Origin of the sequence: Alishewanella tabrizica, from assembly GCF_014652375.1 — a bacterium.
GTDB lineage: Bacteria > Pseudomonadota > Gammaproteobacteria > Enterobacterales > Alteromonadaceae > Alishewanella > Alishewanella tabrizica.
Genome location: NZ_BMYR01000009.1, coordinates 173015 through 217854 on the forward strand (window position 1 = coordinate 173015; position 44840 = coordinate 217854).

The following is a 44840-nucleotide window of genomic DNA, read 5'->3' on the forward strand; positions in this document are numbered from 1 at the left end:
AGTTCCTTGCATCGGCGCATTAATTGCCGCGCGTTCAGCCGCTTTTTGTCGTGCCATATTTCGAGTATTAATATCCGGAAGGTACAAACGTCGGCCAAAAATCGTCTCAACATAACCTGTGTCATGTGCTTGCTTACGGGTACGTTCCATATAATCGAGTACGCCGGGAAAGCGTTCAAAATAACGATCAACGTATTGCTGTGCTTCGTGTCGGGCGATACCCAGTTGTTTGGCAAGACCAAATGCTGACATACCATAAATTAAACCAAAATTTACCGCTTTTGCACGACGGCGTTGCTCGCTACTTACCTCATCGACGGCAACACCAAACACCTCTGCTGCGGTCGCTTTATGCACATCAAGTCCTTTGGCAAACGCATCTACAAGGGCTTTATCTGCAGAGAGATGGGCCATGATACGGAGTTCAATTTGCGAGTAATCGATTGCGACAATCTGCTTGCCCGGTGGCGCAATAAAGGCTTGACGGATCCGGCGACCTTCTTCTGTACGGATCGGAATATTTTGTAAATTGGGTTCGGTAGAACTGAGTCTGCCCGTTGCGGCCACAGCTTGATGGTATGAGGTGTGGACACGACCTGTGACAGGGTTAACCATTTTAGGTAATTTGTCGGTGTAGGTTGATCGTAATTTACTTAAGCCACGGTGTTCAGTGATCAGTTTAGGAAAGTCATATTCCAGTGCTAATTCAGCTAAGACGTCTTCTGCGGTTGAGGGAGTACCACTGGGCGTTTTTTTCAGTACAGGCAATTTCATCTGCTCAAATAAAATTTCTTGCAGCTGTTTTGGGGATGCCAGATTGAAGGTTTTACCTGCTACGGCATAGGCTTGCTGTTCTAATTCTTGTATACGTTGGCTAAGTTGCTCACTCTGTTTCGCCAATAAGGTGCTGTCAATTAACACGCCGTGGCGCTCTATCGTGGATAATATTCTGATGAGCGGCAGCTCAATATCGGTAAATACCTTGCCCAAATCTCCTTGCTCTGAAAGCTGAGGCCATAAGGTTTGGTGCAAACGTAACGTGACGTCGGCATCTTCAGCGGCATATTCAGCCGCTTTTTCAAGTTCAACTTGATTAAACGTGAGCTGTTTTGCACCCTTTCCAGCCAGATCTTCAAAACTGATCGTGCTATGGCCTAAATATTTTAATGCCAAGCTATCCATATCATGGCGGCCGGCCGTGGAGTTTAGAACGTATGATTCCAGCATTGTATCAAAGCGTACGCCTTGCAGCTGGATATCATAACGGGCTAATACGCTTTGATCGTATTTCATATTTTGCCCAACTTTAGCCTTGTCTGGGTTTTCTAGCCAAGGTTTTAGTTGGGTCAGAACCAAGGTGCGATCTAATTGCACAGGGGCACCTAGATAATCATGTGCTACTGGAAGATACCACGCTTTGCCCGCAGCCGTAGCGAAAGACAGGCCAACCAATTCAGCTTGCATATAATCTACACTGGTTGTTTCGGTATCAAAGGCAGTTAATTCCGCGCCATCTAAGTGTGCTATCAGGGCGTGAAAATCGCTTTCAGTCAAAATGGTCTGATATTGGCTGCGATCAATAATTTGACGCACTGCTGCAGTCGCTTCTGCGTTTACGGTTGGCGTTATCGAGATGGCTGCTTGTTGTTGAGGTTCTGCATTCAATACATCAGCTAACCAGCGTTTAAATTCACATTCGCGATAAAGTTCAGCCAGTTGTTGTTTATCAACGGGTTTGATTTGTAAGTCGGCCAATTGATATGGCAGAGCCACATCACATTTGATGGTGGCTAATTGATAAGAAAGCGTTAGTTGTGCCTCATGCTCTATTAACTTTGCTGACATTGTTTTTGCGCCGCGAAAATTGAGGGTCCCAACTTTATCTAACTGTTGATAGATTTCTTTAATCGAGCCAAGACCTTGTAGCAGGGCAGCTGCCGTTTTTTCACCTACCCCGGGTAACCCAGGGATGTTATCGACTTTATCGCCCATTAACGCGAGGTAATCGATGATTAAATCAGGCCCAACGCCAAATTTTTCTTGCACGGCATCAGGATCCAGCAGGGTATTGGTCATGGTATTAATCAGGGTCACATGCTGATCAACCAATTGTGCCATGTCCTTATCGCCCGTTGAAATGAGTGTATGGCGACCCGCCGCGCTGGCTTGCCTAGCTAAGGTGCCTATCACGTCGTCGGCTTCTACGCCACTGATACACAGTAAGGGCAAACCGAGAGCTTGTACAATTTTATGTAATGGCTCAATTTGATTACGCAGATCATCGGGCATGGGCGGGCGGTTTGCTTTGTAGTCACTATACATTTCATTGCGAAACGTTGGTCCTTTGGCATCAAATACCACCGCCATTTGTGTGGGATTATATTGCTTTAATAAACTTTTCAGCATATTGACTACGCCATAGATCGCGCCGGTTGCTTCACCCTTCGAATTGGTTAAGTGTGGCGGTGAATGATAAGCACGAAACAAATATGACGATCCGTCAACCAAAATTAACGGGTTAGTTGGAATATAGACCATGATGATTTTCCCTACGAGGCTTTGTCTACTAGCATGCCACAGGCCTTGGCAGACAGCTAGCTGAACAGGATAGTTTGCCGTTACCATAAAGTGGAGTAACCTGTGGATAACTTTGTGCAAAAGTAATAGATAAGCACCACTCAAGCTGCACTTGAATGTTGGGAGTGGGTTTTTAAGTGATTGTATTTAAACAGCTAAAGGGGGAGACTACGAATGCCCTTATTATTATTTTTCAGCATTGCGTAATGTGGAAAACGCTTTGCTTGCCGCCTAGATCCTGTGCAATTTTATACAGATCATTATCTAGCAGGTCGACTAGACTACCACAAGATAACGATAATCCTAGCGGAAAAATTAAAAAATTTTGCTTTAAAAAGCGTGGTTGTCTGCCAAATTTGGCATAAAGCAGAGATGGCAAGCGCTGGCAGCGATCTTTTTTAGTTACACGATCTTTGCGGTAACAATAAGCAGCAGATCTTCCGTTTGCGCCAAGATGCAGGCTATAATACTTGTATTATTAGTATGGCTATCAGGATGGGATCGATAATATGAAGAAATTGACACTCACAGTGGCACTGCTACTGACTACCATTAGCGTTAATGCCAACGCTGAGAAAGATGCTGAAGCTATTGCTAAACGCATTGCTCCTGTTGGTCAGGTGTATTTAGCGGGTGCTGCTCCTGTTGCTGCAGCGGCTGCCAGCGGTCCTCGTTCTGGTGAGCAAGTTTATCAGCAAGCCTGTTTTGCGTGTCATGGTACAGGTGCATTAGATGCCCCAAAACCACAATCGGCTGAGTGGAAACCTCGTCTTGAACAAGGTTTTGATTTATTACTGCAGCATTCTATTGATGGTATACGCAATATGCCAGCCCGTGGCACCTGCACCACGTGTTCTGATGATGAAATTGCCGCAGCTATTCGTTTCATGACTGATGGTGTTTAAAAAATTGTTCTATGCTTGATGAAAACCGCGCTTGGCGCGGTTTTTTTATGCCCGAAATGTCACTGACTGTTTAAGTGCGGACGTTGCTTAAACGTAATCATTTTTATATTAGCTCTTCCATGTGTTTAAACTTTATGCATAATAGCACTTTATAACTATTGCTCTGACCAGTTTTATTTTCGCAACGGAATCGCGGGATTGAATAATCAACTCACACTGCCACAACAGCTGAAGCAAGCGGGCAATAAAATAAGACGCTTGTTGTTACTGCTCAGTCGCTACAAAGAAGCCTATACCATCCAGGGGGCATTGTTACAGCTATCAGAACTGGCCAGTCATATTAGTGATATGGCTGATTTTTATCCTGCAATTCATAAAATGGTTTCAGAGCAATTACATGCTGAGAATTTTTATGTGGTGCTATACGACAGCGCTACCCAAGACTATCGATTGCAATATTTTTCCGATGAGAAAGATCAGCAATTGTTGTCTTCAGTTCCCTCAAGTGCTTTTTCACGTGGCCTTACCGGTTATGTCATTCGTTATCAGAAGCCATTATTGTGCGATGAACAGCAGTTCAAAGAACTGGTGCTAAGTGGTGAAATAGAAGCGCAAGGCTCGCCTTCTGCGCATTGGATGGGCATTCCTCTTTGGCGAGCCGATAAGGTGATTGGTGTTATGGCCATTCAATCTTATGACAGCTTGTACCGCTATAATGACGCCGATCTAACGTTGTTTAGTAGTATTGGTGCCCACACGGTTATTGCGTTAGATCGCGTGAAAAGTCGTGAATTGTTAGAAAGCACCGTAAAAGAACGTACGGTACAGTTATTACAAATTAATGATTCTTTACAAAAAGAAATAAAAGAACGGATCCATGGTGAGCAGCTGCAGGCGGCGTTGTATAAAATCTCAGAATTAACCGCTAGCAGCCAAGATATGCAAACGTTTTATAAAGCCATCCATAAAGTCTTATGTGGCTTAATGGCAGCAGAGAATTGTTATATCGCTTTATTAGATGCTGACCACACTAAATTAACCTTTCCATTTTATATCGATCAGTACAGCCCGGCTGCACGCGATCGGCCCATTAGCCGCGGCTTCACCGAATACGTGATTCGATGTGCTGAAGCCAAACTCATCAATGCCGATCAAGCTAAACAGTTAGTGGATATAGGTGAGATTCGTCGTGGCATGAGTGGTATGGAGCAGCATGATCGCCATTCTAGCAGTTGGCTTGGCGCACCATTGAAAATTGACCATAAGGTTATTGGTGTGATTGCCGTACAATCTTATGAATGCGATTATTATTATTCTGAGCAAGAATTAACCATTTTACGTTTTGTGTCGCAGCATATTGCAGTGGCGATTCAGCGTAAGCTCGCAGCAGAAAAACAAAAGCATCATCAAGAAGAACTCGAGCGTAAGGTGTTTGAAAGTACCCGTGAGCTTCGGCAGACGAATTTGTTTTTGCGTTTACAGGTAGAAGAGCGCAAAAAAGCGGAGCAAAAATTGTTTTACGATGCTAATCACGATGTACTTACCGGATTAGCAAACCGACAAATGTTTTTACAGCAGTTAAAACAACAATTTGCATTAAGTAAACGCCAGCCACAAACGGGTATGGCGTTGCTGTTTTTAGATTTGGATCGTTTTAAACTCATTAATGATACCTTGGGTCATCATGTAGGTGACGCGTTTTTAGTTGAAAGCAGTAAAAGGTTACAGAGCGCTGTGCGGGAGCATGATCTCGCAGCGCGATTTGGTGGTGATGAGTTTGTGGTTATGCTACTGAATTTGCAGTTTGAGCAGGATGCTGAAGAAATTGCACAGCGCATCATAGAAAAATTTCGCCAACCCTATATGTTGGATGGGCATACGGTGCTTTCGGGAGTGAGTATTGGCATTGCACCTTATTTAGCCGACTATCATCATGCCGATGGCATGTTACGTGACGCCGATGCCGCAATGTATCATGCTAAAGCTTTAGGGCGTGGTCGCTACGCGGTGTTCCAGCCAAGTATGCGAGATCAGATGTTAAAAGCACTGGGCGCGAGTTAGCGCCCATTCCTCGCTTGCTTAGCCTTTATTTAGCATTTGGCGTAATCGCGCAATGTTTGCTAATCCCGTTTGTTGGCGTTGTTCTTCGGTTTTTGGTTGATTGGGTTTTTGCCATTCCAAATCATCTTGTGGTAACTCGGTTAAAAAGCGGCTGGGTTCAGGGCGAATGATCTCACCGTACTGCCGTCGTTCTCTGGCATAGGTAAAGATCAATTCGCGTTGTGCGCGAGTAATACCAACGTACGCTAAACGCCGTTCTTCTTCTACGTTATCCTCATCAATGCTACTCTGGTGAGGCAAGATGCCTTCTTCCATACCCACCATAAATACAAAGGGAAACTCTAGACCTTTCGAGGCATGTAACGTAAGTAGCTGCACTTGGTCAGCATTATCTTCCTGCTCTTGCCGCTCTAACATATCGCGCAAACACAGTTTACTGACTACCTCGGCGAGTGGTAAGGCGGGTTCATCGTCTTTGCCTGCTAACATTTCGGTGATCCAACGATATAACTCATTTACGTTCTTCAGCGCCATTTCAGCGGCTTTAGGACTGGGGCTGGTTTCAAATAACCACGCCTCATAATGGCTTTGCCGAATGAGATCGCGGATGGCTTCAGCAGGCTCTGCGCGCGTTGCGTTGTCGGCTAATTGTGAAATCCATTGTGCAAATTGCTGAACAGCCTGAAATCCTCGAGCTGGCAAATGATTAGCCAATTCAGGATGGCAGCAAGCAGCAAATAAGCTAATGTGTAATTGGTTTGCCAGATTACCCACTTTTTCTAAGGTGGCGTGGCCAATTTCGCGCCGAGGGACATTAATAATCCGTAACAACGCATTATCGTCGTCTTGATTCACTAATAAACGTAAATAGGCCATCACATCTTTAATTTCGCTACGCGAAAAGAATGAGGTGCCGCCAGAAATTCGATAGGGTATGCGGTTTGTCATTAGCGACTTTTCAAATACCCGTGATTGATGATTACCCCGATATAAGATGGCATAATCGCGATAATGACTTCGGTTGGAAAAACGGTGCGAAATAATTTCGGCGACGACTTTTTCTGCCTCGTCTTCTTCGTGTTTACAAGGCAGCACCTTCAGTGGCACACCATAACCATTCACACTAAAAAGCTTTTTTTCAAACTCATGTGGATTGTTTGCAATTAAAATATTAGCTGCTTTTAGGATCCGCTCAGCAGAACGATAGTTTTGCTCCAGCTTAATAACATTCAGTTCGGGAAAATCTTTTTTAAGTAATACTAAGTTTTGTGGTCTAGCTCCGCGCCAGGAATAAATCGATTGATCATCGTCGCCCACAACGGTAAAACGACGGCGCTCGCCAACCAGCCATTTGACTAATTCATATTGGCTGGTATTGGTATCTTGATATTCATCAACCAGCAGATAACGAATTTTTTGCTGCCAGCGTTCCCGTGTTTCAACGTTATGTTGAAATAACAACGTGGGTAGCATAATCAAATCGTCAAAATCAAAGGCATTACAGGCTTTCAGCATATTACTGTATTGCTGATAGTAATTAGCTAGGCTGATGCTATCGGCATCGTGTGCTTGCTGCAGTGCTAAAGCGGGTAGGGTTAAATCGTTTTTCCAATTGGAAATTTTACTTTGGAGTGCTTTTAGAAGATCTTTATCGCCGTTATAGTCGTTTTCAGTAAGTTGCTTTAGCAAGCCAAGACTGTCTTGATCATCGAATAAGCTAAAGTTAGCTTTATACCCTAATTGCCGATATTCTTTTTTTAAAATATCCAGCCCGAGTGTGTGAAACGTAGAAATCGTTAGACCACGTGTTGCCGTCTTAGGCAATTGTGCATTGATTCGTTCCCGCATTTCACGGGCGGCTTTATTGGTAAAGGTAACCGCGGCGATATGTCTGGCTGGCATTTCGCATTGCTGAATTAAGTAGGCGATTTTATTAATAATTACCCGAGTTTTACCGCTACCGGCCCCAGCCAGAACTAAGCAGGGCCCGGAGATAAATTTTACTGCTGCATCTTGCTGTGGATTTAACTTCATTCAATTACCCTTGCACTAAGACTGGTATTGTAACGAAATTTAGCGCTAAATAGCATTCGCGAATCTCGATTTGGCGGTAGAATACATTTAATGGTTGAGTTTAAGGTGCACACCGCCCACAATTTTTAACGGTTTAGCGTATTTCAATATTGAGTTATAGGCTAAGCGCAAGGCGCCAAGGTGATACAGGAGAGTAAGATGATTGATCCGAAAAAAATAGAAGAACTTGCTAAACAAATTGGTCAAGTTATTCCACCACAAGTACGCCAGTTTGCTGATGATGTAGAAGCAAAGGTAAAACAAGTGCTACAAGCCAAGTTAGCCGATTTAGATTTTGTTAGCCGTGAAGAGTTTGACGTGCAACGCCAAGTGTTGCTGCGTACGCGCGAAAAAGTGGAACTTATGGAACAGCAATTGGCGGCACTTTTAGCCGAAAAAACACCCGCTGCCGCTAAGTTGCAACAGTTTGAGCATACTGATTTACCTACATCGGATCAAACGTAAACGAAATCGTTTGGTATTTTGGGTTCGATGTAAAAAAGCCAGCTTTCTGCTGGCTTTTTTACTTAAGCAACGTGTTCGCTATTATTTTTTATGTTGTGCAATTTTCAATATTTCGGTTAACCCGGCTACTGCACCACCAATATTGGCTAATTCGGCAGGCACTATCATTGTATTATTTGCTTTGGCGAGGTTACCAAATTCTTTAACGTACTGTTCTGCCACACGCAAGCTAACTGCTTCTTGCCCACCAGGGTGGTTGATGGCTTCAGCAATTTGCCGGATCCCCTCTGCGGTGGCGATTGCAATTAATTCAATTTCACGCGCTCGGCCTTCAGCTTCGTTAATTTGGCGTAATTTGTCACCTTCAGACAGGTTAATCACTTCCTGCTTTTGGCCTTCTGACACATTGATCATAGCCTGACGTTCGCCTTCAGATTTAGCAATGGCAGCACGTCGTTCCCGTTCAGCGCGCATTTGCTGTTCTAACGCATCTTTGATGCTTAGAGGGAGTTCAATGTCGGCAATTTCGTAACGGAGGACTTTTACGCCCCAAGGTGACGCGGCTTCGTCTAACGCGCGCACCACTTCTTCGTTAATTTTTGAACGCTCTTCAAAGGTTTTATCTAAATCCGTTTGGCCAATTACCGAACGCATGGTGGTTTGCGCCAGTTGCGATGATGCATAACGGTAATCGTTAATGCCATAACTGGCTTTGTGTGGATCAATCACCTGAATATACAGAATACCGTCAATGCCGACCTGAATGTTATCTTTGGTGACACAGGTTTGGCGTTGTACATCGATAACTTCTTCTTTCAGCGTATGGATGTAGGCCACTTTGTCGATAAAGGGGATAAGAATATGAAAGCCCGAGTCGAGTGTGCGCGAATATTTTCCTAAACGCTCAATCACATAGTTACTTCGTTGCGGAACCACGCGCGCTGATTTGAAGATAATGATGACCACGGCTAACGCAAAGCCAAAAGTTAGAATGGTTTGAATATCCAATGTTTCCATACTGTGTCCCTCTAGGTTTAATTACTGTGAGTGATGCATTCGGGCTACGTGTAAGTGAATCCCTTGATTTGCTGTGATTTTAGCAAGTTCGCCTGCTTTTAAGTCGTCGCTTGAATAGGCATCCCATTGCACACCATTAAGGATAACGCGGCCTTGGCCTTGCTGAAAATCGGCTAACACTGTGACGCGTTCCCCGATATCTTGACTCAATGAGCTAGGCTGTTCGTTACTGTCAGCGGTGTAACCTACAAACCAGCGTTTAAAACGGCTACGCGCCGTAAATAAGAGTAATAAGCTAACGACACCAAAAATAGTGTATTGCGCACTGGCAGATTCAATTACGCCAAACTGCAGCAATAACCCCACAACAATGGCGGCAATCCCTAAAAAGACGGCGGCAATACTGGTGGCGAGCAGTTCTGTAATAATCAACAGCACGCCGAAAATAATCCAAATCATGGCTGTACTCATGGTAACCTCCGTTTTTACTATGTAGAGTAGGGTTCAGTTTAGCGTAATTTTCATTTTTTAGTAACCTTGCTTTTACAAAGCAGTTTAGGGTCTGGTTTCGCGTTGTGCTAAATGCTGATCAAGTAAGGTTAAAAAGCTCAAAACGGTTTCTACAACCTGATGGTAAAACATCACATCTACTTTTTCAGCCGTATCTTCAGGGGTGTGGTAATCGGCATGATCCGCCACGCCAAAATAGATAAACGGTACGCCAGCTTGATGAAACACACCATGATCTGAGCTTAACGTCCAGTCTTGGGTATTGCCCGCTAAGTACCAAGGCCGATCATGTGCTGGCAGCAACTTGACGGCGCTTTGCGGTTGTAACTCGTCAAGCAAGGGTAACAACCAAGGATGATGATAAGTACCCACTGCAAATAATAATTGCTGTGTATCTCGGCTTAACATATCAATATTGATATTGAAGGCTAACTGCTCAGCATGTAACAATTCCGTGCGAAAGAGTGCCACCGCGCCTTGTAAGCCTTTTTCTTCGCTATCCAGTGCTACAAATAATACCGGGTGCTGTAACGGATTCGCTTTTAGATAGCGTGCCAGTTCCAACATAGCTGCCACCCCTGAGGCATTATCATCGGCGCCATAAAAAATGGTATCGCCATGCATCCCTAAATGATCATAATGGGCGGTGAGTACTAAAGGTTTTAGGCCGGGTACTGTACCAGGCAGCAGACCCAGCACATTCGCTGCGTTTTCTACGCCAGGAATAGTGGCATTTCTGCCTCTGAGCCAGCGGCTAAATGAAAAATGTTCCTTCACACTGTAGGGATGAAAAAAGCCCTCGGTTCCTGCGGGTTCGAGACCAATTTCAGCAAATTGTTCAGCAATCCACTCTCTTGCAGCAATACCGCCTGGCGTCCCTGGCGCCCGTCCCTGGCGCTCTGCATCGGCCAGCCAGCGTAAATCAGCCATCAATTGTTCGCGATTAATTCGATCTAAGCTAGCTGGTGCCACCTGGGTTGGCGTGATAAGCCTGATACGCTCGGCTTCTAATTCGGTAAGCTGTGTGAGCCACAGTGGTTTTAGTAAAACGAGACTTAATGCAGTGACAATCGTAATAATTAGAATAGCTATATAGCGTTTTTTCTTTAAAAACATCATTTTTCCTTCACAGTTCCCCAAAAGTACTCGCGCGCGGGTTTTGGTGTAATCGCTCGATTGCTCAGTAAGATGCGTGTTAATGCCATAAGCTGTTAAACTAGCTGTTGTTAAAGCGTTAACTTGCAGCTGCAGTCGTGGCTTCACTATAACAGGTTCAAAAAATAACAGGTTCAAAAAATAATAGGTTCAAAAAATCACATTCTATGTTTACTGAGTATTTATTTGTTTACGGTACCTTGCGTCGTGCGGCACAACATCCTATACATCAGCGCATGCTGCGTTATGTCGAATTTTTTGCTGATGGTCACGTTGCAGGACAACTCTATTCGGTAGGGGCTTATCCAGCCTTGGTAATCAAATCCCCGACTTATGAAGTGAAAGGTGAGCTCTATAAAGTGCTGGATGCGGCAAAATTATGGCCGTTACTTGATCAATATGAGGGTGTCGGCCAAGGCTTTGTTGAGCCTCACGAGTATCGTAAGGCTCAGATTAGTGCCATTGCTATAGATGGTCAGCACTATGTCGCCACGACTTACCTGTATAATCGTGATATATCAGGTTTAAGATTACTGCCCCATGGTGACTTTTTAGCAGATCAATAACGTCGTTATTGTGCAGCAACAATCTTAATTTCAATTTTCCAATGTGGATCCGCCAGTTTGGCCGCTACTGTTGTACGCGCTGGCGCTTTACCTGCGGGTAGCCAGGCATCCCATACTTGGTTCATGGCGGCATAGTCTGCTAAGTCGGCTAAAAAAATGGTGACATCTACCAGTTTGTTTTTATCACTAAAGCAACGTTCCAATAAGGCTTCGACTTGTCTCAATACATTTTCAGTTTGTGTTTTAATATCAGAAGCTTGGGTGTCGGGTACCATACCCGCACAAAAAATTAAGCCATTCACAATGACTGCTTCAGAATATCGGCTAGTTGTATCAACGCGTTGTAAACTCATAAGCACCTCCGTCAACTTTTTTGAGTTTAGCAGTTGCTGTTGGTAAATAGCAAAATGCATTCGAATAGCGTTTTAATTACTTATTGGAATAAAGAAGAGAGATCCATTCTTTTACCTACCCCCGTTTAGACGGCTAAAATGTGAATAATATATTTTTGCAGGATATTTTATGCTTTTATCTTCCCTCGTAGCACAAGCTAGTCCGTTGTCTGAGCAACAGATCGCGCAATTGCAGGGTTTAGTGAGTCAGCTCAATCCGATTCAACAAGCCTGGGTAAGTGGTTATTTGGCCGCTAGCGCGCAGCTCGCTGGGCAAGGCATTAGCACGGCACCCGCTGCAGTTGCCGCCCCTGCCGCCACCTTAACCATTTTATTTGGTTCGCAAACCGGCAATGCTAAGCATGTCGCACAAGACATTGGCGATGCGGCAAGCGCCAAAGGATTTAGCGTAAAGGTGCAAGATTTAGCCGAATATAAAGCGGCTAATTTAAAAAATGAGCGCTATCTGGTGATTGTTACCTCGACTTATGGTGAAGGTGAGCCGCCAGAAAATGCCATTAGCTTTTATAACTATTTGTTTAGTAAAAAAGCCCCGCAATTACCCGAGTTACGCTATGCCGTGCTGGGCCTTGGCGATACCAGCTACGAGTTCTTCTGCAAAACGGCACAAGATTTTGATCAGCGTTTGGCCGAGTTAGGCGCCAAAGCGGTGATTGCGCGTGCCGATCTGGATGTAGACTATGCCGCCGCCGCCGCAACTTGGCAGCAAAACCTGATTACGACGTTAGAGCCTGAGTTTGCCAAGGCTCCAGCAGCTTCAGCAGACGTGATTGCTTGGCCAGGTGCAACCCAAACGGCCGCTGCAGTCAGCGTCTATAACAAACAGCAACCCTTTACTGCTGAGTTATATACTAATCAGAAAATTACCGGTCGTGATTCCACCAAAGACGTACGGCATATCGAAATCTCGTTGGCGGGTTCAGGGTTAACCTATCAGCCAGGCGATGCGCTAGGTGTCTATTTTAGTAACGATCCGGCGTTAGTGCGCGAGCTGTTACTGTTAACGGGAATTGCCGGTGATACGCCAGTAGAACTTGCCGACCAAAAATTTACCGTTACTCAGGCATTAACTGACGAATTAGAGTTGACGCAATCTTACCCGGCTTTTGTCGACAAATACGCCAAAGCGAGTAATAACGCAACCTTACTCAGCTTGTTAGCCGATAAAGTTGCGCTGCGCGCTTATCTGGCTGATCGACAAATCATTGATATTGTGCGCGAGCATCCGGCGCTGATTAGTGCCCAGCAGCTGATCGATGCGCTGCGTAAGCAACAGCCGCGCTTGTATTCTATTGCGTCGTCGCAAGCTGAAGTGGAAGACGAAGTGCATTTAACGGTGGGTGTAGTGCGTTACGAGGCCTTTGGTAAGCCGCATTTAGGCGGCGCCTCGGGCTTTTTAGCCGAGCGCTTAACCGAAGGCGGCAGCATTAAAGTTTTTGTTGAGAGCAACAATAATTTCCGTCTGCCAGAAAATGATGATACGCCGGTGCTGATGATTGGACCAGGCACTGGTATAGCGCCATTCCGCGCCTTTTTACAAGAGCGTGATGCACGCGCAGCCAGCGGTAAAAACTGGTTGTTTTTTGGTAATCCGCACTTTACCCAAGATTTCCTGTATCAGGTAGAGCTGCAAAATTACTTAAAACAAGGCTTACTCACTAAGTTAGATGTGGCCTTTAGTCGCGATACCGCCGAAAAAGTCTATGTACAGCATAAGTTATTAAAACAGGCTGCTGAGGTATGGCAATGGTTAGAGCAGGGCGCACACCTGTATATTTGTGGTGATGGCGCACGCATGGCCAAAGATGTGCATCAGGCCCTGTTAACCATTATTCAGCAGCAAGGCGGCAAAGATGAAAAAGCTGCCCAACAGTATTTAGATCAGTTACGCATAGCCAAGCGCTATCAGAAGGATGTGTATTAATGAGCCAGTATCCAATAAATCCTGATTTTGTCGCGCCGGGCAAACTGTCGGACAACGAACGTTTAAAAGCAGAGAGTGATCATCTGCGTGGCACTATCACAACGGATCTCAAAGATGAAATCACCGGTGGCTTTACCGGCGATAACTTTATGATGATCCGTTTTCACGGTATGTACCAGCAAGATGACCGCGATATTCGGGCGGAGCGTGCGGCGCAAAAGCTGGAACCGCTACACAATGTGATGTTACGTGCCCGTATGCCGGGTGGCATTATTACCCCGGCGCAATGGCTGGCCATTGATAAATTTGCTGGCGAGCAAACCATGTACGGCAGTATCCGTTTAACCACTCGGCAAACCTTTCAGTTTCATGGGGTGTTAAAACCGAATATTAAGCCTATGCATCAGTTTTTACATCAGATTGGCATCGATTCCATTGCCACCGCCGGTGATGTGAATCGTAATGTGCTCTGTACGTCTAACCCGGTGGAAAGTGCGCTGCATCAAGAGGCCTATCAGTGGGCCATTAAAATCAGTGAGCACTTATTGCCGAAAACCCGAGCCTATGCCGAGATTTGGTTAGATGAAGAGAAAGTAGAAACCACAGAAACTGAGCCGGTGCTGGGTGATAACTACTTACCGCGTAAGTTTAAGACCACGGTAGTGATCCCGCCACACAATGATGTGGATGTGCATGCTAACGACTTAAATTTTGTAGCCATTGCCGAAAACGGCCAGCTTATTGGCTTTAATGTACTGGTGGGTGGCGGCTTAGCCATGACCTTTGGCGATACCTCTACTTACCCGCGTCGTGCCGAAGAACTGGGCTTTATTAGCCTAGAACATGTGCTGAAAGTGGCGGAACATGTGGTCACCGTGCAGCGCGATTATGGTGATCGGGTAAATCGCAAAAATGCTAAAACCAAATACACCATCGATCGGATTGGCGTCGATAATTTCCGTAGCGAAGTGGAAAAGCGCGTCGGTGTGGCCTTTGAACCGGTAAAACCTTACGAGTTTACTAGCCGTGGCGATCGTTTTGGTTGGGTAGAAGGCATTGATGGCAAACATCATCTCACCCTCTTTATTGAAAATGGTCGGGTGCTGGATTTCCCAGGTAAACCGCTCAAAACCGGTTTGGCCGAAATTGCCAAAATCCATCAGGGCGATTTACGGATGACGGCGAATCAAAATCTGATTATTGCCGGTGTGCCCACCGCGCAAAAAGCGCACATTGAGGAGTTAGCTCGGCAATACGGCTTGTTGGATGATACCCATAGCGAGCAGCGTAAAAACTCGATGGCCTGTGTGTCTTTCCCAACCTGTCCACTCGCCATGGCCGAAGCCGAGCGTTATCTGCCTGAGCTGGTGACCAAAATTGAAGGTTTGCTAAGCAAAAACGGTGTGGATGATGATCATATTGTGCTGCGGGTAACGGGCTGCCCGAATGGCTGCGGCCGTGCCATGTTAGCCGAGGTCGGTTTAGTGGGGCGCGCGCCGGGTAAATACAATGTGTATTTAGGCGGTAATAAAGTGGGGACCCGCATTCCTAAATTGTTCCTAGATAATGTGGCGGAAGCCGACATTCTTAATCAGCTTGATGGCTTGATTGGTCGTTGGGCGAATGAGCGTGAGACTGGCGAGTGTTTTGGTGATTTTGTGGTGCGAGTGGGCATAGTTGCTGAAGTCAAAGTATCTAAAACTGATTTTCATGCTTAAGTAAGTGTGGTTTTGTGGCGGTGAGTAACCGGGTGAGGGAAGTAAATATGAATGCTGTAGCTGAAGATTACCGCACTATTTTGCAACAAGACAAGGCCACACAGCAGCAATGGTTAGCTGAGATAAATCATCAGCTAACCCCACTCAGTACTGCTGAGCGGGTGCGCTGGGCGCTGGCACATTTGCCGGCGAGCCCTATGCTGAGCTCCAGCTTTGGGATTCAGGCGGCGGTGATGTTGCATCTGGTTACGCAGCAGCAACCGGATCTGCCGGTAGTGCTGACCGATACAGGCTATTTATTCCCAGAAACCTATCAGTTTATTGATCAACTGACCGAGCAGCTTGGATTAAATTTGCAGATTTACCGCTCTGCGCTATCAGCCCAGTGGCAGGAAGCCCGTTACGGTAAGTTATGGTTAACGGCTGAGGGCACTAAGCAATATAATCAGCTCAATAAAGTGGAGCCGATGCAGCGGGCATTGCGCGAACTCAATGTCGGCACTTGGTTTACCGGTTTGCGCCGCAGCCAAAGCAGTACCCGTGCGGATAAAGCCATTGTTGAAATCAGCCGTGGCGTGGTGAAGGTACAACCGATTATCGATTGGAGTAGCAAGGATGTGTTCTACTACTTGAAAGCACATAACTTGCCTTATCATCCATTGTGGGAACAGGGTTATCTGTCAGTAGGTGACACCCATTCTACCGCTAAATTTGAACCTGGGATGAGCGAAGAAGATACCCGCTTTAATGGTTTTGGCCGCGAGTGTGGCTTACATATGGATGGTGATGGTATCTAATTGCAGCAGCAAGAAAGATTTTAGGGTAACAGCTACCAATATGGTGGGTTTTCAGCCATATTTAATACATTAAAGAATGATATGTAGTCTGTACCGTGACAAAATGGTTATTGTTGTTGGGATTGGTTTTCGCTGCAGTGAAGAGTCAGGCAGACAGCTTGGCGGTATATACTGAGCATTTTCCACCTTACAGTTTTGAGCAAGATAAAAAAATTACCGGCTTAAATACGGAATTGGTGCGCCGTACTTGCCAATTGGCGGAGATTGCCTGTGAATTTCATTTATTACCTTGGTTAAGATCCTTTGAAGCGGTTCAGAAGAATACTAACGCAGCCCTGTATTCCACCTCCCGGAATACTTTACGTGAAAAACAGTTTAAATGGGTGGGGCCTCTAGCCCATGCCCAGGCGAATATGTACTGGTTAAAATCGCGAAGCGATACCCCGCCTAAAACGTTAGAAGAAGCCAAAAAATTTATTATTGCTGTAGCGCGTGGCGATATTTACGAACTGTATTTGCAGAGTATGGGGTTTGAGCTCGACGTTAATTTATTGCAATTTAACAGTAAGTCGGATGCTGTTTTACCCTTTTTGCATGGCAAAGTCGATTTGTTAATTGCTTCTGATCTTATTTTGCCAGTTTGGTTAGCAAAGCATCAACAAACTAGTGATGCCGTGATTTCAGTGATTGATCTGTCTGAAGTGGGGCGTAACTATCTTGCATTGCATCCAGAGGTGCCTTTGGAAACGGTCGAGCGGTTACAGGCGGCATTGGATACATTACGCCAAAATGGCGAGTTTCAACAGTTACAAGAACGTTTTCTAAAACCTTCCCATCCCTAGCTTTTTTATGTCTTGTTGTCAGAAAACTGACATGTTATCCCGTTAAGTTATTATGCTAATTGCTGCGCAACTATTGAAATTTGCTTATTCTGCCCAAACGTCTAGTACGGCAAATTTCGCAGATGTTCATTTTTGCATTTTCTCTCTGAACTTTACGTAGAAGAATATGGTCTTTTTTCGCGCAATTACGTAATGGTCAAAGAGACTTATTATCTATTAAACCGATTAAGACGATTTGTTTTATTCGTTTTAAAAATAATTCAGGCTTAGGTAAACTGGCCTCAGTTGAAACACAACATGTTTTATTAACCCAAAGGAGCAAGACAATGTCTTCTATTATCAATACCAAAATCAAGCCGTTCAAAGCTACTGCATACCATCAGGGTAAATTCGTTCCAGTAACGGATCAGGACTTACTAGGCAAATGGTCTGTTGTTGTCTTCTACCCAGCTGATTTTACATTTGTATGTCCTACTGAACTGGGCGATCTGGCTGATTTTTATGCGAAGTTCCAAGAAATCGGTGTAGAAGTGTACTCAGTATCTACTGATACACACTTCACGCACAAAGCATGGCACGATGCATCTGAAACTATCAAGAAAATCAACTACCCAATGATCGCTGATCCAACAGGTGCTATCACGCGCAACTTCGGCGTGATGATTGAAGAAGAAGGCTTAGCACTGCGTGGTACTTTCGTCATCAACCCTGAAGGCGTTGTTAAAGTATGTGAAATTCATGACTTAGGTATTGGCCGTTCAGCTGCTGAATTGTTCCGTAAAGTACAAGCGGCTCAGTACGTAGCCAACCACGATGGCGAAGTATGTCCAGCTAAGTGGACGCCAGGTGAAGCGACTTTAGCACCGTCTTTAGACTTAGTTGGTAAAATCTAATTTTGTTTCAACATGCAGGTAACTGCAGTGTTGTAAGCTGATTACAGCCTCTCCGTGAAGCTGTAACCCAGCTTCACACTGCCAAACGTAAGTTTGGTGTCTGGCCGACGCTTTTGTCGGCCTGATCCCCCCTGCTTTGCTGCTATGCGAAAACCTGAATTTTTTGAGGAAGAAGAGTGATGTTAGATACTAACCTGAAGCAACAATTAAAAACTTATCTGCAGAACCTGAAAACCGAGGTTGAGCTGGTGGTGTCTTTAGACGAGAGCGCCAAAGCAGCCGAAGTGAATCAGTTGGCAAACGATATTGCCGAATTATCGAATTTAGTGACTTTACGTCGTGATGACAGTGCTGCTGAACGTGCACCTGCCATGTTAGTGCGTTCAGTTGCGAAAAATACGCACATTACCTTTGCCGGTGTACCGCTTGGCCATGAGTTTACCTCTTTAGTTCTGGCCTTACTGCATTCAGGCGGTCACCCAATAAAAGTAGACGCGGATCTGATTGAGCAGATCAAAAACATCAGCGGTAGCTTTAAATTTGAGACTTATGTGTCGTTAAGCTGCCAGACGTGCCCAGAAGTGGTGCAAGCGCTGAATATTATGTCAGCCATTAACCCGAACATTACTAACGTGATGATTGATGGCGCCATGTTCCAAGACGAAGTGGCCGCGAAAAATATTATGGCGGTACCGTCGGTGTACTTAAATGGCGAATTATTCTCACAAGGCGCCATTACCTTAGAGAAAATCATCCAGAAAATCGATGTTAATGCTGAGAAGCGTCAAGCCGAAGCGTTAAAGAACAAAGCTGACTTTGATGTGTTAGTGGTCGGCGGTGGTCCAGCCGGTGCCGCAGCATCTATTTATTCAGCCCGTAAAGGCTTAAATACCGGTATCGTAGCAGAGCGTTTTGGTGGCCAGGTGGCTGATACCGTGGGTATTGAGAACTTTATCTCGGTGAAATATACCGAAGGTCCAAAATTAGTGGCCGGTTTAGAAGCACACGTTCGTGAATACGACGTGGATATTATGAACAATCAGCGCGCGGTTAAACTGAGCAAGAAAGATAAAGTTGAGCTAGAACTCGCCAATGGTGCGGTGTTAAAAAGCAAAACGATTATCTTAAGCCCAGGTGCTCGCTGGCGCGAAATGAACGTGCCAGGTGAGCAGGAATACCGTGGTAAAGGTGTGGCGTACTGCCCGCACTGTGATGGTCCGCTGTTTAAAGGCAAAAAAGTGGCAGTCATCGGGGGCGGTAACTCCGGTATCGAAGCGGCCATTGACCTAGCAGGTATTGTTGAACACGTAACTGTGCTGGAATTTGCTGCTGAGCTGCGTGCTGATGCAGTATTGGTGAAAAAAGCCAATTCAATGGGCAATATCACCATTATCACTGAAGCGCAAACGACTGAAGTGACCGGTGATGGCACCAGAGTGAACGGTATTAACTATACTGATCGCAAAACGGGCGAAGCCAAGCATGTTGAGTTAGCGGGTATTTTCGTTCAGATCGGTTTGATTCCTAATACCGAATGGTTACGTGGCGCAGTGGAATTATCACCCCGTGGTGAAATTATTATCGATGAACGTGGCCAAACCTCTGTACCAGGCGTGTTTGCTGCTGGTGACGCAACAACAGCACCGTTTAAGCAAATTATTATTGCCATGGGTGCAGGTGCTAATGCCTCACTGGGTGCTTTTGATTACCTGATCCGTCAGTAAGCATTGTAGTTTTGCAGGTTAACAATGCGCTGCTGTTAACCTGAGTGTTACCCTTTCATAGCGCGGGATACTCTCTCATCCCTGTTGGCGGCAACCTTTGGTTGCCGCCTTTTTTATTTGCCCAATCGCATGCGCTATTGTTTGCTCATTGACACTTCCATGTTGCAGTTACCCAAGTTAGATCGTCAACATTGCTTTGCAATATTCTCTTTTATTGCATTCGTCCTGCAGTATTTACCACGCATCTCGCGGTGGTTTAGATATAGAAATATGCTTCTTTGATAGCCTTTGGTTATAACTGAGCGTAATTTGCTATTTCCGCTTTTTGCTTAAGCTGGTTAAGCTAATAGCCTATTGATGATGTTTTGCTTGGAGCCGCCGGCTGTGCAGTATTTACCCCTTTTCGTTAAACTGACTGATAAACCGGTATTAATTGTCGGTGGTGGCAGTGTGGCGCTGCGTAAAGCAGGCACTTTGCTTAGTGCTGGCGCTAAGCTGAGCGTGATTTCTCCCGAGTTTGCACCGGAGTTTTTAGCCTGGCAAGCCGAAGGCAAAGCCGAGTTACTGCAAGGCTACTTTGAACCCCACTTGCTGGACGGCAAGTTGTTGGTGATTGCTGCCACCGATAATGACGACGTGAATGCCGCTGTCTATGAGGCGGCTACTACACGCAATATGCTGGTCAATACGGTAGATGATCAGCCTAAATGCGGTTTTATCTTCCCGTCTATTATCGATCGCAGCCCAATTATTATTGCTATCTCGAGTTTCGGCACCGCCCCCGTGTTAGCAAGACGCTTACGTGAAAAACTGGAAACCTTATTACCGCAACATTTAGGGCCATTGGCGGAATTAGTCGGGCGTTTTCGCGATAAAGTTAAAGCCAAGTTTCAAGGCTTTGCCGCGCGGCGGCAATTTTGGGAGCGGGTGTTTGACTCTGAGGTTGTGCGGGAGTTAGAAGCGAATCGCCCCGCTGCTGCCGAACAACGGTTAGCCGATTTATTAGAAACCCAACCCGCCCGTGAAGGCGAGGTGTGGATTGTCGGTGCTGGCCCCGGTGATCCAGAGCTATTAACCTTAAAAGCGCTGCAGCTAATGCAACAGGCCGATGTAGTGGTTTATGATTATTTAGTATCGCCACACATTATGGAGCTAGTACGCCGCGATGCGGAGCGCATTTGCGTTGGTAAAAAAGCCGGAGCACATTCGATGCCGCAGCAAGATACCAACGCACTATTGGTGCAATTGGCCAAGGAAGGAAAAAAAGTGTGTCGCTTAAAAGGTGGTGATCCTTTTATCTTTGGCCGTGGCGGCGAAGAAATTGAAGCCTTACTGCCTGAGAACATTTCTTTTCAGGTTGTACCTGGTATTACCGCAGCCGCCGGCTGTGCTGCCTATGCGGGTATTCCGTTAACGCATCGCGACCATGCGCAAAGTGTGCAATTTGTAACGGGGCATTGTCGAAAATCTGGTGATGAACCAGACTGGTATAGTATGAGCAGGCCCAATCAAACGCTGGTGATCTATATGGGCATTATGAAAGCGGCAGATATTCAGCAGCAGCTGTTAGCGGCTGGACGTGCAGCCGACACACCGTTAGCCATTATTGAAAACGGTACGCGGCGCGAGCAACGCGTGGTTACTGGCACCTTAGCCGAGCTTGCCTTGCTGGTAGCACAACAGCAGGTGGTATCGCCAGCGTTATTAGTGATTGGTGAGGTGGTGAGTTTACAATCACAACTGCACTGGTTTGGACAGCGCCCAACCGCCGCAGTTTTTTCCCAACCTATAACCAATTTAGCCTAAGCGCTTGAGTTAATATAAGCTTAGCCGCTAAGCTAGCAAAAATACTAGGGAATAGTAATGAGCCAAATGCCCGATAACAGCCATATAAAATGGCAAGACTATCAAATTGACGCTACAAAGCGTGCCGCAATTAAAGGTCATCAAAGTACCGTACTCTGGTTTACCGGCTTAAGTGGCTCGGGTAAATCCACGGTGGCCAATGCCTTAGAGCAAGCCTTAGTGGCGAAAGGTATCCATACCTATTTGCTCGATGGCGATAATGTGCGCCACGGCTTATGTGCCGATTTAGGTTTTAGCGAAGCCGATCGTACCGAAAACTTACGTCGGGTAGGCGCGGTCGCAGGTCTGATGGTCGATGCTGGACTTTTGGTGTTAAGCGCCTTTATCTCCCCATATCGCAGCCAGCGCGAGCTGGTGAAAAGCTTGGTGCCTGCAGGCAAATTTCTGGAAATTCATATCGCTACACCTTTAGCAGTGTGTGAGCAACGCGATGTAAAAGGTTTATACAAGAAAGCGCGCGCCGGCGAAATTCGCCAGTTCACTGGCATTTCCGATCCTTACGAAGCGCCGCTGGCAGCCGATTTAGTAATCAATACTGCCGAAAGCACGCTGGAGCAAAGCGTTGAGCAGTTATTGGCATTATTGACTCATAACGGGATCATTACGTAGTTTGAAATCATTCCAAGATTATGAGTGTTGCTGGTTCAAAAGAACCTTCTGTAGAAATGGTTAAAAGTGATATCAAACGAGGCGGTAAACGCAGAGTATCCTTTTTAGGGGACGTGTTTTTCAGGGATGAAAAACCTCACAAATTCGTCAGGAACGAATTTGAACAGTGCTTGCGCTGGCCCACAGGGTAAACTTCAGGATGAATGTTTATAACCGTACAAGGATGTATTCACAGCGGTCCCACTAAAAAGCGATACGTTGCGTTTAGCCGCCGTATGCTGTGAACGTGAATCTGCAAATCTTCGTGCAAGAACAAATTAGAGATTGAAACAGCGCTCTTTGCAGAGCTGAGTTACCAGTTCAGTCTTATTTTCTAGTGAGTTAGAGTTTTTGTTTGCGAAATAAATATGATTGGAAAACACCATGCCATTTTTAAACAGTATTATTGAGATCGCCGAACAAGCAGGTCAAGCTATTTTAGAGGTTTATCAGCAAGATAGCAGTAATTTTAATATTACTGACAAAGCGGATGCCTCGCCACTGACTGCGGCAGATTTAGCCGCTCATCAACTAATTGTGAAAGCATTAACAGCGCTGACCCCAGATACGCCCATTTTATCGGAAGAAGCGGCTGATATTAGCTGGACGATTCGGCAGCAATGGCAACGTTATTGGTTAGTCGATCCCTTAGATGGCACCAAAGAGTTTATAAAGCGTAATGGCGAATTTACCGTCAATATTGCCTTAATTGAGCACGGCGAGCCGATCCTTGGCGTAGTGCATGCTCCTGTGCTGGGTAAAACCTATTATGCAGCAATAGGGCAAGGTGCTTTCTTAAAAACTGCAGCAGGTATTAAGTCAATTCAGGTCAGTTCAACACCAGACGTTGTGCGCGTTGTTGGCAGTCGTAGTCATCCTAGCCCCGATTTAGCCAGTTATTTAACGCGCTTTGCCCAGCATGAAATGGTACCGGTCGGTAGCTCACTAAAGTTTTGCTTAGTGGCCGAAGGGGCCGCTGATATTTATCCGCGTTTTGGTCCCACCATGCAGTGGGATACGGGGGCCGGTCATATTGTGGCGACAGAAGCCGGTGCGACCGTGCGCTTTGAGGGATTAACAGAAAATGTGTATCAGCGGGAAAATTTACTGAACCCGTACTTTATTGTTTCAGCAATCAAAGAGTAAGTGTATTACGCTGCCCTTTTCCGTTGTGTCGTTCTCAGATGTAGTCTTTGATGTCTTGTCAGCGAATCTACAAGAATTCTGGGTATAATAGGCAAAAATTGAGTTACACAGCTGAATAACGATAGGTGGCTTATGCGTTTAGATAAATATATATGTGATTGCACCGGCTTAACCCGTTCGCAAGCCGGTAAAAGTGTGCGCCAGGGTTTAGTCACAATTAATGGCGAGTTAGTAAAACAAGCTGCGCGACAGGTGTCTGACAGCGACACTGTGATACTGGATGGTAACGAATTACAGTTGGTTGGGTTACGTTATTTTATGTTGCATAAACCCGCAGGATTTTTATGTGCGAATGAAGACGCTGAGCATCAAACGGTATTTGAACTGCTGGACGAGCCCTTAGTTGAGCGTTTGCATACTGTCGGTCGTCTTGATCTGGATACGACAGGCTTATTACTGATTACCGATGATGGGCAATGGTCACATCGCTTAACGTCACCTAAACACCATGTTCCCAAAACCTATCGAGTATGGACGGCCGATCCTATCCCCACCGAAGCCATCAGTCAGTTTGCCGAAGGCATTATGCTACGCGGTGAAAAAGATCCGACTAAACCTGCAGAGCTAGAAATTGTGGCCGAACATGAAGCCTTACTGACGATTCACGAGGGGCGTTATCATCAAGTAAAGCGCATGTTTGCCGCTATTGGTAATAAGGTGGAGCAGCTACACCGCGAGCGCATAGGCGGTTTACAACTGCCAGCTGATTTGGCTGAAGGGGAATATCGTGCAATTAGCCCTGATGAGTTAGCATTATTGTACTAGCCTGATGCTAAATATGAAAAGCCGACGTGCTAATGTCGGCTTTTATAAAAGTTAATGGCATTTCGCTAAAGGCGATTGACTAGGTACTATTATTTTTTAGTTTCGCTTACAACGGGCTGACCATATTTAGGAGAGCGGGGGCCATACAATAAGCCGTTGTGGCTTTCTGAATACAGCAGACGATTGGCGCTAATGGCTGCAATATCAAAGCCTTTATCCGTAATCGATTCCAGGATCTGATTAACCGCAGCTTCTACTAACATACCAATTAAACCGCCACCACTGTTGCCACGATTTTCGGCTGAAGAGGCTCTGGCTTTATGTTGCCATAATACGGCGCCTGAGCGTAAATCAACCAGCGTTGCCGACACACTAACCGCGGTTTCGCTTGATAGCACGACATAGCTGGTGCCGTACTCTTCTATTGTCATATAAAGTGCCGTGTCAGCACCAAAAATTTCTCTTACCTTTTCAAATGGTGCCGCATGAATATCGGTAGCTTCCGTTAAACCATTGCTGCGGAACGTTTGTTCCACTAATGTTACTGGAAAAACATAATAGCCTGATTCAGCGATAGGACCTGCAACTTGCGACATTAGGCTGTACTGTGCCACAACCTCAACGCTATTATTGATGGGCGGTAACACTAATATTGAGTGTGGATCGGCGCTACGGAACGCACTATAGTCATGCGCTGGCGGTGCACTAACGCAGGCGGTAAGTAATAACGCGGAGCTTAAAAAAACCAATTTTAACCACTGCATATTAAGCTCCCTTCTTAGATTTTAATAAAAAGTCTAAATACTTTGCAGACTCTGGAAAAAGTGTTTTTTCTTGTTCGAATTGTTGTTCGCCTTCAGCAGGACTACCAGAATCGAAATACAACAAACCTAAGTGTGCATGAATGCCAGGGGCAACTTTTTTGCCTTTCGCAGCCGCATCTTGAATAATGGTCTGTAAGGCGGCTATTTGCTCTTGTGGCGTAGTGGTGTCACCTTTCAAATAGGTATACACCGCTTTGTTATATTCGCCATGATAATACAGGGGCTCAGTGGTTGTTTTACACGCAGAGAGTGCCAAGAGCATGCCAGATGCTAAAAGAAGTTTTTTCATTGTGATGCCCTTATTCCGTTTGCCACTGACCAGATTCGAGACCCGTCACTAATTTGTTAACGACCTCGCGAATGGCCAAATCCAGTACCTTACCGTTTAGCGTAGCATCATAACCTGCCGTACTACCAAAACCGATAACCTCACGCTCTGACAAACTGTACTCACCGGCACCTTGTACTGAGTAAACGACCTCTGAGGTACTCACATCTACAACATTAAGCGTTACTTTTGAATAAGCGATTTGTGACTTGCCTTTCCCTAAGATGCCAAAAAGTTGTGTATCGCCGATGGATTTTCGACCAAATTCAGTCACATCCCCGGTAATGACATAACGCGCCCCTTTTAAGGATTGTTGAACACCCGTAAGCGCTGCTTCATTAGACAGTGCTTGCATGTTGTCACGGTCCATCACGCTAAAGCGGTTGGTTTGCTGCAAATGACTCATCAAAGAGGTTTTTGCTTGATTACCTAACGTATCGGTACCGTTGGAAAAGAGTCCATTTTGGAAACTGGAGCGATTTACAAATTGACCAACAACCAATCTGCTTTTCGCGCCGCTATAGGCTGTACCATAGCTGGCAACTTTTGGTGTTTCAATAACTTGTGAAGAGGTGGTGGCACAGCCGCTTATTACAGCAGCAGTTAATCCCGCAACGAAAATCGCTTTCGTTGCGCGAGTAATGTTCCTATTCATACTTACTCCATCAATTATAGGTTTTTATTGTGAGGTGTTAATAAATGTGTCAGGTAGGATAATAAACAGTGCTTAAGCAACATATTAAAAACAATATCCTTATCTTCGTAAATTTATAACTGATATGCTGAAAAAAAAGCAATAGGATAATAAAGTTATTTTTAATATTACCTAACGGATATCTTATATAAACCTAACTAAGGTAAATTTTATATGAGAATATTTATTTGTATGGATAACACTGCGTAAGTTGGACGGGTTAAAGCGAAAAATGTTTTTCAACAAGGTTCAGTAATAGAGTGAGTAGCGAGTACCATTAACAACTGGTGCGTTTTTAGAACTTAAGCTATAAGTATCAGTCAGCGTCATTGTTGATGAATTAATAAGGAAATTTATGAGTTTTATTGTTTTTTTGATTCTGGGTGCGCTAGCCGGTTGGTTAGCTGGCAATATTATGAAAGGTCGTGGCTTTGGCATTTTAGGTAATATTGTTGTGGGTATTGTTGGTTCAATATTAGGCGGTTTCCTGTTTAGTGCGCTTGGCTTGCAGGCATTCGGTTTTATTGGCTCGCTGATTATGGCGACGGTAGGCGCTGTGGTGTTATTGTTTCTGATTAGCCTGATAAAGCGTTAGAAGAGATCTAAGGTTACGGGGGCCACAGTTGTGGCCTCATCTTTTTGTTGTCGTTGCTTTAAACGTAAGCGGCGCTGTACAAGTAAACGTAAGATATGCGCACGTTCGTTGTCGGGTTTTAGATGCCAGTTAAAGCGTTCATCACGCGAGCGCAAGCAGCCAAGGCAATAGCCACGGTTATTACTCTGGCAAACCCCAATACAGGGATTAGCAATGTCAAACAGTTCCAGTTGGTCCATTACAGGTGATACCTGCTGTATTTGTTTGTTAAGCGTTAAGAAGACTGCCTTTACTGTAGTTTTTTCTAGCAACTTGTACAAATTTTAATTATTTTCGCTTAAAAGCCTCTTTTCTGCAAAAAGCGGTTGACTCCGGACTGATAGACGTCTATTAATAGAGCATCTTGATTTGATAACTCAAATCTTATCCAATTAACCGTTAGAGTTAGTGAGTAAATAACATGCGTTTAGCGTCAGTTCTAAACATTATTGTCCTCGTAGTCGTGGTGATTATTAATCTCCGCGGGGGCGGTGTATTGGAACGATAAAGCGCATTAAGTCGACTTCCAGCAAAACCCCCGCTCCGCAAGGACCGGGGGTTTTCTCGTTTTTAGGGCTTAAAAAAGCTTAGAAAATGAAAGTGATAAATAGTAAAAACCTAATAATGGCAAGAGGTTACAAATGAACGGCGCAGAATTGGTATTAAAGGTATTACAGCAGCAAGGGGTAAACACCATCTTTGGTTACCCCGGCGGCGCTATTATGCCAATCTACGATGCTATTTATCACAGCACGGTAAAACACTATTTGTGCCGGCATGAGCAAGGCGGCGCTTTCTCCGCTATTGGCTATGCCCGCGCCTCGGGCAAAGTCGGTGTGTGTTTAGCCACCTCTGGCCCGGGTGCCACTAACTTGATTACCTCGCTGGCCGATGCCCTGTTAGATTCGGTGCCGCTGGTGGCAATAACGGGTCAGGTGTCACAAGCCGTCATGGGTAGCGATGCGTTTCAAGAAGTTGATGTATTGGGGTTAAGCTTAAGTGTCACCAAGCACAGTTTTATGGTGCGCAATGTAAAAGATCTGGCGGCTACTTTGCAGGAAGCCTTTCGCTTGGCACAAAGCGGCCGACCAGGTCCAGTTTTGGTAGATATCCCCAAAGATATTCAACTGGCACCTGCGGTAGAGCCCGAGTGGCCTGAGTATCCCGCACCGCGCATTGCCACCTCATTGGCCAATGCCGCCAAAGCCCGCGAACTGATTGCTAATGCTAAAAAGCCTATTGCCTATATTGGTGGTGGCGTGCAGATGGCCGATGCGCTGGCGCAGTTACAGACATTCTTAGCCGAGAGCGTTATGCCGTCCGTAACAACCTTAAAAGGCATGGGCTCGGTAGCCCGGGCAAACCCGCATTATTTAGGCATGTTAGGGATGCATGGTACCCAAGCGGCTAATTTAGCGGTACAGCAGTGTGATTTACTGATTTGTTTAGGTGCCCGTTTTGATGACAGAGTTACCGGAAACTTAGCCAAATTTGCGCCTGGTGCCAAAGTTATTCATGTCGATATCGACCCAGCTGAAATTAACAAAGTGCGCTTTGCCGACTGTGCTTTTATTGGCGATATGAAACAAATACTGCCTGCCATCAGCGCCACAACCCAGTGTGAAGCCTGGTTAGCGCATTGCCAGCAGTTAAAGCAACAATATGGCTGGCGTTATGATCATCCAGGCGAGCGCATTTTTGCCCCGTTAATGTTAAAACAGTTAAGCGATCGCATGCCCGATAACAGCGTAGTCTGCTGTGATGTTGGTCAGCACCAAATGTGGGTAGCGCAGCATATGCGCTTTAACAGCCCGCGTAATCATTTATCCAGTGGCGGCTTGGGCACCATGGGTTTTGGTTTACCCGCAGCCATTGGCGCCAAATTAGCGCGGCCACAAGATACCGTTATTGCGGTCAGTGGCGATGGCTCCTTTATGATGAACGTACAGGAACTGGGCACCATTAAGCGTTTTCGTTTACCCGTAAAGATCGTCATAGTCGATAACCAGCGTTTAGGCATGGTAAAGCAGTGGCAACAGTTGTTTTTTAATGAGCGCTATAGCGAGACCGATTTATCGGATAACCCAGATTTTGTGGCGCTGGCTGCTGCCTTTGCCATTCCGGGACACACCATTACCCGTAAAGATGAAGTAGAAAGCGCGCTGGATGCCATGTTTACCTGGCCTGGCCCTTATTTATTGCATGTAAGAATTGATGAGAAAGACAACGTCTGGCCATTAGTACCGCCAGGTGCCGCAAATGAAGATATGCTGACGGAGACCAACTAATGCAACATACTCTAACTATCACTACCAGTAATGAAGCCAGCGTTGTTGAACGCTTATTACAGGTTACCCGCTATCGTGGCTACCAGTTAGCCGGCTTGGAATTAACGCCCTTAACCGATAGAGCGGGTATGCAAATTACCTTAAAAGTGCAAAGTGATAAGCCTATCACCTTACTAACGAATCAATTAGCTAAGCTTTATGATGTACAGCACTTAGTATTGGCCTCGGCAGATGTTGCCGTATTACGTGCCTAACCCTATTAAACACGACGATTAAACAGGACCCATTTCATGCCAAAGTTAAGATCCGCAACCGTTACCGAAGGCCGCAATATGGCGGGTGCCAGAGCCTTATGGCGTGCCACTGGTGTTAAAGATACCGATTTCGGGAAGCCAATTGTCGCTGTCGTAAACTCCTTTGTGGAATTTGTACCAGGCCATGTGCATTTACGTGATCTGGGCAAACTTGTTGCTGGCAGCATTGTCGACGCGGGCGGTATCGCTAAAGAATTTAATACCATAGCAGTAGATGATGGTATTGCGATGGGCCATGGCGGGATGTTGTACAGCCTGCCATCGCGCGAGCTGATCGCCGACTCAGTAGAATATATGATCAATGCACACTGTGCCGATGCTATGGTGTGTATTTCCAATTGTGACAAGATAACCCCCGGCATGTTAATGGCCGCGATGCGCTTAAATATCCCAGTGATTTTTGTCTCTGGTGGTCCCATGGAAGCGGGCAAAACCAAGTTATCCGATCAAATCATCAAGCTCGACTTAGTCGATGCGATGGTATCGGCGGCCGATCCTAAAGTCAGTGACAGCGACAGCGAGCAAATTGAAAAAAGTGCTTGCCCCACTTGTGGTAGTTGCTCGGGCATGTTTACCGCCAACTCCATGAACTGTTTGGTGGAAGCGTTAGGTTTAGGGCAACCGGGCAATGGCTCTTTATTGGCGACCCATGCCGATCGTAAAGAGCTCTTTGTGCAAGCTGGCTACCGGATTATGGAGCTGTGCAATCGCTGGTATAAAAACGATGATGCCAGCGCCTTACCGCGCAATATTGGTAATAAAACCGCCTTTGAAAACGCCATGATGCTGGATATCGCCATGGGCGGCTCTACCAATACTGTGCTGCACTTGTTAGCCGCCGCCATTGAGGCCGAAGTCGATTTCACCATGGCCGATATCGATCGTTTATCGCGCATCGTGCCGCATTTAAGTAAGGTCGCACCCTCTACCCAAAAATACCACATGGAAGATGTGCACCGTGCCGGTGGTGTTATTGCCATTCTGGCTGAGCTTAATCGCGCCGGTTTACTAAACCCTAATACCCCGCATGTGTCTGGTAACTCGTTAGCCGAAGTGCTGGAAAAGTGGGATATCAAAACGACCACGGATGAAAATGTGCGACAGTTTTATATGGCTGGCCCAGCGGGGATCCGCACCACCCAAGCCTTCTCACAAAACTGTCGTTATCCATCTCTGGATGACGATCGGGCTGAGGGCTGTATCCGCGATAAAGCCAATGCTTACTCGCAAGATGGTGGCCTAGCCGTGTTATTCGGTAACTTAGCGCCAAATGGCTGTATCGTAAAAACGGCTGGGGTAGAAAAAGAAAACTTGGTATTTACTGGTCGCGCTCGGGTATTTGAAAGCCAAGATGATGCGGTAGCAGCGATTTTGGGTGGTAAAGTCATCGCCGGTGACGCGGTAATTATCCGCTATGAAGGCCCGAAAGGCGGCCCGGGTATGCAGGAAATGTTGTATCCCACCAGTTATTTAAAATCGATGGGCTTAGGCAAAGCCTGTGCCTTGATTACCGATGGCCGTTTTTCGGGCGGGACCTCGGGCCTGTCGATTGGTCACGTTTCCCCAGAAGCCGCCAGTGGCGGCACCATCGCTTTAATTGCCGAGGGAGATCGGATTGAGATTGATATTCCAAATCGCAAGATTGCGGTTGCTGTAAGCGATGAAGAGCTGGCCGTGCGTCGTGCCGCGATGCAAGCGAAAGGTGCCAAAGCCTGGAAGCCTGAGAATCGGCAGCGGGTGGTGAGTAGTGCTTTAAAAGCCTATGCGTTGCTGGCGAGTAGTGCGGATAAAGGTGCGGTAAGAGATGTGTCTTTGTTAAAAGACTAAATGATGCAGAGAGGTCTGATTGCGAAGACCAGAAATTTGCTAAGCAAGGCGTGTACGGCATGGATGCCGGACAGGAGCCTACAGGGACGTATTTACGGCGTCCTTGCGTGCAATTTGTGGTCGAAGCCATCGTGCGGTAGGAATGTTGTAAACAGATGGGGCTACAATGAATAACCTGGCAATAGCACAAACAGCACAAAGTGATACTGAGGTCATGCAGCAGTATCTGCGGGAAATTTTGCTGTCGCCGGTGTATCAGGCCGCGGTGGAAACGCCGCTGGATGAGATGCTAAAACTGAGCAAACGGCTGGGGCACCAGGTACTGTTAAAGCGCGAAGATAAGCAACCGGTGTATTCGTTTAAACTGCGTGGTGCTTTTCATAAGCTGCATAAAGTGAAATTACAAAGCCCGAATGCCAGCGTAGTGTGTGCCTCGGCGGGTAATCATGCGCAGGGCGTGGCGCTGTCAGCCAGTAAATTGGGTTTAAATGCGACTATTGTCATGCCCATTACCACGCCTGAGATCAAAGTTGCCGCAGTAAGGGCGCTAGGTGGCAATGTGGTATTGCATGGTACGGCTTTTGATGAAGCCAATAGCTTTGCAATTCAAAAAGCCCAAACTGAGGGCGCGATTTATATTCCGCCTTTTGATGATGCCGATGTGATTGCCGGGCAAGGTACGGTCGCCAAAGAGCTGTTAAGCCAACATAACCAATTAGATGCCATATTTATTCCAGTGGGGGGCGGCGGTTTAATGGCGGGCATGGCGGTGTACATTAAAGCGATTCAACCGCATGTTAAAGTCATTGGCGTTGAGCCAGAAGATGCAGCCTGTTTAAAAGCGGCCATGGATGCCGGTGAGCCGGTCACGCTAGAGCGGGTGGGGCTATTTGCCGATGGCGTGGCAGTAAAGCGGATCGGCACCGAGAATTTTAATTTAGCGAAGCGCTTTTGCGATGAAGTGGTTACCGTTACCAGTGATGAAATCTGTGCGGCGATAAAAGATATTTTTGATGATTTACGCGCCGTAGCGGAGCCTGCGGGTGCTTTGGCGTTGGCAGGCTTAAAAAAATATAGTCAACGCTTAAACAACAGCACCTTACCTAAACCGCAGCACTACGCCGCTGTGTTAAGTGGTGCTAATTTAAACTTTGATACGCTGCGTTATGTGTCAGAGCGCTGTGAGCTTGGTGAGAAAAAAGAAGCGGTCTTTGCCGTTACCATTCCTGAAGAAAAAGGTAGTTTCCGCCGTTTCTGCCAGACATTAGGTGGTCGCGCCATTACTGAATTCAACTACCGCTATGCCAGTGATCGTAAGGCGCATATTTTTGTTGGCATAAAACTGCGGCATGGCCAGCAAGAGTTGGATACGGTTTCTAAGTTATTAAGTGACGCGGGTTATGCATATCAGGACTTATCGGATGATGAACTTGCAAAACTGCATGTGCGACATATGGTGGGCGGTATGCCACCACGACAGTTGCAAGAGCAGGTGTATCAGTTTAACTTCCCGGAATACCCTGGCGCATTAATGAACTTTCTTAATACTCTAGGCGAGCATTGGAATATCACACTATTTCATTATCGTAATCATGGTGCAGCGACTGGCGATGTCCTAGCGGGGTTTGAAGTGGCTAGCCATGAAGATATTGCGCAGTATCTAGATAAGTTAGGTTATCAGTATCAACAAGTCAGTAATAACCAAAGCTATCAAACGTTCTTAACCACAGGTTAGCGGTGATTTTATGAGCGCAGACAAACAGGCCTGCAGCGGTTTATTTGCGTTTGTTAAGTTAGCATGAGAGGTTGAAATTAATTTTCAATTGGTTAAAGTGTAGCTTATTACGTTAAAAGGATGTTTATATGAAGAAATGGTTTATTGCTGCCTTATTGCTCTGCGGCTATGCGCACGCCGATATGTTAGATGCTTTAAAAGCCTATGAAAATAAAGATTTTACTCAGGCACAACAACAATTTTCTGCACTCATCCCTTTAGGTAATGAAATTGCCGCGTTAAATTTAGGCGCGATGGCGTATCAAGGCGAAGGGCAAGCGCCTAACCTAAGCGAGGCCTTAGCCTATTTTATGTTAGCTGCGGATCTTAAACATACCCAAGCTAACACAAAAGCTGATCAAAACGGCATCTGAACAACAGGTCGAGCAGGCGTATCAACGTTTTGAACAGTTAAAGCAAAGCGTGATGATAGTCCCTACCGATTTAGATAAGCCTCGTGATGAAAGCCTGCCGCAACCCCTTAAACGTGTTAATCCAGAGTATCCGCCTGATGCCGCAAAGAGAGGTCAATTTGGCTATGTTAAACTCCGTTTTTTAGTGGATGAGCAGGGTGAAGTTACGGCAATTGATACCATCGACGCCTATCCACAAAAAGTGTTTGAACGAGCCTCTATTCGGGCAGTTAAACGGTGGCGTTATGAACCCAGTGCTACAAAGCATTTAATGACCGTGCGATTAGATTATTCTCTTAGTGGTGGCGTAAAAATATCTGCTGTTGAGCAAACGGTAGCAGAACATAATTTATGGGACTATGCCATTGCGGGTTCGCCACAGCATCAACTGGCCTTGGGCATGTTACTTTCGATGGTAGATATTCAAAGTGGCCATGGTTTTTGGTACAACCCAGAGTTGCCGTTATCGGCTACACCTGATTTTTCCATTTTCGAGGAGCGGGCGTCAGTAAAAGCGGATTTTGATGGTTTTTGGGGATACGCTGTGGTTCGTGTGGCGAAAGACGGTACCATTACAGAGCAGTTAAGCACTGAATTTGAAGCGCGCAGTGAGATCACAAATCTTGTTGGCTTAACGTTAAAAGGTAAGATAGAAACCGATGTTTACCGATTACATCGTCGAACTGATATTTACAGCAGAGGCATAAATGTTAGGCCTTCTGTAGAAGCGTCACGCACTATGTCAGGGATATACTGGTGGGAGCAATCGGCGAGGAATGGTAATCGCCATGCGCAGCGTATTATGGCAGCGTATGATCGGCAATGGGAAGATTATCTGGTAGCTGAAAAAGATGCAGAAGTGTTAGCCTGGGCGGGTAGCCGGTTAATCCTTGAAGGTGATCATGAAAAAGGGATGCAGTTTTTAGAACAAGCTATAGCGCAAAATTATGCACCAGCATCGGAAATGAAAAAACAATTGATGTAAACTTGAAAGTAATATTTTATGGTGAATGATGGCTTGGCGTATTTTAGTTGCTTCAGCAAATCCTGCAAAAATCCGTGCAGTTGAGCAGTGTTTTCAAACGAATTATCCACAACAGCAGTGCAGTGTTTTAGGGATCAATGTGCCTTCTGGTGTCGCGGCACAGCCAATGAGTAGCGACGAAACCTATGCTGGTGCTAAAAATCGGTTAACAGCATTAAAACAGCAAGCACAGGCAGATTTTTATGTCGCTATTGAAGCCGGTTTAGATGGAGATATGACCTTTGCTTGGATGCTAATTGAACATAATGATCAGTTGGGTAAAGCACGGTCGGCCAGTTTAATGTTACCTAACGCCGCTTTAGAGGCGTTAGCGCAAGGGCAAGAGCTGGGCGAAGTAATGGACGCGCTATTTGGAACCCAAAATATCAAACAGGCCGGAGGCGCTATTGGGTTGCTTACGCAAAATCGGCTTAGTCGAAGTGGCGTCTATCAACAAGCGCTAACACTCGCATTAATTCCTTTTTTAAACCCTGAATGGTTTTAATAATCCGTATTTGCCATGATTGCTTTTTACGTATTTAGGCAAATATGATATACACTTAGGTTTGGAAACTCTTATAACCATAGGCATATCTCTGCTTTGTGCATCCAGCCATTTCTTAAACAATGCTGCTATATAGGAGTGATGCTATGCCTAATGGTAGGTTTGTTTATAAACGTTGGCGTAAGTTATGCCTTACAACTGATCAATGTAGATAAATTTATTGAATTTATTTCTACTCGATATACCGTGCAGTCAATTGCACGGGCTGAGCAATATAAAACCTTCCTTTCCGAATATGCGCAGCGTAGCGAGCCCGAAAAAATAGCAGCGGTAAACCATTTTTTTCATCAGCATATTACGTACAGTACTGATCTCGAGCTTTATAATCAAAGTGACTATTGGGCGTCTCCTGCTGAGTTATTAGGCGCCGGGCAAGGTGATTGCGAGGATTGGGCCATTGCTAAGTATTTAAGCTTACGTCAACTTAACATTGATGATAGTAAATTAAGGCTGGTGTATGTTCGTGCCAGAATAGGTGCAATAGGCAGCCCACTGAGTCAAGCGCACATGGTGTTAGCTTATTACCCTTCACCAGGCAGTGAGCCATTAATTCTAGACAGTTTAATTTCGGCAGTGTTGCCTGCGTCAGAGCGTAATGATTTAACCCCCGTGTTTAGTTTTAATGCGGAGGGCTTGTGGGCCGGGCAATCTGACATGCGTTCAACACAGTCGCCTCGTGCTCGCTTATCAAGATGGCGTGATTTACTAGAACGATTACCCAATGAAGGAATTGTATTATGATGTTATGCAATACACGCGGAGGCAATAATGTCATTAATTAAGCAACTGTGGTTGGGTATTTTTATACTGGTGACACTCACATTTTCGACCAGTGTGCTTGTTGCTACCTTTCAGAGTCGAGACAGTTATCAAGAACAATTACAGTTAAAAAATATTGATAATGCAACTAATCTCGCGTTATTGCTTTCGCATAGCGAAAAAGAGCTAACGCAGTTAGAGCTGTTGCTGGCAGCCCAGTTTGACTCTGGACATTATCAATATATCAGCTTAACAACAGCGGATAATCAGAGCCTTATTCGTTTTGATGCTGAGGAAACTGTACATCGTGCGCCAACTTGGTTTAAACGTGTACTTAATTTGCAACTTAATCCTGGTGTGGCGCAAGTTCAAGATGGCTGGATGCAATTTGGCACCCTAACGCTACAAAGCCAATATGATTATGCGATAGATGCGTTGTGGCTTACAACGTTAGCGTTAGCACGTTGGAGTTTTTGGGTAGCCTTCGTTTTTGGTGTGCTGGCTAGTTTAGCGCTGCGTTTTATCAGTAAACCGTTAGAGAGTGTGGTGCAGCAAGCTGAAGCACTAGGTCAGCGTCGCTTTATTAGTAGTAAAGAGCCTGCAACGCTGGAGTTTCGGCGTGTGGTAAAAGCGATGAATATTCTGACGGGCCGAGTGAAAACGATGCTAGAGAATGAGTTGCAGCGAGCCGCTGAATTACAAGAGAAGTCTCAAAGAGATCCATTATTGCCCTGTTTTAACCGTGGTTACATGCTAAGTTGGTTATCAAGTCATTATGCGTCTATGGTGGATGCTGAACAAAAAGTAGCCGTCTTGTGCCGTATTTCTAACTTGGCAAATATTAATACATTGTTGGGAAGAGAAAAAACAGATGCGTTGTTAACTTGTTTAATACAGGTTTTCTCGATAAAACATAAAGAGAGTGTGGTAGGGCGTTTAAATGGCAGTGATTTTTTGGCTATATTGCCCTATAACGACAAGAGTGAAGAGGCATTTGAGGCCTTATACCAGACCTTGGAAACGACATTATTTGCTGTTATTGATAAACATCACGCCCAGTTAAGTTGTGTAGCCATTGAGTTAGTATCGGCTAATAATACCGAATCGTGCTTGTCGCAGCTTGATACATTATTATCCGATCTGGCTGTCACCACCTTATCAGGGTGTAAAATGCAGCAAGCTGCCGCGATAAAAGTACATGGCAGTAATTATTGGCGAGAGATTTTGCCGCCACTATTAGATCAGCCCTCTACTCTTCCCAGAGCGTTTCCTGTTGTGTCGAGCCAAGCAACCCTTTTGCATCATAAGTTGTTTTTACAACTTGATGTGCAAGGAGAATTATTGGCCGCTTCACATGTGATTGGTTGGATCAAGCGTTTTGGTTTGATCAGCAAGGTCGATCTGTTGATGTGCAAAACCGCGATTCAGTATTTAGCTAACAATGACGGAGTTGCGTTTGCGGTATCAGAGGCCGTGTTTACGGATGAAAATCACTTTTATCAGTTACTGAGCATGCTTAAGCACGTTACGCCAGCGACGCGTGAGAAATTAGTTATTGAGTTTTCTGAAGCAGTTGCCTTAGAACATCAATTAGTACTAAAAAGTATTGTTACCGCGTGTAAACAGCTGGGTATTAAAGTGGGTTTAGTTAATTGTGGTTATGGTTTAAACCAATTTAATGCGTTGGAAAGTTTAGCGTTAGATTTTTTGAAAGTGGATGCCGCGTTAATTGGCCAGTATCAGGACGGCGAAGTGCAACGTTTACTTACTAGTATTATACAACTGGGTAAAGCACTCGGCGCGCATGTTATTGCTGATGGCGTTCATACCTCCCACGCATTGCAACATCTTTTACCCTTGGGTTTTGATGCGGTTGCAGGGGCTGCGGTGGAGTATAAACCTAAGGCATAAAGTGATCATCATCATTTGAGATAAGTTCAAGGCCGCCTAAGCGTTTACGTAAGAGCTTACGTTGTAAAAGTTTTTCTTGCGCGGCTATAGGTAAATCGGTAAAGGTTAATATCCCTTTCATGGTGAGAGCGTCTATAACGTCTTCCAATACCCTGGCGAGTTCGCCATCAGAGTTTTGTAATTGACGGCCAGCAGCATCATGAGAATCATTTTTAACGTTTTTAGGTAATTGCGCTTTTAAAAAACGCTGAAGTTCTGGCGCCTGATTGTCGATATACTCTTCACAGCTTGAGGATTGATCAACGCTGATAGCACAGATCTCACCTTGAGTATTACGTGTTACATACATGATATGCTCCTAACGCATTACAAGCACTAATTGCAGCCGATCTTTTATGCCTAATTTAGCAAAGCTATTTGTTAAATGTTGCTTTACTGTTCGTTCGGTAATGTGCAGCTGTTGGCTAATCAGTTTGTTACTAATCCCTTTTGCTGCCAATTGGGCCACTTGCTTTTCTCTATCAGTCAAATTGTCCAACAGGTTATGCGAGTCCCGAAAAGAAATTGAAGGTTGGCGGCTGAATTGTTCAGTTAATACTTTACTTAAATGTAGCACTAAAGCCGGTGGGATCCAAAGAGCCCCATGTGAAACGGCTATAGCGGCTGCTTGATATTGCTCGGCAGGGCTTTCTGAGGCGATATAACCCTTTGCACCTGCCATCAGCAGTTGTTGTAACTGCTCAATTGATAACATTCGGTGTATCGCGATAATTGAATTGTGTGAAGCCAGCGTGGATAAGAGCGTTTGGCTGTTAGGAAAAGCCATATCCAAGAAAATGAGTTTCGAGCTGTAAGCTGGTGCTGCCGCAAGCTGCTCAATATGGGTTCCTGCAGCAAAAAAAGGCAGTATAGGAATAAATTGGTCTGTGTTCTGTGTGATAAAAATGGCTTGTATCATGATTATCGCTCGGTCAGAGCGTAATGGCGTGCTCTGCTAAAGGGTTTAATTAGATAAGAAAGAATAGATTTTTTACCAGTCATAATATCCACTTCGGCTGTCATCCCCGGGATAATAAGCAGTTCTGCATCTACGGCTTGTTGTTTGGTTTTTAGTCGTATTAAGTAATACGTGATGTCTTTCTCGTCGGTTATAGTGTCGGCACTGATATGGCTGACCTCGGCGGCCAATCCCCCAAAAATACTAAAATCATACGCACTAAAACGAAGAACCGCTGGTTGACCCACTTTGATAAAGGCAATATCCGAAGGCGCAATTTTGGCTTCTATTTCTAGGGTATCATCCAAAGGCACGATATCAACGACTTCCCGCCCTGCTGTAATAACGCCACCTACCGTATTTATATGTAATCGTTGTATTGTTCCACGTACCGGCGACCTTATTTCTGATTGGCGTACTTTATCTGTTAAGCCCGCCTGAGCTTGCATTAGCGCGGCTAATTTGGATTCTGATTCTGCTAATTGCGTTTGCCACCGATTTAGCACCGTGAGCTCGGTCTCTGTTTTACGTTGCTCGGCCTCTCTAACCGCAGCGGTTGCCCGATTCACATTGGCAATGGATCGATTTAATTCACCTTGAGCTCTCGCTAAATCACGCTCTAGGCGTAAAATATCAATATCAGATACTGCACCAGAGCTCACTAAAGGGCGTGTTACAGCGAGTTCGCGTTCGCTAAAGCGGATAATTTGAGCGTATTGCTCAACAGCGGCTTGTGCTTCGTTTAATTCTTGTTGTTTTTGTTCAATAAGCTCACTTAGTGCACCTTGTTGCTGCTGTAGTTCTGCGAGGCTAGTTTGGTATAAACGTTGTTCCGCCATCACTAAAGCAGGCATATCGTTTGTCAATTCATCCGGAAAAGTAATAGGCTTGTTTTGCGCCAATGCTCTTAAACGACTCACCTCAGCTTGCAAGGCAAATAGGAGGGCACGGCTCTCACCTAACGACGATGTTACGCGCGTAGGATCCAATTGCAGTAACAGTTGGCCTTCTTCGACGATTTGCCCTTCACGTATTAAAATGTGCTGAACTAAGCCACCATCAAGTGCTTGTACCATTTGTAATTGGCTAGAGGGTATAACGCGACCACTGGCTCTGGCGATTTCATCTACCTTCGCCAAGGCCGACCAGATGAGTAATGCGATGACAGCAAATAAAGTGAAGTAGAGCAATTTTCTAGCCCGTAAAGGCGTTTGTGCTATTCTGGCCCACTCTGCTTCTTCTACCCAATCTGCTGTATGATTGATGCCTTTTGCTTTGAGATACCATTTTTGTAAAAAAATAAAATGCTGCGTTTGGCGTTTTTCCGCTAACGTTAAAAGATTAAATTGCTTTTCAGCAAGGCTCTTCTTCTGTGGATTCATTATGCCCCCACCACGCGACCTTGTCGCAATGCTTCAAGCACGGTTTCTTTGGCTCCATCAGCCACAATTTTGCCTTTGTCCATAACAATAAGCCTGCTAGCAAGCGTTAAGAGTGGGCTGCGGTGTGTAACGACAATCAGCGTTTTATCGGCTGTGCCCTGTAGTAAATTTTGTTTAATCATTTCTTCGCTGGCGTGATCGAGTGCAGCGGTAGGTTCGTCCAATAATAAAATAGCCGGATCTTTATAAAGTGCCCTTGCTAATGCGACTGATTGGCGCTGTCCACCAGAGAGCTGTTGACCTTGTTCGCCGACATCAAGCTCAAGACCTGCAGCGTGTTGCTCAACGATATGCTGCACGCCGGAGTGTTTTATAACATTAAGAAGCTGACTATCATCTTCAGGTATAGTGTCTAACTCAATGTTGAAACGCAGGCTCTCACGGAATAAGGTGATATCTTGGGGCACGTAACCAATTTGTTTTCGTATTGTGGCTAAATCCAACATCTGTAGATCGATACCATCAATTAAAATTTGTCCTGAGGTTGGTTGATAAAGGCCTTGGATTAATTTATTGATGGTTGATTTACCTGAGCCATTTTTGCCGATAATGGCAACGTGCTCGCCAGGTTTGATTTGGAAACTGATATCTTGTAAGGCGAAGTGTTCAGAGTGTGGATACTTAAAGCTCACTTTTTTAAATTCAATACTGCCCGTGACTTTAGGCAACGCGACTTTGCGTCGCGCTAAATTAGTCTCTGAAGGTTTTTTCATCAATTCATCAAGCGATTGCATAGCTGTAGACGCTTGATTAAATTGTGCTAATAATCCTGCCGCTTGTGTTACCGGCATCAACGTTCTGCTGCTGAGTAAGTAAACGGCAATCAGGCCACCTTGGGTGAGCTGCCCGTCTATAATCAAGTAAACACCTACAATAATAATAGCGACGGAAGAAAGTTGCTGTAAAAAAGTTGAAACCGTATTAACTGACGTTGATACACTGCGGATTTTAGTGGTGTTGTAACTGGTAAGTAGGCTAAGTTGTTCCCACTTTTTTTGTCTGAAACTTTGCAAACCAAAGATTTTTATTGTCTCTAATGCGTTTAGTCCTTCAATAAGGCTCGCGTTTTTTTCAGAACTTACTTGCATTGCTTTGTCAGATAAATCAGCGAGCTGCTGTTGTGCAATAAAACCATACAAAATAATTAATACCGCGCCAATAATAATTGGGAGCACGAGCCAAGGATTAATAAATAAAATAAAGGCGAGGTATAACAAGATAAATGGAAGATCGACTAACGACACTAGCGTGAGTGAGCTACTAAAACTCCTAATTGATTCAAATCCTTGGATGGCGTTAGCAAAACTACCTGTTGTTTTGGGCTTCGCCTCGAGTTGCATACCCAGTACGTGATCCATGATACTTGCCGAGAGCTTAACGTCAGTTCTACTTGCAGCAACATCGACGAAGTAATGGCGAAGCAATTTCATGATGAGATCAAGAATAAAGACTAAGCTAATGCCTGCAGCGAGTACCCACAGTGTTTCAGTTGCACTATTAGGCACGACTCTGTCGTAAATATTCATTACAAATAATGGGGTAGCCAACGCAAACAGGTTAATCAAAATTGAAGCGAAAATAATATCTCGATATAGCAATTTATTTTGATTTATCACGCCCCAAAACCAATGACTGCCTGGAAGTAGCGCCGTGGGAATCCGCTCTGTTTTCTTTGCAAGTGCAGGTCGTAAATAGAAAATGGTCTCGCTAAACCGAGCAGAAAAGTCCATAACTGTTTCATTGAACGCGGTTTCTGCGGTTTCTGCTTGGCTAATAGTGACGGTATTGTCTTGATTAATACTATGTAATATCAGTAATTGATTATCTGTAGTGATGGTAATGGCTGGTAATAATGCAGGATTAATCCCCGATAGGGCTTTTTTAACCACTTTACAGCTCAGTCCTGCTCTGTTGGCTGCACGTTCAAGGGCTAACGGACTTAAATGACCATTTTCAAGTGGCAGTCCATTTAACAACGTATCTGTATTTATGTGTATATGATGAAATTGACAGATATATTTTAAGGCATCAAACAATGGCCCTGCAGTGTGCGTTTTCGTTGATGTCTGCATATTACCCTTTTAAACAATTAAGGTTTTTTAAAGCGTGCTTCAACCCTACGATTCGCTTGACGCGCTGCTTCAGAATCATCTGTATCTAGTAACTGGCTACTGCCATAGCCTACAGCCGCAACTCTAGTCTCTGAGACTGAAAAATGTGTTATTAAGTTGTCGCGAATAATATCGGCACGTTGTTGCGATAAGCGTTTGTTGTACCAATCGGCGCCATCCTCCGAAGTGTGCCCCGCAATTTCTACCTGTAAAGCTGGAGTGGTATGTAAGTGATCGCTTATTTGGCGAAGTATATCTGTCGCTTCAGCCGGTAATTCGCTAGAGTTATGCGCAAAATAAATATTTAGCTTAACGGCGGCACTAGTTTGCTCAGTATCTGGCTGGCTGACCGCACATCCTCTCGCATCTACTGTGCTAGCACTGGGCGTGTTTGGACAAAAGTCTAGGTAATCGGGTACACCGTCTGCATCGCTATCAGCTTGATAAATGCTGTCATCGTAAGCAAAATCCACAGGACATGCTGTGGCGGGATCAACATCGATAGATTGCGCTCCTAAGTCTGCTAGTGAGGGTAATGCTTGCCGTGATAATGCTAAGGCTTGAGTAAGCTGACCTGAAGTGGCAAGAATTCGAGCTTGCGCAACAGTTTTGTCTGATTCGGCGACTAAAAATGCACGACTTGCTTGAAAGAACTCGTTTTCTGAATCTAGTACATCAAGGAGTGAGCGCTGACCAATGTCAAATTGTTGCTTATATGCTGTTCTTACCCGATCCGACGATAATCTGTGCTGGCTTAAAAAAGGAAGCTGTTTTAGTAAGCGCTGATTTTCATTAAATGCGATTTGCATATTTTGTCTTAAATCTATGCATGCTTTTAAGCGCAAATCTTCAGCAAGATTAACTTGTTCAATGGCTCTTTTCGTATTTGCGGAGTCTCGCTTACCGCTAAAAAGATTGTAACGTACTTCAATGCCAATCTGAGCTTCAGAACGATCACCTCTAACGCCAAATTGATCCGTGTCTTGATAGGAATAACTGCTATTAAGACTCACTTGAGGTTTGAAGTTGGCTTTAGCTGCTGTTTTGGCAGCGTTTGCGGCTTCAATATTTCTTAAGGCAGCATGATAGGTTGGGCTAAATTGATAGCTTTGGTTAAGTGCGTCAGAGAGTTTTGGTGGTATAGATATTGTCAACGCTTGCGAACGCATATCAAGGTTTGGCGCTTGACCAACCAATCTTAAATAGCGAGCGGAAACATCATGTAAGTTAGATTTTTCGATCATCAGGTTTGATTGAGCTAATGATAACCGCCCGGTGATCTGCTCTAAATCGGCTGCTCTAGCGCGCCCAGCAGCAACACTGTCTTCTATTTGTTTATAAACTGTGTAATGTTTTTGTAGATTCTCTTCAGCAAGCCCAACTAATTGTCGTTGCTTGATAACGTCTTGGTAAGCTCTAAAGGCTTCAAAACCAACGTTTTCAATCGTTTCTAGTAATCTGAAATAACTGACAAGTTGCTCGTGCGTTAGGCGCGAAACTTCCGCTCGAGTGCGGCTGCCATCGTATAACATTTGCGTAAGCGTTAATCGCGCAAAATTACTGCCATACTCTCTGATAGGACCATAGTCTCGATGTTGATAATTTGCACCAGTAGAAAGATCAACACTTGGCAGATAACCAGCTTTCGCTGCATCAACACCAAAGCCTGCTGCAAGAAACTCCCGCCAACGTACGTCTATTTCAGGGTTTGTTTCAATAGCTTGTCTAACAGTTTCATTAACAGTTGGATAAGAATATGAAGCAAAAGAACTTAGTGAAAGTGACATGGTCATTAAGAATAAGGTGATGGGACGCAAGTTCATCATTACTACCTACTAATAAAAGCAAATAATTGAATTTACGATTTAGCTTAATGGCCATAAATGCTTTTAGCTAGAGTCATAAACATTATTAAAATAGTACCACGGTACAATGTTGATTTTGTATTAAAGATGCAATTATAAAAAAATATATATCAAATAAAGCAGGTTAATGACTATGTCGCAAGTATTTGTAGTGCAAATTAATGGTGAGGCTTGGACTATAAACCCAGACGGTTCTAAAACACCATTACAGCAAGGTGATGTACTCGATGCGGGTACCGAGGTGTTTACTGCGGCGCAATCGAGCTTAGTCATTGATATTGATGGAAATTTATATACTGTTTTAGCATCAAGCCAAGCGTTCGCCTCACCTGAGCAGTTAGCCGCCCAACAAGTTAATAGTGAGGGTGCAATCTTCCCAGAGAGTGTAAATGATATTCTTGCCGTATTAGACGGTGAGGGTGATCTGTTAGAGCAGCTTGAAGACGCGGCAGCTGGTACGGCGGGTGGTGGTGCCTCATCAGGCCACAGTTTTGTGCAACTTACTCGTATTTCTGAACAAATTTCTCCAATTACTACAGATGAATTTAATACCTTCGATACAGAAACACCTACTGAAACGCCTAATATAAATGCTGTATCACCTGGGTCTATTTCGGTAGCTGCTCAATTTACAACGGATAATCGTCTAAATCTATCTGGTAATACATTAGATGTGGCGCCGGGTAGCACGGTGCAGCTAACCATTACCGATCAGTTTGGTAATAGCGTGGTGGTGACGGCCTTAGTCAATGCCGATGGCAGCTATAGCTTGGCGGGTGTGGATATTAGCAGTTTAGCGGATGGCGCTTTAACCATTACCGCGAGCACCGTGGATAATAATGGCAATCCAATCAGTGCCAATACCGGCATCACACTGGATGCCATCGACTCGGCCATTACCGTGGCGGCAGAGCTGGCAGCAGATAATAGCTTAACGCTCTCGGG

40 protein-coding genes (1 of these 40 cut by a window edge) are annotated in these 44840 nt (G+C 45.1%); 25 read left to right on the top strand and 15 right to left on the bottom strand.

The genetic code is table 11. From position 1 onward, the window contains the following. Positions 1-2538, bottom strand: the 5' portion of a protein-coding gene (gene polA, locus IE070_RS11905) for a DNA polymerase I (protein ID WP_189483415.1). The gene continues 237 nt to the left of window position 1, outside the view; only the first 2538 of its 2775 coding nucleotides appear in the window; it begins with the start codon at positions 2536-2538; the stop codon falls past the left edge of the window. A 548-nt stretch (positions 2539-3086) separates the two neighbouring features. Here polA and IE070_RS11910 point away from each other — a divergent pair. Together IE070_RS11910 and IE070_RS11915 are read left to right on the top strand one after the other, a co-directional pair. Beyond that, positions 3087-3482, top strand: coding sequence for a c-type cytochrome (locus IE070_RS11910; RefSeq protein WP_189483416.1), 396 nt, complete (start codon positions 3087-3089; stop codon positions 3480-3482). A 198-nt stretch (positions 3483-3680) separates the two neighbouring features. Then, a complete protein-coding gene (locus IE070_RS11915; RefSeq protein ID WP_229797051.1) occupies positions 3681-5543 on the top strand; it encodes a sensor domain-containing diguanylate cyclase in 1863 nt (620 codons plus the stop codon). An 18-nt stretch (positions 5544-5561) separates the two neighbouring features. Here IE070_RS11915 and rep read toward each other — a convergent pair whose 3' ends face one another. After that, positions 5562-7577 (bottom strand): DNA helicase Rep, encoded by a 2016-nt coding sequence (gene rep / locus IE070_RS11920; RefSeq protein WP_189483417.1) that lies wholly within the window; start codon positions 7575-7577, stop codon positions 5562-5564. Positions 7578-7775: 198 nt separating this feature from the next. On the opposite strand from rep, the gene ubiK reads away from it, so the two are divergent. Continuing rightward, positions 7776-8081: a ubiquinone biosynthesis accessory factor UbiK gene (gene ubiK, locus IE070_RS11925; protein ID WP_189483418.1), complete on the top strand. Its 306-nt coding sequence runs from the start codon at positions 7776-7778 to the stop codon at positions 8079-8081. An 81-nt stretch (positions 8082-8162) separates the two neighbouring features. Here ubiK and IE070_RS11930 read toward each other — a convergent pair whose 3' ends face one another. The 3 genes from IE070_RS11930 to IE070_RS11940 form a co-directional block, all read right to left on the bottom strand. Next, positions 8163-9098, bottom strand: a complete 936-nt coding sequence (locus IE070_RS11930; RefSeq protein ID WP_189483419.1) for an SPFH domain-containing protein — start codon at positions 9096-9098, stop codon at positions 8163-8165. A 21-nt stretch (positions 9099-9119) separates the two neighbouring features. Further along, positions 9120-9569 (bottom strand): NfeD family protein, encoded by a 450-nt coding sequence (locus IE070_RS11935; RefSeq protein ID WP_189483420.1) that lies wholly within the window; start codon positions 9567-9569, stop codon positions 9120-9122. A gap of 84 nt (positions 9570-9653) precedes the next feature. Continuing rightward, positions 9654-10871: a M28 family peptidase gene (locus IE070_RS11940; RefSeq protein WP_229797052.1), complete on the bottom strand. Its 1218-nt coding sequence runs from the start codon at positions 10869-10871 to the stop codon at positions 9654-9656. 59 nt (positions 10872-10930) lie between these two features. Here IE070_RS11940 and IE070_RS11945 point away from each other — a divergent pair, with 59 nt between their 5' ends. Next, positions 10931-11329, top strand: a complete 399-nt coding sequence (locus IE070_RS11945; protein WP_189483422.1) for a gamma-glutamylcyclotransferase family protein — start codon at positions 10931-10933, stop codon at positions 11327-11329. A 5-nt stretch (positions 11330-11334) separates the two neighbouring features. Here IE070_RS11945 and IE070_RS11950 read toward each other — a convergent pair whose 3' ends face one another. Beyond that, positions 11335-11682: a RidA family protein gene (locus IE070_RS11950; protein ID WP_189483423.1), complete on the bottom strand. Its 348-nt coding sequence runs from the start codon at positions 11680-11682 to the stop codon at positions 11335-11337. Positions 11683-11851: 169 nt separating this feature from the next. On the opposite strand from IE070_RS11950, the gene IE070_RS11955 reads away from it, so the two are divergent. The 10 genes from IE070_RS11955 to rsuA all read left to right on the top strand — a co-directional run bounded on the left by IE070_RS11955 (position 11852) and on the right by rsuA (position 24125). Beyond that, positions 11852-13666 (top strand): assimilatory sulfite reductase (NADPH) flavoprotein subunit, encoded by a 1815-nt coding sequence (locus tag IE070_RS11955; RefSeq protein ID WP_189483424.1) that lies wholly within the window; start codon positions 11852-11854, stop codon positions 13664-13666. Further along, positions 13666-15384 carry an assimilatory sulfite reductase (NADPH) hemoprotein subunit gene (gene cysI / locus IE070_RS11960; RefSeq protein ID WP_189483425.1) on the top strand — a complete coding sequence of 573 codons (1719 nt, stop codon included), beginning with the start codon at positions 13666-13668 and terminating at the stop codon, positions 15382-15384. The genes IE070_RS11955 and cysI overlap by 1 nt, the downstream gene beginning before the upstream one ends. A 47-nt stretch (positions 15385-15431) precedes the next feature. Then, positions 15432-16181: a phosphoadenylyl-sulfate reductase gene (locus IE070_RS11965; RefSeq protein WP_189483426.1), complete on the top strand. Its 750-nt coding sequence runs from the start codon at positions 15432-15434 to the stop codon at positions 16179-16181. Positions 16182-16276: 95 nt separating this feature from the next. Then, the gene (locus IE070_RS11970) at positions 16277-17023 is read left to right on the top strand and encodes a substrate-binding periplasmic protein (RefSeq protein ID WP_229797053.1); all 747 of its coding nucleotides are present in this window, start codon (positions 16277-16279) and stop codon (positions 17021-17023) included. Positions 17024-17349: 326 nt separating this feature from the next. After that, positions 17350-17916, top strand: a complete 567-nt coding sequence (ahpC, locus tag IE070_RS11975) for an alkyl hydroperoxide reductase subunit C (RefSeq protein ID WP_189483427.1) — start codon at positions 17350-17352, stop codon at positions 17914-17916. A gap of 179 nt (positions 17917-18095) precedes the next feature. Continuing rightward, on the top strand, positions 18096-19640 hold the full coding sequence (gene ahpF, locus IE070_RS11980) for an alkyl hydroperoxide reductase subunit F (RefSeq protein WP_189483428.1): 1545 nt from the start codon (positions 18096-18098) through the stop codon (positions 19638-19640). A gap of 384 nt (positions 19641-20024) precedes the next feature. Next, positions 20025-21446 carry a siroheme synthase CysG gene (gene cysG / locus IE070_RS11985; RefSeq protein WP_189483429.1) on the top strand — a complete coding sequence of 474 codons (1422 nt, stop codon included), beginning with the start codon at positions 20025-20027 and terminating at the stop codon, positions 21444-21446. Positions 21447-21503: 57 nt separating this feature from the next. Beyond that, positions 21504-22115: an adenylyl-sulfate kinase gene (gene cysC / locus IE070_RS11990; protein ID WP_373296974.1), complete on the top strand. Its 612-nt coding sequence runs from the start codon at positions 21504-21506 to the stop codon at positions 22113-22115. A gap of 423 nt (positions 22116-22538) precedes the next feature. Beyond that, positions 22539-23300 (top strand): 3'(2'),5'-bisphosphate nucleotidase CysQ, encoded by a 762-nt coding sequence (gene cysQ, locus IE070_RS11995; protein WP_189483430.1) that lies wholly within the window; start codon positions 22539-22541, stop codon positions 23298-23300. Between the two features lie 132 nt (positions 23301-23432). Continuing rightward, on the top strand, positions 23433-24125 hold the full coding sequence (gene rsuA, locus IE070_RS12000) for a 16S rRNA pseudouridine(516) synthase RsuA (RefSeq protein WP_189483431.1): 693 nt from the start codon (positions 23433-23435) through the stop codon (positions 24123-24125). 89 nt (positions 24126-24214) lie between these two features. Here rsuA and IE070_RS12005 read toward each other — a convergent pair whose 3' ends face one another. Genes IE070_RS12005 through IE070_RS12015 form a run of 3 tightly spaced genes read right to left on the bottom strand, consistent with a single transcriptional unit; the run spans position 24215 to position 25932 of the window. After that, positions 24215-24889, bottom strand: a complete 675-nt coding sequence (locus IE070_RS12005; protein ID WP_189483432.1) for a DUF799 domain-containing protein — start codon at positions 24887-24889, stop codon at positions 24215-24217. 1 nt (position 24890) lies between these two features. Further along, positions 24891-25238: a DUF4810 domain-containing protein gene (locus IE070_RS12010; protein WP_189483433.1), complete on the bottom strand. Its 348-nt coding sequence runs from the start codon at positions 25236-25238 to the stop codon at positions 24891-24893. A 10-nt stretch (positions 25239-25248) separates the two neighbouring features. Then, positions 25249-25932, bottom strand: a complete 684-nt coding sequence (locus IE070_RS12015) for a CsgG/HfaB family protein (RefSeq protein ID WP_189483434.1) — start codon at positions 25930-25932, stop codon at positions 25249-25251. Positions 25933-26326: 394 nt separating this feature from the next. On the opposite strand from IE070_RS12015, the gene IE070_RS12020 reads away from it, so the two are divergent. Continuing rightward, complete coding sequence (locus IE070_RS12020) at positions 26327-26566, top strand: GlsB/YeaQ/YmgE family stress response membrane protein (RefSeq protein ID WP_189483435.1); 240 nt, start codon at positions 26327-26329, stop codon at positions 26564-26566. Here IE070_RS12020 and IE070_RS12025 read toward each other — a convergent pair. Further along, positions 26563-26805 carry a DUF1289 domain-containing protein gene (locus IE070_RS12025; RefSeq protein ID WP_189483436.1) on the bottom strand — a complete coding sequence of 81 codons (243 nt, stop codon included), beginning with the start codon at positions 26803-26805 and terminating at the stop codon, positions 26563-26565. The genes IE070_RS12020 and IE070_RS12025 overlap by 4 nt on opposite strands. A gap of 441 nt (positions 26806-27246) precedes the next feature. On the opposite strand from IE070_RS12025, the gene ilvG reads away from it, so the two are divergent. The 9 genes from ilvG (at position 27247) to IE070_RS12070 (ending at position 37480) form a co-directional block, all read left to right on the top strand. After that, complete coding sequence (gene ilvG, locus IE070_RS12030; protein WP_189483437.1) at positions 27247-28893, top strand: acetolactate synthase 2 catalytic subunit; 1647 nt, start codon at positions 27247-27249, stop codon at positions 28891-28893. Then, on the top strand, positions 28893-29147 hold the full coding sequence (ilvM, locus tag IE070_RS12035) for an acetolactate synthase 2 small subunit (RefSeq protein WP_189483438.1): 255 nt from the start codon (positions 28893-28895) through the stop codon (positions 29145-29147). Before ilvG ends, ilvM begins: the two co-directional genes overlap by 1 nt. Positions 29148-29183: 36 nt before the next feature. Next, positions 29184-31034 (top strand): dihydroxy-acid dehydratase, encoded by a 1851-nt coding sequence (ilvD, locus tag IE070_RS12040; protein WP_189483439.1) that lies wholly within the window; start codon positions 29184-29186, stop codon positions 31032-31034. A 166-nt stretch (positions 31035-31200) separates the two neighbouring features. Next, entirely contained in the window at positions 31201-32769 is a 1569-nt protein-coding gene (gene ilvA / locus IE070_RS12045; RefSeq protein WP_189483440.1) for a threonine ammonia-lyase, biosynthetic, read from the top strand. A 128-nt stretch (positions 32770-32897) separates the two neighbouring features. After that, complete coding sequence (locus IE070_RS12050) at positions 32898-33182, top strand: SEL1-like repeat protein (RefSeq protein ID WP_189483441.1); 285 nt, start codon at positions 32898-32900, stop codon at positions 33180-33182. A gap of 52 nt (positions 33183-33234) precedes the next feature. Beyond that, positions 33235-34206: an energy transducer TonB gene (locus IE070_RS12055; RefSeq protein ID WP_189483442.1), complete on the top strand. Its 972-nt coding sequence runs from the start codon at positions 33235-33237 to the stop codon at positions 34204-34206. 28 nt (positions 34207-34234) lie between these two features. Then, a complete protein-coding gene (gene yjjX, locus IE070_RS12060) occupies positions 34235-34750 on the top strand; it encodes an inosine/xanthosine triphosphatase (protein ID WP_189483443.1) in 516 nt (171 codons plus the stop codon). Positions 34751-34903: 153 nt separating this feature from the next. Continuing rightward, a complete protein-coding gene (locus IE070_RS12065) occupies positions 34904-35551 on the top strand; it encodes a transglutaminase-like cysteine peptidase (protein ID WP_229797054.1) in 648 nt (215 codons plus the stop codon). A gap of 27 nt (positions 35552-35578) precedes the next feature. Beyond that, positions 35579-37480: a bifunctional diguanylate cyclase/phosphodiesterase gene (locus IE070_RS12070; protein WP_189483445.1), complete on the top strand. Its 1902-nt coding sequence runs from the start codon at positions 35579-35581 to the stop codon at positions 37478-37480. Here the strand turns inward: IE070_RS12070 and IE070_RS12075 are convergent. The 5 genes from IE070_RS12075 to IE070_RS12095 are packed head-to-tail and all read right to left on the bottom strand — an operon-like array spanning position 37470 to position 43856. Beyond that, positions 37470-37829, bottom strand: coding sequence for a tryptophan synthase subunit beta like protein (locus IE070_RS12075; RefSeq protein ID WP_189483446.1), 360 nt, complete (start codon positions 37827-37829; stop codon positions 37470-37472). The two genes, IE070_RS12070 and IE070_RS12075, sit on opposite strands and share 11 nt — an antisense overlap. A 9-nt stretch (positions 37830-37838) precedes the next feature. Beyond that, the gene (locus IE070_RS12080) at positions 37839-38438 is read right to left on the bottom strand and encodes a response regulator transcription factor (protein WP_189483447.1); all 600 of its coding nucleotides are present in this window, start codon (positions 38436-38438) and stop codon (positions 37839-37841) included. Positions 38439-38440: 2 nt separating this feature from the next. Then, the gene (locus IE070_RS12085; protein ID WP_189483448.1) at positions 38441-39859 is read right to left on the bottom strand and encodes an HlyD family type I secretion periplasmic adaptor subunit; all 1419 of its coding nucleotides are present in this window, start codon (positions 39857-39859) and stop codon (positions 38441-38443) included. After that, entirely contained in the window at positions 39859-41991 is a 2133-nt protein-coding gene (locus IE070_RS12090; protein ID WP_189483449.1) for a type I secretion system permease/ATPase, read from the bottom strand. Before IE070_RS12090 ends, IE070_RS12085 begins: the two co-directional genes overlap by 1 nt. A 17-nt stretch (positions 41992-42008) precedes the next feature. After that, the gene (locus IE070_RS12095) at positions 42009-43856 is read right to left on the bottom strand and encodes a TolC family outer membrane protein (protein ID WP_229797055.1); all 1848 of its coding nucleotides are present in this window, start codon (positions 43854-43856) and stop codon (positions 42009-42011) included. Positions 43857-44028: 172 nt separating this feature from the next. Here IE070_RS12095 and IE070_RS12100 point away from each other — a divergent pair. Continuing rightward, positions 44029-44840 (top strand): retention module-containing protein (locus IE070_RS12100; protein WP_189483450.1); only part of this gene is annotated, 812 nt, incomplete at its 3' end.

Bases quoted from the DNA above. Each gene is read 5' to 3' on its own strand.
- IE070_RS12090 (WP_189483449.1), bottom strand. From the start codon at position 41,991: ATGCAGACATCAACGAAAACGCACACTGCAGGGCCATTGTTTGATGCC.
- IE070_RS11965 (WP_189483426.1), top strand. From the start codon at position 15,432: ATGAATGCTGTAGCTGAAGATTACCGCACTATTTTGCAACAAGACAAG.
- IE070_RS12085 (WP_189483448.1), bottom strand. From the start codon at position 39,859: ATGAATCCACAGAAGAAGAGCCTTGCTGAAAAGCAATTTAATCTTTTA.
- rep (WP_189483417.1), bottom strand. From the start codon at position 7,577: ATGAAGTTAAATCCACAGCAAGATGCAGCAGTAAAATTTATCTCCGGG.
- IE070_RS12020 (WP_189483435.1), top strand. From the start codon at position 26,327: ATGAGTTTTATTGTTTTTTTGATTCTGGGTGCGCTAGCCGGTTGGTTA.
- IE070_RS11950 (WP_189483423.1), bottom strand. From the start codon at position 11,682: ATGAGTTTACAACGCGTTGATACAACTAGCCGATATTCTGAAGCAGTC.
- IE070_RS12065 (WP_229797054.1), top strand. From the start codon at position 34,904: ATGGTAGGTTTGTTTATAAACGTTGGCGTAAGTTATGCCTTACAACTG.
- IE070_RS11955 (WP_189483424.1), top strand. From the start codon at position 11,852: ATGCTTTTATCTTCCCTCGTAGCACAAGCTAGTCCGTTGTCTGAGCAA.
- IE070_RS12055 (WP_189483442.1), top strand. From the start codon at position 33,235: ATGATAGTCCCTACCGATTTAGATAAGCCTCGTGATGAAAGCCTGCCG.
- IE070_RS12080 (WP_189483447.1), bottom strand. From the start codon at position 38,438: ATGATACAAGCCATTTTTATCACACAGAACACAGACCAATTTATTCCT.
- IE070_RS11930 (WP_189483419.1), bottom strand. From the start codon at position 9,098: ATGGAAACATTGGATATTCAAACCATTCTAACTTTTGGCTTTGCGTTA.
- rsuA (WP_189483431.1), top strand. From the start codon at position 23,433: ATGCGTTTAGATAAATATATATGTGATTGCACCGGCTTAACCCGTTCG.
- IE070_RS12010 (WP_189483433.1), bottom strand. From the start codon at position 25,238: ATGAAAAAACTTCTTTTAGCATCTGGCATGCTCTTGGCACTCTCTGCG.
- ubiK (WP_189483418.1), top strand. From the start codon at position 7,776: ATGATTGATCCGAAAAAAATAGAAGAACTTGCTAAACAAATTGGTCAA.
- IE070_RS12050 (WP_189483441.1), top strand. From the start codon at position 32,898: ATGAAGAAATGGTTTATTGCTGCCTTATTGCTCTGCGGCTATGCGCAC.
- IE070_RS11935 (WP_189483420.1), bottom strand. From the start codon at position 9,569: ATGAGTACAGCCATGATTTGGATTATTTTCGGCGTGCTGTTGATTATT.
- ahpC (WP_189483427.1), top strand. From the start codon at position 17,350: ATGTCTTCTATTATCAATACCAAAATCAAGCCGTTCAAAGCTACTGCA.
- yjjX (WP_189483443.1), top strand. From the start codon at position 34,235: ATGGCTTGGCGTATTTTAGTTGCTTCAGCAAATCCTGCAAAAATCCGT.
- ilvM (WP_189483438.1), top strand. From the start codon at position 28,893: ATGCAACATACTCTAACTATCACTACCAGTAATGAAGCCAGCGTTGTT.
- IE070_RS12025 (WP_189483436.1), bottom strand. From the start codon at position 26,805: ATGGACCAACTGGAACTGTTTGACATTGCTAATCCCTGTATTGGGGTT.
- cysQ (WP_189483430.1), top strand. From the start codon at position 22,539: ATGCCATTTTTAAACAGTATTATTGAGATCGCCGAACAAGCAGGTCAA.
- ilvG (WP_189483437.1), top strand. From the start codon at position 27,247: ATGAACGGCGCAGAATTGGTATTAAAGGTATTACAGCAGCAAGGGGTA.
- ilvD (WP_189483439.1), top strand. From the start codon at position 29,184: ATGCCAAAGTTAAGATCCGCAACCGTTACCGAAGGCCGCAATATGGCG.
- cysI (WP_189483425.1), top strand. From the start codon at position 13,666: ATGAGCCAGTATCCAATAAATCCTGATTTTGTCGCGCCGGGCAAACTG.
- IE070_RS12075 (WP_189483446.1), bottom strand. From the start codon at position 37,829: ATGTATGTAACACGTAATACTCAAGGTGAGATCTGTGCTATCAGCGTT.
- IE070_RS11910 (WP_189483416.1), top strand. From the start codon at position 3,087: ATGAAGAAATTGACACTCACAGTGGCACTGCTACTGACTACCATTAGC.
- IE070_RS12095 (WP_229797055.1), bottom strand. From the start codon at position 43,856: ATGATGAACTTGCGTCCCATCACCTTATTCTTAATGACCATGTCACTT.
- IE070_RS12005 (WP_189483432.1), bottom strand. From the start codon at position 24,889: ATGCAGTGGTTAAAATTGGTTTTTTTAAGCTCCGCGTTATTACTTACC.
- IE070_RS12070 (WP_189483445.1), top strand. From the start codon at position 35,579: ATGTCATTAATTAAGCAACTGTGGTTGGGTATTTTTATACTGGTGACA.
- IE070_RS11945 (WP_189483422.1), top strand. From the start codon at position 10,931: ATGTTTACTGAGTATTTATTTGTTTACGGTACCTTGCGTCGTGCGGCA.
- ilvA (WP_189483440.1), top strand. From the start codon at position 31,201: ATGAATAACCTGGCAATAGCACAAACAGCACAAAGTGATACTGAGGTC.
- IE070_RS12015 (WP_189483434.1), bottom strand. From the start codon at position 25,932: ATGAATAGGAACATTACTCGCGCAACGAAAGCGATTTTCGTTGCGGGA.
- cysC (WP_373296974.1), top strand. From the start codon at position 21,504: ATGAGCCAAATGCCCGATAACAGCCATATAAAATGGCAAGACTATCAA.
- ahpF (WP_189483428.1), top strand. From the start codon at position 18,096: ATGTTAGATACTAACCTGAAGCAACAATTAAAAACTTATCTGCAGAAC.